The sequence below is a fragment of the Ferrovibrio sp. genome, from assembly GCF_025869515.1.
GTDB lineage: Bacteria > Pseudomonadota > Alphaproteobacteria > Ferrovibrionales > Ferrovibrionaceae > Ferrovibrio.
Genome location: NZ_JAOZVR010000017.1, coordinates 1 through 54,654, shown reverse-complemented (window position 1 = coordinate 54,654; position 54,654 = coordinate 1). Strand labels below are relative to the sequence as shown.

Here is a 54,654-nt window from a genome sequence, read left to right as displayed (position 1 = left end):
CCAGGGTCTCAGGATCGCGGTACAGGCCGACATGGCCGACGCGGGCCGAGGGCACCAGGTCGAGCATGCCGTCCAGGATGCCGTTGCCGGCACGCAGGATCGAGACGAAGCACAGCTTCTTGCCGGCCAGCAGCGGCGCCTGCATTTCTTCCAGCGGCGTCTCGATGCTCACCTTCTCCAGCGGCAGGTCGCGGGTCACCTCGTAGCAGAGCAGCAGGCTGAGTTCGCGCACCAGGCGACGGAATTCGGCGGTCGAGACCTCCTTGCGGCGCAGCAGGGTCAGCTTGTGCTGCACCAGCGGGTGGTTGACCACGGTGGCATTGGGAAACGCGTTCATCGATGACTCCCCCGGGATAAAATCAGAAAACCGTGCCGTCGCTGGCGACCGTCAGCGGCGGGCCGCCATCGGCGCGCTTCTCTTTGGCGATCTTGCGGCCGGCAGCCCAGGTGCCGCCCTCCAGTATCCGCGCCAGCGGCATCTCGGCCGCGGTCTTGCCCAGGCGGGCGCGCACCGGATCGGCGATACGGTCGAGCAATGCCAGGGTCAGCGCGCGCCATTCCACCACGGCCTCGTCTTCCACCGGGATGGGGAATTTCAGCAGCGCCTCATGCCGCACGCTGAGTACGCCGAGATCGAGGAACAGGCCGCCATTGCGATATTCCGGCAGGCCGGTCAGGTCGTCCAGCCCGGTGACCGCGATGCCGGCCTCCTCGAAGATTTCCACCAGCGAGTAGGTCAGCCACTGCGACAGCTTGTGGAACGGCACCAGCCCGGAGGTGAGATCGCCGCTCATCAGGCCGCGATGGCGCCAGACATCGCCGAGATTCTGGCCGTCCAGCGTCATGCGCGAGGGCCAGATCGGGCCGAGCCCTTCCAGCACGGCGGCCAGGATCGCCGTGGCCGGCAGCTTGCCGTCCTTCACGGCATGGGCCTTCAGGTAATCGTACAGCCCGCCGATACGGGCCTCTTTGCCGAAGAGATCAGGCCGTGCCTTCAAGGCCTGGCCGAGATTGCGCATCAGCGCCGCCCTGCCTTCGACACCGACCAGCGGATTGGTGTCGGAAACCTGGAAGGCATGGGCGATGGCATTGGGTGCCAGCGAGATCAGGCCATGGGCATCGGCGCGCAGCGGATGCGCCTTGTCGCCGGCGAACAGCCCGGCACGGAAGGCATGCAGGCTGGCCACCGCCAGGCCCTCGGAGCGCGCGACCGGCCGGCCCTCTTCATTGTACTTCCACTGCGGCCCAGCGCCGGCATCCAGCAGCACGCTGACCACGCAGAGGTCGAAGCGGATGCGAGCGATCTCGTCGGCGTCCACGCCTTTCAGCGTGGCGGCAAGCTGGCCCCAGCGGTCGACGCCGTTGGCGGCGAAATGCCGCCAGCGCGCGTGATAGGGAATCTGCAGGGTGGGATAATTCTCGCGGATCACCTGCGCCACGTAATCGGCCGCCGCCGGCATGGCATCGAGATGCAGGGTGAAATTCGGCAGCGCATCGCGCTCGGCCAGCGAAAACAGCGCATGGCAGCGCTCGCGCACCGCCCCTGTGGTACGCAGCCAGGCAACGGCCTGGGCCGGATCGTTCAGATTACCCACGGATACTCACTCCTCGATACCCCATTATTCCTCAAGACCACGGCCCTTGGCCTTCTTCAATTCGTCCTCATCCGGCACCTTGTCGGTGAAATAGCCGGCCGCCTTCTTGGCGTCCATCTCCACCCTGGCATCGGCGGGGATCAGCTCGTCGGGGATCGGCACGCGCTCGACCACCTGGATGCCGCTGGCGACGATGGGCTCGAATTTCATATTGCTCATCGAGACCAGCCGGTCGATGCGGCTGACGCCGAGCCAGTGCAGGATATCGGGCATCAGCTCCTGGAACCGCATGTCCTGCACGCCGGCGACGCATTCGGTGCGCTGGAAATAGGTCTCGGCGCGGTCGCCCATCTCCTGCCGCTTGCGCGCGTTGTAGACCAGGAACTTGGTCACCTCGCCGAGCGCGCGGCCTTCCTTGCGGTTATAGACGATGACGCCGACGCCACCCTGCTGCGCCTCTTCGATGCAGACTTCGATTCCGTGCGCGAGATAGGGCCTGCAGGTGCAGATATCGGAGCCGAACACATCCGAGCCGTTGCATTCGTCATGGATACGGCAGGCGATCCGGGTCTGCGGCTTGCCCAGCTTCGACACATCGCCGAACAGGTAGACGGTCATGCCACCGATCGGCGGCAGGAAGACCTTGAGGTCGCCGCGCGTCACCAGCTCCGGGAACATGCCGCCGGTCTGCTCGAACAGGCCGCGGCGCAGTTCGGTCTCGCTGATGTTGAAACGCCGGGCGACGCCGGGCAGCCACCAGACCGGCTCGACCGCCACCTTGGTCACCTTCACGTCGCCGTTGGCGGCGAGGATGTTGCCATCGGGCTTGAGCCGCCCGGCCTGCATCGCCTGGTGCAGTTCGGGCATGTTTATATGCGCCTTGGTCACGGCAATGGTGGGCCGGATATCCCAGCCGGCCTTGATCTGCTCGGCGAACACCTGGCTGGTGATATGGCCCCAGGGATCGAGCGAGACGATCTTTTCCGGATCGGCCCATTGCGGAAACGGGCCCAGCGGTTCGGCCGGCGCGGTGTTGGTCAGGTCCGGTCTGTGCTCGGCCTTGAGCTGGCCGGCGGCTATGGCGAGCGCGCGATAGAGCGAATAGGCGCCCGAATGCGTGCCGATGGCATTCTTGCCGCCAGGATTCTTCAGCGTGGCAACGACCGGCCCGCGCTGGCGCGGATCGGCGGCGCCCCATTCGATCGGCAGCGGCTTGCCGGCCGTCGTGGTGCTGGGATGCGAAGTGAGGACAATCGGCTTCGGCGCCGGCTTCTTTTCATTCGGGATGTTCGGAATGTCACTCATGGTCTGTACCCAAAGCTAGGTGGACCCGCCTGACGCAGCGGGGCAGCAAGATTGGCGAATTCACACAGCAGCGGCCGGGTGTCGCGCGGGTCGATCAGTTCCTCGACCAGGAAGGCTTCCGCCGTGCGGAACGGCGAGCGTACGCGGTTCAGCCGTTCCTCGATGTCTTTCAGCAGCGCGGCGCGGTCGTCGGCCTTGTCGAGATCGGCGCGGTAGGCGGCCTCGATGCCGCCTTCCAGCGGCAGGCTGCCCCAGTCGCCCGAGGGCCAAGCATAACGATAGCGCAGCCGCGTGTGATTGCTATGCCCTGCCCCGGCAACACCGAAGGCCTTGCGCATGATGATCGAGCACCAGGGCACGGTGGCCTGGTAGACAGCGGTGAGCGCGCGGGCGCCATGGCGGATGGTGCCGGTCTGCTCGGCTTCGGGGCCGATCAGGAAACCCGGGATATCGACGAAATGCACCACCGGCAGATGGAAGGTCTCGGCCAGATCGACGAACCGCGTGATCTTGTGCGACGCGTCGGCGGTCCAGCCGCCGCCGTAATGATAGGGATCGCTGGCGAGAATGGCGACCGGCCAGCCATCCAGCCGCGCCAGGCCGGTGATCACCGAGCGGCCATAGAGCCGGCCCATCTCCAGGAAGCTGCCGGCATCCACGGTCATGTCGACGATCTCGCGCGTCTTGTAGACGCGGCGGCGGTCGCGCGGCACGATGGAGAGCAGCTTCTCCTCGCGGCGGTTCGGATCGTCCTGCGGCGCGATGCGGGCCGGCAGGTCGTAGACCGAAGGCGGCAGGTAGGACAGGAAACGCCGCGCGGCGGCAAAGGCCTCCTCCTCGCTGGCCACGGCCAGGTCGATGGCGCCGGCGCGTTCATGGATTTCGCTGCCGCCGAGTTCCTCCTTGGTCATCTCCACGCCGGTGCGCGCCACCACCGGCGGCCCGGCGATGAACATCTGCGAGATGCCCTCAACCATCACCGAGAAATGGCTGCTGACGGTGCGGGCGGCACCCAGGCCGGCCACCGAACCGAGCGCCAGCGCCACCACCGGCACGGTGGAAAGATTGGCGACCACATGCTCCCAGCCCGGCATCAGCGGCACATACGTGCGGCCTTCCATCTCCAGCGACTTGACCGAGCCGCCGCCGCCAGTGCCGTCGACCAGACGCACCATCGGGATGCGCAGCTCGCGCGCCATCTGTTCGGCATGCACCTGCTTCTGCCAGATCGCCGCATCGGCGGCACCGCCGCGCACGGTGAAATCGTCGCCGCCGACCACCATGGGCCGGTTGTCGATACGGCCGCGGCCGAAGACGAAATTGGTCGGGCTGAAGTCTTCCAGACTGCCATCGGCGCCGTAGCGCGCGCGGCCGGCGATGGCGCCGACCTCGTGGAAGGAACCGGGATCGAGCAGGCGGTCGATGCGCTCGCGCACCGTCAGCTTGCCACCGTCATGCTGGCGCTTGATCTTGTCGGCCCCGCCCATCTGGCGGGCCATCTCTTCGCGTCGCCGCAGTTCGGCGATCTCGGCTTCCCAGCTCATAAAACAGGCCTCGTTGGCACTGGAAAGCGATGGAGTGTAACGCCGTGCCGGGCCGTCCACAACAGCCCCGAGGGCGCGGCAGCGACCCGTCGCGAAACCTTAACCCGAGGGAAAGCCAGTCCTTTCGGACGGGTTCGGATTTTTCCGCGGTCCCCTGTCACAGGCCAGGCCGATGGTCCGTCTATGCAGCGTAAGACGGACGCACCACCCCCCAGGAGAGACCCATGCAACCCCGACTGACCAATCCCCACAAACTGGCGCCCGAAGGCATCAAGGCGATGATGGCGCTGGAAGCCAGCTTCAACCAGAGCGGCCTGGAAGAGAGCCTGCGTCATCTGGTGAAGCTGCGCGCTTCGCAGATCAACGGCTGCGCCTTCTGCATCCACATGCATACGACCGACGCCCGCAAGCATGGCGACAGCGAGATGCGGCTGTACATGCTGAATGCCTGGCGCGAAAGCTCGCTGTACAGCGAGCGCGAACGCGCCGCCCTGGCCTGGACCGAGGCGCTGACGCTGGTGGCGCAGACCGGCGCGCCGGATGCCGATTACGCACTGGTGAAGGCGCAGTTCTCGGATGCCGAACAGGTGCAGCTCACCCTGCTGATCGGGGCGATCAACACCTGGAACCGCCTGCAGGTCGGCTTCCGCGCCGCCCATCCGGTGAGCGAGAAGGACAAGGCGGCGGCATAACAAAAAAACGTCGTCCTCGGGCCCAAGAACGTTTCTTGGCCGAGGACCTCACGCAGTTCTGGCTGAGATGCCCGGGTCAAGCCCGGGCATGACGATTTTGGACGCTACACTCTCGCGATTGTCGCCAGCGCGGTGGCGACGATCTTCTCCACGCCGTCTTTCACCGCGAAGACATCGGCGCGCGTCACCACCTGGCGCCCGCCGGCCTTGATCACGGTGCCGATGGCGGTCAGTTCCTCGCCCACCGCCGGCGCCAGCAGGTTGAGCTTGTATTCCGAGGTCACCACATCGCCGACCACGGAAGCGGCTGCCCAGGCACAGACCGTGTCGGCCATGTAGCCGACGATGGCGCCATGGGCGAAACCGTGATGCTGCGTCATCTCCGGGCGGATCCTGGCCGAGATGCGCACGCGGCCGGCATCGAAGTCATGCAGCCTGGTGCCGACCCAGTTGGTGAACGGACTGATGGCGATGGCCTGTTCCATCATCTGGCGGGTGAGCTGGGTTTTCGGAACGGCGTCGGTCATTTCAGGGCCCTCTGCAGCAGTTTGCCGATGCGGCGCAGCGGCTCGGCGGAATGCTGGGTGCGCGCCAGCACGATGGCACCCTCCAGCGAGGCGACGGCCCAGAGCGCCAGGTCGCTCGCCTCCCTGGCCGGCTTGCCGTCGCGGCGCAGCTGGTCAGCCAGCGCATCGGCCCAGGCCTGGTAGCCGCGCTGGCAGGCCAGCCGCAGCGGCTCGCTGAAGGCACCGGTTTCGACGGCAACGATGGTGAGCGGCGAGCCGTCCTTATAGCCGGACTGCTCCATCCAGACGGCAATCTGCGCCGCCAGCGCACCGACGGCAGCGGCGGCCGAACCGGATTTGGCGATGGCTTCGCCCAGCGTGGCGAGAAAACACTCCGCCGCCCAGTCGACCGCGGCGGCGGCAAGCTGCTCCTTGCCCCTGGGAAAAAAGTGGTAGAGCGAGCCTTTCGGCGCGCCGCTTTTCTCGACGATCTCGTTCAGCCCGACACCGGCATAGCCGCGCCGCGACATCAGTCGCGCCGTCATCGACACGAAGCGTTCGCGCGTGGTCGCCGGCTTGCGTGCCGGCAGGGCTGCGGTTTTGGTCATGGCTGGATTATATAGACTGGTCTAGTTGTCGCAAGAGCAAAAAAGAAAGGGCGGTTGCCCGCCCTCTTCATACAGCCCGTCGTCCTCGGCCCTGACCCGAGGACCTCTCGTCATTCTGGCTGAGATGCCCGGGTCAAGCCCGGGCATGACGAGCGTTGTTGCTCCGTGTCAGAAACTGCCGGGATAGTTGCCGCCGTCGAGCAGCACGTTCTGGCCGGTCATGTAGGCGGCCTGGGTCGAGCAGAGGAAAGCGCAGACCTGGCCGAATTCCTCGGCGGTGCCGAAGCGGCCGGCCGGCACGGTGGTCGCCTGTTTGGCGATTTCGGCCTCCAGTGCCTCGCCCTGCAGCGTGCCGCCCTTGTTCATGGTGACTTTGAGCCGGTCGGTCAGGAAGCGGCCGGGCAGCAGGTTGTTGATGGTGATGCCGTCCTTGGCCACCTGCCGGGACAGCCCGGCGATGAAACCGTGCAGGCCCGAGCGCGCGCCGTTCGACAGGCCGAGCACCGGGATCGGCGCCTTCACCGAGCTGGAGGTGATGTTGACGATGCGGCCGAACTTGCGCGCCGCCATCTTGTCCACCACCGCCTTGGCCAGCAGGATCGGCGTGATCATGTTGGCATCCAGCGCCTTGATCCAGTGCTCGCGCTCCCAGTCGCGGAAATCGCCCGGCGGCGGCCCGCCGGCATTGTTGACCAGGATGTCGATCTCGCCGGCCACGCTCAGCGCCTGTTCGCGGCCTTCAACAGTCGTGATGTCGCCGGCCACCGTCTTCACGGTCACGCCCGGCGCCGCCTCGCGGATTTTCTTGGCCGCCGCTTCCAGCGTCTCGACGCCGCGCGCGGTGATGGTGACATTGACGCCCTCTTTCGCCAGCGCCAGCGCGCTGCCGAAACCCAGGCCCTTGCTGGCCGCGCAGACCAGTGCGTTGCGGCCCCTGATGCCGAAATCCATTGTTTCGCTCCCTTTGGTAAACCCTAGGCCAGAGACATAGCGCCCTCAGGCGGCATGTTCCAGCATCGCCCGCAGCAGCACGTTGCAGCCGGCCGCCAGGTCCTGCGGCGTGGCGGTTTCCACCTCGTTATGGCTGATGCCGTCGGCACAGGGCACGAAGACCATCCCGGTCGGCGCCACGCGGCTGATATAGCCGGCATCGTGACCGGCACCCGAGGTGATGTCGCGCCAGGCATAGCCGCTTTCTTCCGCCGCCTTGCGCACGGCGGCGACGCAGTCCTTGTCGTAATGCGTGGCCGGCGAATGCCAGATTTCCTTGCATTCGACCTGCAGCCCGAGCGCGCCGCAGATCTCGGCGCATGCAGCATGCAACTCCTCGGTCATGATGGCGAGCTGATCATCGAAGGGATGGCGCAGGTCGACGCTGAAGAACACATTGCCCGGGATGGTGTTGCGCGAATTCGGCATCACCCTGACCAGGCCCACCGTGGTGACGGCCGGCGCGTGATCCAGTGCGATCTTGTGCACGCGCTCGACGATCCGCGCACAGCCCAGCATGGCATCCTTGCGGCGCGGCATCGGCGTGGTGCCGGCATGGCTTTCGGTGCCGGTGACCGTCACCTCGAACCAGCGCATGCCCTGGATACCCTGCACGACGCCGATGGTCTTGCTCTCGGCTTCCAGGATCGGCCCCTGTTCGATATGTGCCTCAAAGAAGGCCTTGAACTTGCGGCCGCCCACCGGCAAATCGCCGAAATAGCCGATGCGCTTCAGCTCGTCACCGATGGTCTTGCCGTCCATGTCTTCGCGGCTGAGGCCATACTCTTCGGTGAACACGCCGGCAAACACGCCGGACGCCACCATGGCCGGCGCGAAACGCGAGCCTTCCTCGTTGGTCCAGACCGAGACCTCGACCGGCGCCTCGGTTTCGAATTTATGGTCGTTGAGGGTGCGGATCACTTCCAGTCCGGCCAACACGCCGTAAACGCCATCGAACTTGCCGCCGGTGGGCTGCGTATCCAGATGGCTGCCGGTCACCACCGGCGGCAGGTCGTTATTCCTGCCGGGCCGGCGGGCGAAGATGTTGCCCATGCGGTCGATGCTGACCGTGCAGCCGGCATCCCTGCACCACTGCACGAAGAGATCGCGGCCCTGCTTGTCCAGATCGGTCAGAGCAAGACGCGCGCAGCCGCCCTTGGGCGTGGCGCCGATCTTGGCCATTTCCATCAGGCTGTCCCACAGACGGTCCCCATTCACCCGAATATTTGCGACCCGGATATTGCGCGCCTCGGCCATGTTCATGCTCCTTGCTGGAAATCGAAGCTTAGAAAATGCAAGGCGCATGCCGCAATGGACTGCAGCAGGAATTTCCTGACCCGCCGTACAGGAATGCCCGGAAAGCGGGCAGCCGCTACTCGGCGGCGGTCACCTTTTTAGCCACACCCCAATCGGCCAGCACCTGCTCACCGCCCTCGCCGCGCTGCGGCGGCTTGCGGCGGATCGCGCCGGGCGTGCGCGAGAAGCGTGGCGCCGGCGCCGGCTGGGTGACGCCGTCGGGAGAAACGAACGTCTCGCGCGCCGCCATATGGGCATGACGCGGCGCCTCGTCGAGGCCGAGCACGGGGGCGAAGCAGATGTCGCTGCCTTCCATGATGGCGCACCATTCGTCGCGCGTTTTGGTCTTGAAGGTGGCGGCGATGGCGGCGCGCAGGGACGGCCAGCGCTTGCGGTCGTGCTGCTTCGGCAGCGTCGCCGGATCGAGGCCGAGTTTCCCGATCAGTTCGGCGTAGAACTTGCCCTCGATGGAGCCGATGGCAACGAAACCGCCGTCGCCGCATTCGTAGGTGTCGTACCACGGCGCGCCGGAATCCAGCATGTTGGCACCGCGCGTGTCGCTCCACATTCCGGCACCCTTCATGCCGTAGAACATGGTCATCAGCGAGGCGGCGCCATCCACCATGGCGGCATCGATCACCTGTCCCCGGCCCGACTGCTGACGCTCGAACAGTGCCGCCAGAATACCCATGGCGAGATAGAGCGAACCGCCGCCGAAATCGCCGACCAGATTGAGCGGCGGCACCGGCTTTCCATTCTGATTGCCGATGGCATGCAGCGCGCCGGTCAACGCGATGTAGTTGATGTCATGGCCCGCCGCCATCGCCATCGGACCCTGCTGGCCCCAGCCGGTCATGCGGCCATAGACCAGTTTCGGATTCTTGGCCTGCGCCACGTCGGGCCCGAGGCCGAGACGTTCCATCACGCCGGGGCGGAAGCCCTCGACCAGTACATCGGCCTTGCCGATCAGGTCGAGCACCAGCGCAATCGCCTGCGGGTTTTTCAGATCGAGCGCCAGCGAGCGCTTGCCGCGCCCGAGCAGTTCGTACTTCGGTTCGATCGGCAGGCCGAGATCGACCTCGCCCTCGCGGTCGATGCGCAGCACGTCGGCGCCCAGATCGGCCAGCAGCATGCCGCAGAACGGCACCGGGCCGATCGCCGGCATCTCGATGACTTTCAGTCCCGTAAGAGGCCCGCTCATTTCTTGTCCTTCGGTTTCCATTCCGCCGTCGGCAGGCCGGCTTTCTTCCAGGCACCGAAGCCGCCCTCGATATGCGCGATCTTCTCCAGCCCCATGTCCAGTGCCGTCTTGGTGGCGAGCGCCGAACGCAGGCCGCCCGCGCAGAAGAAGATGAACTGCTTGTCTTCGGCGAAGACCGGCTTGTGATACGGGCTTTCCGGATCGATCCAGAATTCCAGCATGCCGCGTGTGGCATGGAAGGCGCCGGGGATCATGCCGTCGCGTTCCAGCTCGCGCGGGTCGCGGATATCGACGAGAACGACATCCGGCTGGTTATACTGCTCCGCCGCCTGTTCCGGCGTCAGCGTGACGATGGCCTGCATGGCCTCGTCCAGCATCGCCTTGTAGCCCTTGCGCATGGTTTCCTCCGCTTACTGTTGCGGAGAGTATAGGTCAGCCGCCGAAACCGAGCCAAGCCCAGCCGGGTTGCCACAGCGCCACAGGCAGGGCCGGCACCAGCACCGGCTGCCAGGTCCAGCCGGCTTCCGTTACGGCATCGCGCACCGCGAGCACCAGGGGATCATCGGCCTCGACCAGCAGCGTGTTGTTGCGCCAGCGTTTGGGCGGCGGCAAGGCTGCGCCGATCCGTTCGGCGGCGCCGCTGCGGCCGACCAGCGGCAGCGCCTTCACCGTATTGCGCTCGCGGTCGAAGGTGAGATCGAGTCCGATGAGCCAGTCGCGCCCGGCCAGCAGGCCGAGATCATGCTGGCGCAGATCGTCGCCATGGCGCGCAATGGTCATGCCGCCCGGCCGCAGTTCGGTCGCCGCGCGCTGGCCGCCGGCATTCAGCGCGCCGAGCCGCATGCGCAGTTCGGTCATCGTCACCGGCGCGCCCGCGCCCGGCCGCATGGCGGTCAGTTCGAGGCAGCGGCCGGCGACGAACAGCAGCAGGCCGAGCCAGAGCAGGACCGCCACGCCATGGCCGATGCGGCTGTGCAGCAGGCGCAGCGGGCCGGGGAAACGGCGGGCGCGCAAGGCCGGGATGGCATGGCGCCTCCGGGCGAGCGCCTGGCTGTCCGGGCCGTAGAAGGCGAACAGCGTATCGCCGATCACCAGCCACTGGCCGCGCGCATAGCCTTTCTTCTCGCTGCCGGCGACAGGGCCGGTCTTGAACGAGACGCCGGCATCGGCGTATTCGACGCCGGCGGAGGCGAAGCTGCCGAAGCGCTGCTCGGCTGCCGCCTCGGCCGCGTCGTGGGTCCGGAACCGCGCGGCAATGCAGGCCGTGCCGTCATGGAAGCGCGCCAGTTCCGCCGCCTGCGCTTCGGGAAACAGCGGCCGCAGGTCGCGGTATTCGCTGGCATGGCGGCCGAACACCGCCCAGGAGTTCATGTAGCCGCCGTAGCGGGTGGCCAGCGCGATGGAATCGATACGCAGGCGCGAGGCGGCCCAGCGGTCCAGCAGGGCGTACAGTCCGGCCGGCAGGGCAATGCCGCCGACCAGCAGCAACAGCAGCGCCAGCCACGGACCGTCCTTCGACCAGTCCAGCTGCGCCATCATCGCCGCCCAGGTTTCGCTCATATCGCCTGTTTGCCCGCAAATCCGTTTGTAAACAAGGGGATACCGTACCGACCGGAATGTTAACCGAATCTTTCCCCCGGATCGGCTAGAGGATACTCCGGCTCATATCAGGTTTTACCGCTGCATGGCTCCCGTCACGCCGTTTCGTCCGTCGCCTGCAACCGCCGCCGAGAGCTACCGCATCGGCGGCCACCAGGTCAGCTACGAACTGCTCAGCACGCTGAAGCAGGCCAGCAGCCGCACCGGCATCGACTTCGCCTACCTGGTCGCCCAGGCCGGGCAGGAAAGCGGCTTCAAGGCGGACGCGCAGGCCAGGACCAGCTCGGCGCGTGGCCTGTTCCAGTTCATCGACAGCACCTGGCTGGAAACCGTGCGCGACCACGGCGCCAAGCACGGCCTGGCCGAACAGGCGCAGAAGATCGTCACCGGCAGCGACGGCAAGCCGCGCGTCAGCGACGCCGATGCACGTCGCGACATCCTGGCCCTGCGCGACGATCCGCGCATCGCCTCGGTCATGGCGGCCGAATATGCCCGCAGCAACCAGCAGATCCTGTCGCGCGAATTCGGCGTCGAGGCGAAGAAGGTCGATCTCTATCTCGGCCATTTCCTCGGTGCCGGCGGCGCCACCAAATTCCTCACCGGCCTGAAAGACAACCCGGCGCAGAGCGCGGCCGCCCTGCTGCCCGAAGCAGCCTCCGCCAACAAGGGCGTGTTCTACACCCCCGACGGCAAGCCGCGTTCGCTCGGCGAGATCTATGCCTTCTTCAATGCCAAGCTGGACAGCAAATCGGCCGGTCTCGATATCGTGCCGCTGGATGGCCAGGCCACGGCACTGGCCCAGAATGCGCCCTATGGCAATTCGGCGGTGCAGGCGCAACTGGACGAGCAGCGGAAATTCATCGACCAGAATATGAAGCTGATGGCGATGGAAATGCTGCACAAGATCATGCTGGGCAACCGCAGCAAGCTGATGGGGCTGGGCAGCCCCAAGAGTAGCCTCGACAGCGAAAGCTGATCCGTCAGACGACCCCGGTTCACACCACCTTGGTCAGACCACTTTCGTCAGAACGGGCTTGCCGGCGAACCACGCCTCCAGATTCTTCAGCATCAGGTCTCCCATCGCCTGCCGCGTTTCATGCGTGCCGGAGCCGACATGCGGCGCCAGCGCCACGGTATCCAGTTTGAACAGCGCCTCGGGCACATTGGGCTCGTCGGCGAACACGTCGAGGCCGGCGCCGGCGAGCTTCTTCTCCACCAGCGCCTGCACCAGCGCGGGCTCCTCCACCACGCTGCCGCGCGCGATGTTGACCAGGTAGCCTTCCGGGCCGAGTGCGGCGATCACTGCCGCATTGACCAGCTGGTTGGTTTCCTTGCCGCCCGGGCAGGAGATCATCAGGATGTCGACATCCTTGGCCATGGCAACCAGGTTGTCGTAATAGCGCCAGGCCAGCTCGGCCTTCTTGCGCGGGCCGAAATAGGCGATCTGCAGGCCGAAGGCCTCGGCGCGTTTGGCAATCGCCTGGCCGATGCGGCCGGCGCCGACAATGCCCATGATGCGACCGCCCAGCTTGTCGGTCAGCGGAAACTTGTCCTTCGGCCAGCGGCCGGTGCGCACGAACTGGTCGGCCTGCGGGATGCGGCGCATCATCGCCAGCGTCAGCGCCATGGCGGTGTCGGCCACGCATTCGGTCAGCACATCGGGCGTGTTGGTGACGGTGACGCCGCGCTCCCTGGCGCAGTCGATGTCGATCGCGTCATAGCCGACGCCGAAACTGGAAATGACCTCCAGCTTGGGCAGCGCCTCGATCAGCGCGCGGCTGGCGCCGGCGCCGCCCGAGGTGGCCATGCCGCGCACGCGCGGGGCGATCTCGGCCAGGAAAGCCGCCTTGTCCTTGGCTTCCCACAGCTTGTGCACGGTATAGCTGCCATCCAGCACCTTCTGGATCGCCGGGGGCATGGCGGTGGTCTGCAGGATCTCGATGGCCATTCGGGCTTCCTCCAACTGATATATGAGTTGGCGGAAACCCTAGCGGCAGGATGCCGCTCCCTGCAAGCTGCAGGACCATTGAACCAATACGGTCCTGTCCGTTGCGCCGCCGGAACTCAGCCGCCCAGCAGGCGCAGCATGTCGAAATGCCGGTTCACGCCGAGCTTGCGGTACAGATTGCGACGATGCACGCGGATGGTGTTCACGCTGTTGCCCAGCACATCGGCGATCTGTTTCAGCGGCACGCCGGCGAGCAGATGCGTCGCCACCCGCACCTCTGCGGCGCTCAAACCATACTGCGCCGCAATACCGTCCTGGATCTCGCCGGTCACCCGCCGCCCGACGATCTGCACCGCCAGCTCCACATCATCGCCCGCGAACAGGAATTTGCGCAGAGTCAGCGGCATGACGTGCAAACGATACGCCTGGGCGCCGGAAGGCCGCCGCACGGTCAGCGACAGTCCCGGCTGCATCGTATCCGGCGCATCGCCGTGCAGCAGCTGCTGGAAGGCCGCATTGAGATGCGCGTCATCCTCGCTGCTGGCCGCCTTGAGGCGGGATGCCTTGACCGACAGGCCATCGGCCTCGGCCAGCAGGTCCGCCGCGCGCGCGTTCATCGAATGCACCCGGCCATGCCGGTCGAGCAGCACAAGCCCATCGCCGCTGCGATCCGCCATCGTCTGCGAGAAACCGATATGCCGCTCGCGCGCCACCATGCTGTTGCGCAGGCGGAGCATGGTGCGCAGATGCGGCACCAGCGACTGCAGCCCCCTCACCGTCGACTCATCGAAATCGCCGAAACGCTGGCCACGGTTGAGAACGAAGTAATTATACTTGTCGCCCGACCTGGCGAAGGTGCCCGTCACCAGATACTCGTGGTCGTTCGGCCGCAGGAATTCGTTGATGAACACGTCGCGCGACCGTCGCGAGGGCGAAACCATCTCGCTGCAGGTCATGACCCGTCCGAAGTTGTTGTCCAGCATCATGATCGGGCGGAACGGGCTGCGGACGGCGTAGTAGCCGGGCACATCGCCAACATAGTCGCGCTGGTCGGCCCAGCGCGTGATCCGCAGGCTGTCATGCCGCGACCGGCCATCCATGGTCGCGAACGAGGCCAGGCTGGCATCGAAGGCGAGCGCAAGATCGCTCAGGAAACACTTTATCTCGTCTTCGTCCACGGCGCCGAGATAAAGCTGCTCAAGCAGCGCCGGCGAAATCTGGGCAACGGAATGCGACATCAATCTCCCCCAGCATCGCATTGCATGCGCATGTAAGCGGTTGCGGCCATGCCGACATAGTTCTTTTTATGAACGGCACGCGGGCCGGATTCCGGCCTTTCCTATACGACAGACCCGAACCCTCTCGCCGTAACCCTGCGGGAGTATGTCCTGCATACAAAACGCTGCCATGCTGCAAATGGTGCGCATAAATACACGATTTTCGGCTGTTCCGGCGCATCAAAACTGCGAGAGACCGGACATGAATCACCTCACGCTCCCGCCCCTGCCGAATCGCGCGCCACCACCGGCGCCGCAGATCGGGAATCGGATGTTGCGCGAACTGTATGAACTCTGGGCGGCCAAACGTCATGGCCGACTCGCCCCCTCACGCAGCGATTTCAGTGTGTTCGAACTGAAACCCTGGCTCGGACACCTGCTGATCCTTGATAACCTGCACAGCCGGGAAGACATCCGGTTCCGATTGTACGGCTCCAATCTGACGGAGATTTTCGGCTTCGACCTCACCTACAAGACAGTGATCGATTCGGTGATCCTGATCGGTGACCGCCCGCTCGTCGAATACGACGAGGTGTCCCGGCTGCAGCGACCAGTCTATGTGTCCCGCTTCAGCCCCTCGATCCGCAATCACATCCAGGTCGACAAGCTTGCCCTGCCCCTGATGTCCGGCAGCAAGGTGGATCAGATTCTGGCCGGCATCTATCCGGTGATCGCCCACGGCAGCGACCTGCCGCGATAACGTCCGGCTGCCGGCAGCGTTTTCAGCGGCCTAGGCCGCCCTCGCCGCCGTTTCACCCTGCGTCAGCGGCCGGCGCAGCGGCGCTAGGTTGCGCAGGAACTGGTCGGTACAGGCTTCCCAGGAATACTGCAGCGCCAAGTCGCGGCAGGCTTCCGCCGATTTGCCCAAAGCCCCCCTGATGGCAACGGCCAGATCCTCGTCCAGATGACCGACTTCCGGATGCGGACCGACGATGTCGATCGGGCCGGTGACCGGATAGGCGGCGACCGGCACGCCTGAGGCCAGCGCCTCCAGCAGCACCAGGCCAAAGGTGTCGGTCAGGCTGGGGAAGACAAAGACATCGGCGGCCGAGAAATAGCTCGCGAGATGGCCGTTTTCCAAATAGCCGGCGAAGATCGCCTCGGGATACTTGGCGCGATAGGCTTCCAGGTCGGGGCCGATGCCGACCACCAGCTTGGTGCCGTCGAGCTTCAGTTTGAGGAAGGCTTCGATATTCTTGTCGACCACGACGCGGCCGGCATAGAGGTAGATCGGCCGCGGCAGGTCGAGAATGTCCTTGGGGCGCGGCCTGAAGCGTTCGATATCCACGCCGCGCGACCAGGTCTTCAGGTTCCTGAAGCCGCGCTCGGACAGGCTCTGCGCCAGGCTGTCGGTCGCCACCATCATGCCGGCGCCGCCGTTGTGGAACCAGCGCATGAAGGCATAGCTCCAGCTGAGCGGCAGGCCGCTGCGCTCATGCACATATTCGGGGAACTTGGTGTGATAGGCGGTGGTGAAGATCAGGTCGTTGCGCCTGCAGTATTTGCGCGCCGCCATGCCGAGCGGTCCCTCGGTGGCGACATGGATGGCATCCGGCGCGAAGGCCTCGATCATCCGCACCAGCTTGCGGTAGGGCAGGATCGCCAGCTCGATTTCGGGATAGGTCGGACAGGGGATGCGGCGGAATTCGCCGGGCCCGACCACCTCGACCACATGGCCGCGCTTTTCCAGCACCTCGCGGGTCTTGGTCAGGGTCCGCACCACACCGTTGACCTGCGGGTGCCATGCATCGGAAACGATCAGAATACGCATGACTGCTCTCTCCCTGGACGCTCCCCTGCCGTGTCAGGGGCCGAATCACCGATTCCCGATTACATCGCGATTCGATGACAGGCCGATGAAAGGCTGGGGATAAGTCGGAGACAGTCGTGAAACTTTGGTGACAATCCACAGAAGGTTACCGGCGGGATGATCCGGCGCGACGGCGTTGCCCGGCCAGAGCCGGGTTGTCATAATCCGGCAACCAACCCGGAGCCGCCCCATGTATCTGACCCGCCTGCCCATGCTAGCTGCCCTGCTGGCCGCCCTCTCCTTCGGCACCCCGTTCACAGGTGCGGTCGCCCAGGAAAAAGCCGTCAACGTCTACAACTGGTCGGACTATGTCGATCCGCAGGTGCTGAAGGATTTCGAGGTCGAGACCGGCATCAGGGTGCGCTACGACGTCTACGACTCCAACGACACGCTGGAAGCCAAACTGCTGGCCGGCAAAAGCGGTTACGACGTGGTGGTGCCGACGCAGTACTACATGGCGCGCCAGGTGCAGGCCAAACTGCTGCGCCCGCTCGACAGGACGAAGATTCCGAATTTCGCCAGACTCGATCCGGCGCAGATGGAGCGGCTGGCGAAATACGACCCCGGCAACCAGCATGCCGCCATCTATCTCTGGGGCACCAGCGGTATCGGGCTCAACCCCGACAAGATCAAACAGCGCATGGCCAACCCGCCGGCCTATTCGCTGAAAATGCTGTTCGATCCGGAAATCGTGTCGAAGTTCGCCGATTGCGGCGTCGTGCTGCTGGATGCGCCCGACGAGATCATGGTGGCGGCGCTGAAATATCTCGGCCTCGATCCGAACGCCAAGGATGCCGCCAGCATTGCCAAAGCCGAGGCCGTGCTGATGAAGGTGCGCCCCTATATCCGCAAGTTCCACTCCTCGCAGTACATCAACGACCTCGCCAATGGCGATGCCTGCCTGGCCTACGGTTTCTCGGGCGACATCCTGCAGGCCCGTACCCGCGCCGAAGAGGCGAAGAAAGGCGTGCGCGTGCAGTATCTGCTGCCCCGCGAAGGCGCGCAGCAGTGGTTCGACGTGATGGCGATCCCGGCCGATGCGCCCAACCCCGACAATGCGCATGCCTTCATCAACTACATCCTGCAGCCCAAAGTGATCGCGAAGATCACCAATGCCGTGCAGTATCCCAATGCCGTGCCGGAGTCGCTGTCACTGGTCTCGAAGGATGCGATGGCCGACAAGGATGTGTTCCCGCCGGTCGAGGCGCTGAAGAACCTCTATACCGTGGTGCCGTCCAATCAGGCCGAGCAGCGCCTGCTGACCCGCGCCTGGACCCGCGTGAAGGGCGGCAACTAGATCGTGCCATTGCTGCAGCTGAGCGGCGTCAGCAAATCCTATGGCGCCGAACCCGCGGTCGACACTCTCGATCTCAGCGTCGAGGATGGTGAATCGCTTGTCCTGCTCGGTCCGTCCGGCTGCGGCAAATCCACCCTGCTGCGCCTGATCGCCGGACTGGAGGCACCCGACAGCGGCCGCATCCTGCTGGATGGACGCGACATCACAGCGCTGCCGTCGCACCGGCGACCGGTCAACATGATGTTCCAGTCCTATGCGCTGTTCCCGCACTTGAACGTGCGCGACAACATCGCCTTCGGCCTGCGCCGCGAGGGCCTGGCCACGGCCGAGATCGCCAGCCGCACCAGCGAGGCGATGGCGATGCTGGAGATTGCCGACTTTGCCGCGCGCAAGCCGCATCAGCTTTCGGGCGGCCAGCAGCAGCGCGTGGCGCTGGCCCGCGCGCTGGTGAAACGGCCGCGCCTGCTGCTGCTCGACGAGCCGCTCGGCGCGCTGGACAAGCGCCTGCGCCAGCAGACCCAGGCCGAACTGCGCAGGCTGAACCGCCAGACCGGCATCGCCTTCGTCTTCGTGACCCATGACAACGACGAGGCCATGGCGCTGGCCGACCGCATCGCGGTGATGAATCGCGGCCGCTTCCGCCAGCTGGATGCGCCGCGCCGCGTCTACGACCGGCCGGTCGATCGCTTCGTCGCCAGCCTGATGTGCGAGACCAACCTGTTCAATGCCGCCGTCGAAAGCGGCATCGGCGGGCTGGTGGCGGCACGCAGCGGCACCCTGCTGCTGCATTACAGCGCCGATGCCGACCGGCCGACCCGCGGTGGCCGGCAGGAACTGGCGCTGCGGCTGGAGCAGATCGAGATTTCGCGCGATCCCCCGGCTCCTCATTGGGTACCCGGTCCGAACACCGCCAGCGGCATCATCACCGATATCGACTATATCGGAGACATGACGGGGATTTCCGTTCGGCTGGACGACGGTCAGGTGCTGAAGGCCTCGCAGCTCAATGCCCTGCATGAGCCGTTGCTGGAACTCGATCAGCCGGTCTGGCTCAGCTGGGACGCCGACGCGCTGGTGCCGCTGCGGGCCGAAGAGGCATGACACCGCGACGCCTCGGTCTGCTCGCCTTGCCGCTGCTGTGGACCGCGGTGTTCGTCGTGGTGCCGCTGCTGCTGATCCTGAAAATCAGCTTCGCCGAAGCCCAGCTGGCCCAGCCGCCGTTCACGCCTCTGTTCCGCGACGGCGCGCTGGCGGCGCAGATGGGCAATTACAGCCTGCTGCTGGAGGATGCGCTGTACCTGCGCGCGCTCGGCAACAGCCTGCTGTTCGCCGGGCTGGCGACGCTGTGCTGCCTGGTCCTCGGCCTCGCCATTGCGCGCGCGGTGACGCGGGCGCCGAAGGGCTGGCAGCCGCTGCTGCTCACCCTCATCATCCTGCCCTTCTGGACCTCATTCCTGATCCGCGTCTATGCCTGGATCGCGCTGCTCAAGCCCGAGGGCCTGATCAATGCCGCCCTGCTCGGCCTCGGCATCATCGACACGCCGCTGGTGCTGGTGAATACCGGCTTCGGCGTCGTGCTCGGCATGACCTACAGCTACCTGCCGTTCGCCATCCTGCCGATCTATGCCAGCCTCGCCGGGCAGTCGCCGAAACTCACCGAGGCCGCCATCGATCTCGGCGCCACGCCGATGAAAGCCTTCTGGCTGGTCACCGTGCCGCTGGCGCGGCCCGGCATTCTCGCCGCCGGGCTGATGGTGTTCATCCCGATGGTCGGCGAATTCGTCATCCCCGATCTGCTCGGCGGCTCGGCCACCGTGATGCTGGGCCAGACCCTGTGGACCGAATTCTTCTCCAACCGCGACTGGCCGATGGCCAGCGCGCTGGCGGTGCTGCTGACACTGCTGCTGCTGGTGCCGGCGATGACGCTGCAGCGGCTCGAACTCGGCAGGGCGGCGCGATGAACAGATTCAGCCCGCTCAATCTGGCTGCACTGGGCTTCGGCCTCGCCTTCCTCTACCTGCCGATCCTGCTGGTGGTGGTGTTCTCCTTCAACGCCTCGAAACTGGTCACGGTCTGGGGCGGCTTTTCGCTGCACTGGTACGGCGTGCTGTTCTCCAGCCCGGCCTATCTGGAGGCGGCATGGCATTCACTGCAGATCGGCGCCGTGGCGGCCACGCTTGCAACTTTATTGGGAACCCTGGGGGCACTGGCGCTGACCCGGCTCGGCCGTTTTCCCGGCAGGCAGGTCTTTGCCGGCCTGATGCTGGCGCCGATGGTGCTGCCCGAGGTGATTCTCGGCGTCGCCACATTGCTGCTGTTCGTCTCGCTGGATATCGAACGCGGCCTGGCCACGGTGATGATCGTGCATGCCACGTTCGGCGCCGCCTTCGTGCTGGTGATCGTGCAGGCCAAGCTGGTCGGCCTCGATCCCGATCTCGAAGCCGCCGCGCGCGATCTCGGCGCCGGGCCGGTGCAGGCCTTTATGCTGGTCACGGTGCCGGCGCTGACACCGGCGCTGGCGGCCGGCTGGCTGCTGGCATTTACGCTGTCGCTCGACGACGTGGTGCTGGCCTCCTTCGTCAATGGCCCGGGTGCCACGACATTACCCGTGCGGGTCTACAGCGCGGTGCGGCTCGGCATCTCGCCCGAGATCAATGCGATCTCCACTTTGCTGATCGCGCTGGTCAGCGTCTTCGTCATCGCCGCCAGCCTGCTCTACAAACGCAGCCTGACCGGCAGACGCTGAACAGGGCCGCGCCTGGCCGAGGTGGACGAGATGCCGGCAGAGACGCCTCCGCCGACACCCACCCGATCCGCCATCGCCTTCAGATGGCCTGGCCACCGGAAACTTCGATCCGCTGGGCATTGATCCAGCGATTGTCTTCGGACAGCAGGCTGGCGATCATCGGGCCGATATCATCCGGCAGGCCAGCGCGACCCAGCGCAGTCATCTCGGCGAAGATTTTGTTGATTTCCGGGTTGTCGCGCACTGCACCGCCGCCGAAATCGGTCTCGATAGCGCCCGGCGCGACGGTATTGACCGCAATGCCTCGCGCGCCCAGCTCCTTCGCCATGTAGACGCTGAGTACCTCGACCGCACCCTTCATCGCTGCATAGGCGGCATAGCCGGGATACGAAACGCGGGTAAGGCCCGACGATAGGTTGACGATGCGGCCGCCATCGGCGATCAGCGGCAGCAAAGCCTGCGTCAGGAAATAGACACCCTTGAAATGAACGTTCATCAGGCCGTCGAACTGCGCCTCGGTGGTGTCGCTGATCAGTGCATAGTCGCCATGGCCGGCATTGTTCACCAGATGGTCGAAGCTCTGCCGCCCCCAGGTTTCGCGCAGGGCCTTGCGCAGCCGTTCGGCGAAGGGTGCGAAGCCGCTGACATCGCCGCTGTCGAGCTGGAAGGCGGCGGCCATGCGGCCCAGCGCCTGAATCTCGGCAACGACGGCTTCGGCCTCCGCACTCCGGCTTTGATAGGTCAGGATGACATCGCCGCCGCGGCGGGCAATGCTGAGCGCGGTGTTGCGGCCAAGGCCGCGACTGGCGCCGGTGACGAGGGTGATCTTGCTCATGGTCCATCTCCTGGTGGGGGTGACGAACCGAATATCGGGCCGGAATACCGGGCTTTGTTGCCAGAAGCTCGGCGTTCCTTGCCTAATCCTCCAAAATCCGGTGCAGGCCGGCCGGAGACCGGCTAGGCTTGCTGCATGACCACGCTGCTCGATACGGCGCGCCGCTATACCGAAGCCCAGGCAGATGCGAACGGGATCGCGCAAACGCCGATCCCCGGCCTCTTCCTCGTACGCGCCACTGCGTCCAGCGATCTCGTCTACGCGATCTCGCAGCCACTCGTCTGTCTGGTCCTGCAGGGCAGCAAGCATGTGACGATGGGGATGCAGGGCTTTCCCTTCTCCGCCGGCGACAGCCTGCTGATCACGGCAGATGTGCCGACGGTGAGCCAGATCACGCGGGCCAGCATCGCCGCACCCTATATCTCGCTGGTGCTGGAACTTGACCTGACGATCATTACCGATCTGGCGGTGGCGATGAAGGCTGCGCATGTGGCCGATCCCGCGCCGGTGCGGGTCGAGCCGACCGATTCCGAAGTGGCCGATGCGGCACTGCGGTTGATGCGGCTACTCGAACGTCCGGCTTCGCTGCCGGTGCTGGGCACGCAGCTTCTGCGCGAGATGCATTACTGGTTGCTGACCGGCCGGCATGGCATGGCGATCCGGCGGCTTGGCTGGCCGGACGGCCATGTGCAGCGCATCGCCCGCGCCGTCGCCGTGCTGCGCGCCGATTTTTCCCAGCGGATTCCGGTCGAGCGCCTGGCCGCCATGGCCGGAATGAGTCCCTCCTCATTCCACCAGCATTTCCGCACCGTGACGTCTCTCTCGCCGCTACAGTTCCAGAAGCAGTTGCGCCTGATCGAAGCCCGCCGGCTGATGCTGTCGGAAAATATGCCCGTCAGCAGCGCGGCCTTCGCGGTCGGTTATGAAAGCGTGTCGCAGTTCACTCGGGAATACGGCCGCCTATACGGCCTGCCGCCGGTGCGCGACATTGAGACGGCAAGAAGCAAGGCCCGTTCGGTGGCGTGACGCCGCCTGCACTAAAGCCTGAAATCCTGCAGCACCAGATCGAGGCGGCGCCAGAATTCCGCCTCGTCGACCGGCAGGCCGAAGCGCATCCACTGCGGTTGTTTCTCGAAAATCCGCACATGGATGCCCTGGCCGCGCAAGGCCTGCGCAAAACCGGCGGCATCGCTGACCTTGGCGAGCCGGAACAGCGCCGTGCCGCCCAGTACATGGATGCCGCGCTCGCGCATGCCCTGGTCGAACCGCCTGCTGCGCATGCGCAGCTCGTCGCGCATCTGCGCCTGCCATGCAGCATCCTTCAGCGCCGCCGCACCGATCTCTAGCGCCGGGCCGCTCACCGCCCAGGGGCCCTGAGCGACGCTGACAGTCCCTGTCATCTCAGCCGGCGCCAGCATGAAACCGAGTCGCAGTCCGGCCAGGCCGAAGAACTTGCCGAAGCTGCGCAGGATCACCAGGCCCGGTGTACCGGCCTGGGCGCAAAGCGAAACCTCCGGCGCCACATCGGCAAAAGCCTCGTCCAGGATCAGCCAGCCGCCACGCGACGACAGTTCGGCATGCCAGCGATGCAGCAGCGGCAGGCCGAGCGCGCGGCCATCCGGATTGTTCGGATTGACCGTCAGCAGCACGTCGATGTCCTTCAGGCTGCCCGGTACGCCGTCGATCTCGCGCACGTCATGCCCGGCCTGCCGCCAGACATGGGCATGTTCGGCATAGGTGGGGCCGAGGATGGCAATGCGTGAGGTTGGGAACAGGAAAGGCAGCAGCTGGATGATCGCCTGGGTGCCCGGCGCGGCGACGATGCCGGCCGCGGCCGGCACGCCATAGGCCTGTCGTGCGGCATCCAGCAGCGCCGCCATCCCGTCGGCGCCCGGCAGCCGGGTCCATGCCTCGGCCGGCAGGTCCGGCAACGGCCAGGGAAACGGATTGATGCCGGTGCTGAGATCGAGCCAGTCGCCCGCATAGGCACCGGGCGCCGCGCGCAGACCGCTCAGATCGCCGCCATGGGCAACGATGGACGGCGCCGGTTGCCCATGGACCAGTTGACTGGCCGGTGCTGCCGCCGCCATGGTGGAATCATCCTCTGTCATGGGCGGCGATCTTACGGTGTACCCGGCTGCGATCAACCTCTGGCTCCTTGTCGTCGCGCTCGGCATCGAAGCCCTGCTCGGCTGGCCCGCGCCGCTCTATCGCGCGATCCGCCATCCGGTGGTGTGGATCGGCGCGCTGATCGGCCTGCTGGAACGTCATCTCAACAGACCGGCCTGGAGCGATCTGTGGCGCCGTCTCACCGGCCTGCTGGCGCTGGCCCTGCTGCTGCTGGCGGTGTGGTATGCCGCCAGCCTAGTGCGGCACTGGCTCGCCGTCCTGCTGCCGGGCGACAGCTGGATCGTGGAGGCCGTGTTCGCCGCCAGCCTGCTGGCGCAGCGCAGCCTGTGGGATCATGTGGTCGCCGTGGCGCGCGGCCTGGAAGACGGCGGCATCGTGGGCGGCCGCGAGGCGGTGGCGATGATCGTCGGCCGCGACCCCGAAAGCCTGGACGAGGCCGGGGTCAGCCGTGCCGCGATCGAAAGCCTGGCCGAGAATTTTTCCGACGGCGTGGTGGCGCCGGCCTTCTGGCTCGCCATCGGCGGCCTGCCCGGCATCGCGCTCTACAAGGCGATCAACACCGCCGACAGCATGATCGGCCACAAGTCGGATCGCTATCGCGCCTTCGGCTGGGCGGCGGCGCGGCTCGACGACCTGGTCAACCTGCCCGCTTCGCGGCTCTCGGCCCTGCTGCTGGTGCTGGCCGCAGCAGTCCTGCCCGGTGCGTCCGCCGGCGCTGCTTTCGCGGCGGTCGAACGCGATGCCGGCAGGCATCGCTCGCCCAATGCCGGCTGGCCCGAAGCCGCCATGGCCGGTGCGCTCGGGCTGCGGCTGGCCGGGCCGCGCCGCTATGCCGAAGGCTGGGTCGAGGATCACTGGATGGGCGATGGCCGCAGCGAAGCAACCGCCACCGATATCCGCCGCGCGCTGAAACTTTATGCCGTCGCCGGACTGCTGCTGTCCGGTGCTGCACTGCTCGGGGCTATCGCGCTGCTTTGATCAGGGCGTCGATATCGAGATGCCGCTCGATGGCGGCGGCGAGCGCATCCAGCGCGTCGTCCACGCCGGCCTCGTAACTGCCGGCGGCGATATCCCGGCCGCTGAGCTGCGAAAGAAACGCCGCACGGAACGCATCGGCCGCGAACAGGCCGTGCAGGTAGCAGCCCGCCACGCGGCCGTCTTCCGACACCGCACCGTCATGCCGGCCCTGCAGGCGCAGGAACGGTCGCGCCGCATCGTTGCCTGCCGTGCTGCCGACATGCATCTCGTAGCCGCGCACAGCCTCGCCGGTGAAGCGCTCGAAACCCTGCACCTCGGTCAGGGTCTTGGCCTTGGTCAGTACGGTATCGACCGCCAGCAGTCCGAGACCCTCGACCGCCTCGGCCGGACCTTCGATACCGCTGGGGTCGCTGATGCTGCGGCCGAGCATCTGATAACCGCCGCAGATGCCGAGCACGCGGCCGCCGCGCCGCAGATGCGCGGCCAGATCGACATCCCAGCCCTGGGCGCAGAAGAATCTCAGATCGGCGATGGTGGCCTTCGAGCCCGGCAGGATCACCAGCGCGGCCTCGGCCGGCAGCGGCTGCCCCGGATTGACGAAGACCAGCCGCACATGGGTGTCCTGCCGCAGCGGATCGAAATCGTCGAAATTGGCGATATGGGCCAGACGCGGCACGGCGATGACGATTTCACCACTGCTGGTATTCGGCTTGTCGAGACCGAGCGCATCTTCGGCCGGCAGCCGCGCCACCTCCGGCAGATGCGGCAGCACGCCGAAGCTGCGCCAGCCGGTGCGCTGGGAGATCACCCGCAGGCCATCCTCGAACAGCGTCGGATCGCCACGGAACTTGTTGATCACATAGCCGCAGACCAGCGCCAGCTCTTCCGGTTCCAGCAGCGCCGCCGTGCCAACCAGCGAGGCGATCACGCCGCCGCGGTCGATATCGCCGACCAGCACGACGGGCACATCAGCCCGGCTGGCGAAACCCATATTGGCAATGTCGTTGGCACGCAGGTTGACCTCGGCCGGCGAGCCCGCCCCTTCGACGATGACGAAATCGGCCTCGGCCTTCAGCTTGCCGAAACTCTCGGCGACGAAGGGCCACAGCTCGGCCTTCTTCGCCAGATAGCCGCGCGCATCGCATTGCGCATAGATTTTGCCCTGCACCACGATCTGGCTGGTGCGGTCGCCCTGCGGCTTCAGCAGCACGGGATTCATATGCACGCTGGTCGCCACCCCGGCGGCACGCGCCTGCAGTGCCTGGGCGCGGCCGATCTCGCCGCCATCGGCGGTGACGGCGGCATTGTTCGACATGTTCTGCGGCTTGAACGGCAGCACCCGATGGCCGCGCCGCACCAGGGCGCGGATCACGCCCGCGCAGAGGACCGACTTGCCGACATCGGAGCCGGTACCCTGAAACATCAGGCTGCGCGCGAGTGTCATGCCGCGCTTACTTCAGCACGAGCGGCAGGCCGGCGGCCATGAAAATCGCGTGATCGGCAGCGGCAGCCACCGCCTGGTTGAGCCGGCCCTGGGCATCTCGGAAGTCGCGCGCCAGTTTGTTCTCCGGCACGATGCCCAGGCCGACCTCGTTGGACACCAGCAGCACGGGGAAGCGCGCAGTGTTGAGCGCCGTCAGCAAGCCTGCGGTCTCGGCACCCAGGTCGCGGCCGGCATGCATCAGGTTGGACAGCCACAGGGTCAGGCAGTCGATCAGCACGGCGCCTGTCTCGGCCGGGAGCGCCTGCAGCACTTCAGCCACGGCAACCGGCGCCTCGATAGTGTGCCAGCGGTCGTCGCGGCGCAGCTTGTGTTCGGCGATGCGCGCGCGCATCTCCTCGTCCCAGGCTTCGGCAGTCGCGATATAAACCAGGCGGCCATCCCGCTTCTCGGCCAGCGTTTCCGCCAGCCGCGACTTGCCCGAACGCGCGCCGCCGAGGATCAGGGTGATCCCGGCATCGTCGCGCGGCCGGGCCTGCATCAGGGTTTGACCTTCTCGCGCATGGTGACGAATTCTTCCGCCGCCGTCGGATGAATCCCCACCGTGGCGTCGAAATCGGCCTTGGTCGCGCCGGCCTTGATGGCGATGGCGATGCCCTGCAGGATTTCGCCGGCATCGGCGCCCACCATATGGGCGCCGATCACGCGGTCGGTTTTCGCATCCACCACCAGCTTCATCATCGCGCGTTCGTCGCGGCCCGATACCGTGGCCTTCAGCGGCCGGAAGCTGGTGCGGTAGACATCCACCTCGCCGTATGTTTTGCGCGCGTCGGTTTCGCTCAGGCCCACCGTGCCTACGGGGGGCTGGCTGAACACGGCGGCCGGCACATCGGCATGGTCGGGCGAGCGCGGCTTGTTGCCAAACACGGTATCGGCAAAGCAGTGGCCCTCGCGGATCGCCACCGGCGTCAGGTTGATGCGGTTGGTCACGTCGCCGACGGCGTAGATATTCTCCACGCTGCTGCGCGAATACTCGTTCACCACCACCGCGCCATCGGCATCGGTTTTCACCCCGATGGCTTCGAGGCCGAGTCCGTCGGTATTCGGCTTGCGGCCGGTGGCGGCCATCACGGCATCCACCTCCATGCTGCTGCCGTCGGTCAGATGTACAACGAGGGCGTTGCCCTTCTTCTCGATCCTGGTCAGATCGGTCTTCACCCGCAGATCGATGCCGGTCTTGACCAGTTCGGCGGCCAGATGGCTGCGGATATCCTCATCGAAGCCGCGGAGGATCTGCTCGCCGCGATACAGCACCGTCACCGCGGAGCCGAAACCGTTGAAGATGCCGGCGAATTCCAGTGCGATATAGCCACCGCCGACGATGACGATGCGCTTCGGCTGTTCCTTCAGATGAAACGCCTCGTTCGAGGTGATCATCAGGTCGGCGCCGGGAATCGCCGGCCTGACCGGATGGCCGCCGCTGGCGATCAGGATCTTGTCGGCTGTCACGGCCTTGTTGCCGATCAGCACGGTATGGGCGTCTTTCAGGGTGGCGCGACCGTCGAAGGTCCTGGCGCCGGCATTCTCGAACAGGCTGCGGTAAATCTTTTCCAGCCGGCCGATTTCCTTGTCCTTGCTGGCGATCATGGTCGCCCAATCGAACTTGGGTTCGCCGAGCGTCCAGCCGAAGCCGGCGGCATCCTCGAAATCATGGGCGTAATGCGAGCCGTAGACCAGCAGCTTCTTCGGCACGCAGCCGCGGATCACGCAGGTGCCGCCATAGCGGTATTCCTCGGCCACCGCCACCTTCGCGCCGTAGCCGCCGGCGATCCGTCCGGCGCGTACGCCGCCGGACCCGCCGCCGATCACGAAAAGGTCGAAATCATACTGGCTCATGGGGGTCGGGTCCTTCCGCAGCATATTCCGCAGGCAATTCATGCCCACGACCGACGCTGGAGATCAAGGTCCGGACCTCGGGGTAGCGATGGGCTGTGGCAATGTGGTGCAGCCGGAGCGCTTCGACAAGCGTGCCGCCCAGCCCCAGCATGCGGTCGGCATGGCCGATCATCACCGTATTGGGCCAGGCCCTGGGCCGGATGTCGCCCAATGCGGCAAAGATATCGGCGGCACGGCCGGGATTGCGCTGCGCCATCAGGGCGACCGCCGAAGCGGTGGAACGCGACACGCCGGCAAAGCAGTGCACCAGCAGATGGCGCACCGGCTGCGCCGCCAGCTTCTCGCCCACCTTCAGGATGGCGGCGACATCAGCCTCGGTCGGCATGGTGCGGCTGCCGTCATCGGCGACGATGTCGTAGAAGCGGAACTCGTCGCGCAGGGCCTGGGGATGGTGCACATAGCCGTCCGGCTGCGGCGTGCCGGGATCGAGGATGCCGAGGATATGCGTCACGTCGCCGGCGAACTGTTCCAGCTCGGCGATGCCGCAGATGCTCAGGCGGAACGGCAGCAGGCCACGCTCGACGACACTCATGGCAACACCTTGTTGTTCTCTCTATTGCTGTACGACGCGCCGATACATATCGGTGACATCGACGATTGTATTACGATTGCCCGCAAACCGGACATATGCCGGTTGGATATCATACCGGGGAATCGAATTTTTCTCAGCGTCCAGCCAGCTCTTCAACTCCTGGAAAAAGGCGCTGGGCAAGTCATGGAAATCAGCGCGATCTTTTGTAGCGATCATCAAGTCGCCGCTGTCCAGCGAACGCCGCTGATCTTGATAAAGGAAGTGTCGAACCACTACGACCAGCTGACTGGTTGCGGTATCCACCCAAACCAAACCCTTTTCAGGGCATGAATGGGGCCGGCAGGCGCTAGCAGTGATATAGCGCTCCTCGGTGACCCGCACAGGGTTCGGGGGGCCACCCAGGACCGTGCCGAGGTGATAACGTAGCGTTTCCACCTCCCTATTCGGCGTCATGCCAAGATAGAGCGGAATCGGATTCGGCACGGCATTATCCAGCAACCGATTGAACTCTGGCTCCCATATCAGACGGTTTGTGGAAATATTCGGCTTCGCCACGACGTAATCGGCCAACCAACGGATCAGGACATCTCGCTCGGGATCGGAGGCCGCTCGTGCATGCGCCGTCAATAATGCGACGAGCATCACAATAACCCAGCCAGCGGATCGCCGAACCCCCGCGATCATTCCACCGTCACCGACTTGGCCAGGTTGCGCGGCTGGTCCACATCGGTACCCTTCAGCACGGCGACATGATAGGCCAGCAGCTGCACCGGGATGGCATAGAGGATCGGCGCCACGAAAGGCTCGACCTCGGGCAGCACCACGGTGGCGAAGGTGCGCTCGTCCACATGGGCCAGGCCGGCCTTGTCCGACATGAAGATCACCTTGCCGCCGCGCGCCATCACCTCCTGCATGTTGGAGATGGTCTTCTCGAACAGGCTGTCGCTCGGCGCGATCACGATCACCGGCACCTGCTCGTCGATCAGCGCGATCGGGCCGTGTTTCAGCTCGCCAGCGGCGTAGCCTTCGGCATGGATATAGGAGATTTCCTTCAGCTTCAGCGCGCCTTCCAGCGCCAGCGGGAAACACGGACCGCGGCCGATATACAGCACGTCGCGCGCATCCATGATCTTCTCGGCCAGCGCCAGCAGCTCCTCGTCGTGATTCAGCACCTCGGCGGCCTGCGCCGGCACTTCCATCAGCGCCGCCATCAGCCGCGCGCTCTCTTCCTCGCTCAGCGCCTTGCGGGCCCGTGCCATGGCGAGGCTGAAGGCGGCCAGCGTGACGAGCTGGCAGGTGAAGGCCTTGGTCGAGGCGACGCCGATCTCCGGACCCGCCTTGGTCGGCAGCACGCCATCGGCCTCGCGCGCCATGCTGCTTTCCGGCACGTTGACGATCACCAGCGTGCGACCGCCGTTGGCCTTGACATAGCGCATGGCCGCCAGCGTGTCGGCGGTTTCGCCCGACTGCGAAATGAAGATCGACAGGCCGTTGGGATCGACCGGCGCTTCGCGGTAGCGGAATTCGGAAGCCACATCGACCTCGACGCCGATGCGGGCATAGCGTTCGAGCCAGTATTTCGCCACCAGGCCGGAATAATACGAGGTGCCGCAGGCCACGATGGTGATGCGCGTGATCCTGGCGAGATCGAGGCCCAGATCGGGCAGATGCACCCAACGGTCGGTCGGGCTGACCACGGTGTTGATGGTGTCGCCCATCACCGCCGGTTGCTCGTAGATTTCCTTCAGCATGTAGTGGCGGTAGTTGCCCTTGCCGATCATCGCGCCGCTGATCGCGGTGGGGCGGACCTCGCGCTTCACCGACCGGTTCTCGGCATCGAAGAAACGGGCGCCATCGCGGCTCAGCACCACCCAGTCGCCTTCGTCGAGATAGGCGATCTTGTCTGTCAGCGGCGCCAGCGCCAGCGCATCCGAGCCAAGATACATCTCGCCATTGCCGAAACCGACGGCCAGCGGCGCGCCGCGCCGGGCGCCGATCAGCAGGTCGGTTTCGCCATGGAACAGGATGGCCAGCGCAAAGGCGCCGCGCAGACGGCCCAGCGCGGTCTTCACCGCCTCCTCCGGCTTCAGCCCCTCGGCCAGATACTGGTCGATCAGGCGCAGCGCCACCTCGGTATCGGTCTGGCTCTGGAAGCTGTGGCCCTTGGCGATCAGCTCCTCGCCCAGTTCGCGGTAATTCTCGATGATGCCGTTATGCACCAGCGCGACGCGGCTGGTGGCATGCGGATGCGCATTCGACTCATTGGGTGCGCCATGGGTGGCCCAGCGCGTATGGGCGATGCCGATCAGGCCCTGCAGCGGCTCCTTGTTCAGCCGCTCCTGCAGGTTGACGATCTTGCCTTCGGCGCGGCGGCGCTCGATGGTGCCATCCTTCACCAGTGTCGCCACGCCGGCGGAATCGTAGCCGCGATATTCCAGCCGCTTCAGGCCATCGACCAGCAGCGGCACGACATCGCGCGTTCCGATCACGCCGACAATTCCACACATATCGAAACTCCTGCTACGTCTTCTTGCGGGCCTTCTGGGCCGATTTGATGGTGCGGAACTTCGCCGCGAGACCGGGCTTGTCTTCCTGCCTGCCGCGTCCGAGGCTGAGCGCATCGGCGGGCACGTCGCGGGTGATCACGCTGCCGGCGGCGACGATGGCGCCCGCGCCGATCTTCACCGGTGCCACCAGCGCCGAATTGGAGCCGATGAAAGCGCCGGCGCCGATATCGGTATGATGCTTGTCGAAACCGTCGTAATTGCAGGTGATGGTGCCGGCACCGATATTGGCCGTGGCGCCGATGCGGGCATCGCCGATATAGGTCAGGTGATTGACTTTGGCGCCGCGTTCAACGCTGGCATTCTTGATCTCGACGAAATTGCCGATATGGGCATCCTCGGCAATCTTCGCGCCGGGCCGCAGCCGCGCGAAAGGTCCGATCGTCGCGCCGGCGCCGATCGTCGCGCCCTCGATATGGCTGTGGCTGCGGATCACCACATCGTTGCCGACGCTCACCTTCGGTCCGAACACCACGAAGGGTTCGATGGTGACGTCGCGGCCGAAGGTGGTATCGCTGCGCAGATACACTGTCTCCGGCGCCGTCATGGTGACGCCGGCGGCCATCGCGGCCCGGCGCAGGCGCTGCTGCATCGCGGCTTCGGCGACACTGAGTTCGGCGCGCGTGTTGATGCCCATCACCTCGACCGGATCGGCTTCCACCACGCGGCAGGTCCAGCCTTTCGCATTGGCATGCTCGACCGTGTCGGTCAGCAGGTATTCGCCCTGCGCGTTTCTGTCGGACAGTTTTTTCAGCAGTGCCGGCAGTCGCGCGCCATCGAAGGCCATCAGCCCGGCATTGCACAGGCGCACGGCGCGTTCATCGGCCGTGGCGTTCTTGAACTCAACGATCTTCTGCAGCGCGCCTTTGCCATCGACGATCAGCCGGCCATAGGCGGCCGGGTCGAGCGGGCGGAAGCCGACAATCACGGCGGCCGGATCGCTTTTCGCGCGCCGCGCCGCCAGCAGGTCCTTCATCAGCGCCGGCGTCAGCAGGGGCGAATCGCCGAACAGCACGATGACATCGCCCTTGAAACCCTTGAGCGCCGGCAGCGCCGCCATCACGGCATGGCCGGTGCCGCGTGCCGGATGCTGGATCGCGATCCTGGCCGGCGCCACGGCGGCCGCGACCCGTTCCTGGCCCTTGCCGGTGACGACCACGATGCGGTCGGGCTTCAGCGCGGCTGCGGCATCCAGCACATGGCGCACCATCGCCTGCCCCGCCACCGGATGCAGCACCTTGGGCAGTGTCGACTTCATCCGCGTGCCCTGGCCGGCTGCCAGGATCACCACGGCCACCTGCCGTTTGTTTGCCGCCTGCTTCCTGGGTGGCTGTTTCGCCATGCTCCGCTTCCGTGTACAAAAACCCGATTCGCCGCATGCGACGCGGCCGGACAGTGTCATAGCCGTGATAGGCAACGGAAATCAAATCGTCTTTCCGTCTGTTTCAGGGTCTTTCGAATTGTAACACCATGACTCGTAAGGCAATTCTCTTCGATCTCGATGGCACTCTGGTGGATACGGCGCCCGATCTGGCCGCCGCCACCGATTATGCGCTGGACCGCGCCGGCCGGCCGGCCATCGGCCTGGATGCGGTACGCAGCATGGTGGGCGACGGTGCGCGCGCCCTGCTCGAAAAGGGTTTCAGGGCATCCGGCGGCATGCCGGAGCCGGTCATGTTTGAGACCGCGTTCAAGGATTTCCTGATCTATTACGGCCGCCATCTGGCCGATACCAGCCGCCCGTTTCCCGGCGTGGTCACCTGCCTGGCCGCGCTGGCCGAACAGGGCTATGCGCTGGCGGTCTGTACCAACAAGCCGGAAGGCCTCAGCCGCAGCCTGCTCGGCCAGCTCGGCCTGAGCGATTTCTTCGGTGCTGTGGTCGGCGGCGACAGCCTGCTGGTGCGCAAGCCCGATCCCGGCCATCTCCATGGCACGCTGGAGCGGCTCGGCCCGGCCTTTGACTGGGCCGCCATGGTGGGCGATTCCGCCAATGACGTGAATGCGGCCAGGGCGGCCGAGCTGCCCTGCGTCGTGGTCAGCTTCGGCTATACCCAGATTCCGCCACATCAACTGGGCGGCGACCGCCTGATCGACCATTTCAATGACCTGCCCGAGGCGCTCGTCGCGCTCGGCGGTTAGACTTGGATGCCCGCTTTCGCGGGCATGACGATTGCGAAAGGCGGGTCGCTACTTTCCACCGCCGGCCGGCTGGAAACCGGCGATCACGCGGGCGGGCGGCAGATGCACGTTGACGCATGTGCCATGGCCCGGCTGGCTCTGGATTTCCAGCCAGCCGCCATGCAGGCGCACCATGCGGTCGCTGAGCGGCAGGCCGAGTCCGGTGCCCGGTTGCGCGCGGGTCAGCGCATTCTGGATCTGCCCGAAGGGCTGCAGCGCGATCTTGATCTGCGCCGGCGTCATGCCGATGCCGGTATCGGTCACGCTATAGGCAAAGCCGCCGCCTTCGGTGATCTCGCCCGACAGCACGATGCTGCCTTCCTCGGTGAACTTCACGGCGTTGGCCAGCAGGTTGATCAGCACCTGCAGCAGGGCGCGGCGGTCGGCATGCAGCTGGACCAGGCCTTTCGGCGCCCGCATCTGCAGCTGGATGTGGCCGCGCTCGATCTTTTCACGCACCAGCCGCACGGCCGCGGACATGATCTCGTCGGCATCGAAATCCTGCTCGGCCAGTTCGTATTTGCCGGCTTCCACCTTCGACAGGTCGAGGATGTCGTTGATGATCGCCAGCAGATGCTCGCCGCTGGCATGGATGTCGCCGGCATATTCGCGATAGCGCGGGATGTTGACCGCCCCCAGCATCTCGTTGCGGATGATGGACGAGAAGCCGATGATGGCATTGAGCGGCGTGCGCAGCTCGTGGCTCATATTGGCGAGGAATTCCGACTTGGCGCGATTGGCTTCCTCGGCCGAACGCTTGGCCGCCAGCGCCGACAGTTCGGCCTGCTCCTTGAGATCGACCACGCGGCGCTCGCGGAACAGCAGCAGCACCAGGCCGATCAGCAGCATGGCGGCAAAGGCGGTGAGCAGGCCGACGCCATCGGCGAAGCGGTCGAGCCGGCGTTCCTGGTTCTGCAGCATCTCGCGCGCCGCGGCGCGTGACTGTTCCAGCAGGGCGATCAGCCGCATTTCGGCATCGCGGGCGCGCGCCTGCATCAGCGCGATCACCGCCGGCGAGCCGGCCGGCTGACCCGGCACGCCCTCGTCCAGCCAGCGCGTCAGGTCCTGCAGGGCCGGACTGGCCACGGCATGCATGCCGGCCGCGCCCACCATGTTGTCGAGGTTGTAGTTGGCGCGCAAAACCTCGGCCCGGGCGCGCGCCGAGATCAGATGCGCCGCCACCCGGGTCATGCCGCTGCCCTGCGGATCGCGCTGCCAGGCCTCGATCGCCCAGGCCAGGTTGGCGATTTCGCGGATCATGGTCTCGGCATCGCGCTCCTGGTCCAGCAGCGTCACCGGCAGGTCGCGCGCCACCGAGGTCAGCGTGTTCTGCACATAGAGCGCAACGCCGACCGCCCCCAGCACGAGCAGGACGATGGCAAAGGTGATCTGGCGGTGACCGAACATGATGGGGCGCCGCTCAGTGCACGGTCCGGCCGCGGGCGCGATAAAAGCGCTCGGCGCCGGGATGCAGCGGGATGCTGCGGCCGGTCAGGGCATCGTCGAAGCGGATATCGGCGCCGCGCGGATGCCCGGCCGCCAGCAGCGCGGTGCCACGCCGGCTCCACATCGCCTCCAGCACGGCCTGCACCCTGTCGCCGGGCAGGTCGGCACGCGCGATCAGCTGAGCGCCCACCATCAGGGTCGGCACTTCGGGCTGGTCCGCATAGGTGTCTGCCGGAATGCTGCCATAGCTGAGGAAGGGATTCTGCCTGATCAGCCGGTTCGCCGCATCGGCATCGATGGCGAGCAGGCTGGCCACGCCGCCGGCCATGGCATCGCTGACCGCCCGCGTCGGCCAGCCGGCGACGATGAAGAACAGGTCGAGCTGGCCGGCCTGCAGTCGCGGCAGGGCCATATCCGGCTTGATATAGACCGGGCGCAGATCGGATTCCGACAGCTTGTAGGCCCCCAGCAGGTTGCGGACATGGACCAGGGTGCCCGAACCGGGTTCGTCCATCGCCACCGCCCGGCCGCGCAGGTCGCCGATGCTGGAGATTTTCGCCGCCCGGCGCACCACCACATGCATGGCTTCCGAGTAGAGATGGGCCACGAAGCGCAGGCGGTCCTGCGGCGGCTTGCCGGCAAAGATTTCCCGCGCGTTAAAGGCCCAGTCGGCGATATCGGCCTGCACCAGGGCCATCTCGATCTCGCCGTTCTGCAGCGCGGCGGCATTGGCGACCGAGCCGTTCGAGGTCTGCGCCACCGCCACCAGGCCCGGTACGCCGCAGCGGCCGTTGCGGGCATCGCCCATGGCGCAATCCGCCCCGATCTGGGTTTCGCTTACGGTGCGCGCGATCAGGTTGCCGATCGGGAAATAGGTGCCGCTCTGGCCACCGGTGCCGATCCGCAGCAGGCCCCCGTTTTGCGAAACCGGCGCTCCCTGCGCCGAGGCGGCCTGCGACGCCGCCAGCAGCAGCAGGCCGGCCCCAAAGGCACCCGCAAGACCGACGCTGACCTGGCGCGGCGTCATCCGCTTATTCGGCATCCGGCTGCTTGGCAGGCGCGGCATCGGCGAAGGCCTTCACGCTCTGGCATTCGGCATCGATGCGCAGCACGGTCGGGCAGCGCGACAGATCGGCCTTGAAGCGGCGGCCGTTGGCCACCTGCGGCACCAGGCAGAGATCGGCGAGCGTGGGCGTGTCGCCATGACAGAATCGGCCGGTCTGCGGGCTGGTGGCCAGCATGGTCTCGACCGCCTGCAACCCCTCCTCAACCCAGTGGCGATACCAGGTGTCTTTCTGCTCTTCCGAGACGCCCAGCCTGCCGGTCAGGTAGCGCAGCACGCGGGGGTTGTTGAGCGGATGGATTTCGCAGGCCACGGCGAGCGCCAGCGCCCGCACGCGCGCCCGTTCGAGCGGATCCTTCGGCAGCAGCGGCGGCTGCGGCTGGATTTCCTCCAGATATTCGATGATCGCCAGCGACTGGGTCAGCAGGATGCCGTCATCCGTCACCAGCACGGGCAGCAGCTTTTGCGGGTTGATTGCGGCAAAGGCCTCGGACAGCTGCTCCAGCTTGGCAAGATGGACAAAAGTCTGGTCGTAGGCGAGGCCCTTGAGATTGAGCGCGATCCGGACCCTGTAGGCGGCCGAGGACCGGAAATACCCGTACAACAGCATGCTTGCCTCCTGTTGGTCTGGATTCTAGCCCAGTCGCCGTTATGTTACAAAGCCTTGATAGGTTTCTGGGATAGCCCGAAAGGGTTGCCGCGACAGCGTGACGCGCTCTATTGTCGGCGCGCCGCCGCACCCCCATCTGAAGGAGACTGCGGGACGGGCACGGGGGCGTCCGGGACCAACCGGTGGAACGTGGGCAGACAGGGTAGCTTTTGGATATGCGCCTGACGATCAATGGCGAGACGCGGGACATGGCAGGCGCGGCCACGGTGGCCGAACTGCTGTCGTCGCTCGAGCTCGATTCCCGCAAGATCGCCATCGAGCTGAACCGCGAGATCGTGCCGCGCTCGGCTTATTCCGCCACCGGCCTGAACGACGGCGACAAGATCGAGATCGTGCATTTCATCGGCGGCGGCAACGCCCCGCTCAATGCGGGCGAGGACGATTATTTCGAAGTCGCGGGCAAACGTTTCCACTCGCGGCTGCTCGTCGGCACCGGCAAATACAAGGATTTCGAGCAGACCAGATTGGCCATCGAGGCCTCGGGCGCCGAAATCGTCACCGTGGCGGTACGCCGCGTCAACGTCACCGACCGCAACCAGCCGATGCTGGTCGATTACGTCGACCCGAAAAAATACACCTACCTGCCCAATACCGCCGGCTGCTTCACCGCCGACGATGCCGTGCGCACGCTGCGCCTGGCGCGCGAGGCCGGCGGCTGGAAGCTGGTCAAGCTTGAGGTTCTGGGCGACCAGAAAACGCTCTATCCCGACATGGAAGCCACGCTGGCCGCGACGAAGCTGCTGGTGAAGGAGGGCTTCGACGTCATGGTCTACTGCGCCGACGATCCGATCGCGGCGAAGAAGCTGGAAGAGCTGGGCGCCTGCGCCATCATGCCGCTCGCCGCGCCGATCGGTTCCGGCCTGGGCGTGCAGAACCCGGTGCAGATCCGGGTGATCATCGAAAATGCAAAAGTGCCGGTGCTGGTCGATGCCGGCGTCGGCACCGCATCGGATGCGGCGATTGCCATGGAACTGGGCTGCGACGGCGTGCTGATGAACACCGCGATTGCCGAGGCGAAAGACCCGATCCGCATGGCCCGCGCCATGAAGCTGGCCATCGAGGCCGGCCGCCTCGCCTACCAGGCCGGCCGCATGCCGAAGAAACTCTATGCCGATCCATCCTCGCCGCTCGCCGGCCTGATTTGACCGTGCGAGGCTGAGCGACCGTGCCGGAAATCGACATCTACCAGCTGATCGAACAGTATCGCGAGTGGTTCTACATCATCACCTTCGTCTGGACCTTCCTGGAAGGCGAGACGTTCGTGATCTTCGCGGGCGCGGCCGCCAGCCAGGGCCTGCTGCATATGTACTGGCTGATCGCCGCCGCCTGGCTCGGCAGCTTCGCGGGCGACCAGTTGTATTTCTGGATCGGCCGTCAATACGGCCACCGGCTGCTCAAGCGCTTCCCCAAGCTGCAGGGCGGCGTCAACGTCGCCCTCGACATGCTGCACAAATACCATGTCGGCTTCATCCTCAGCTTCCGCTTCATCTATGGCGTGCGCAACTTCTCCTCGCTCGCCATGGGCATGAGCCTGATCTCCTGGCCGCGCTTCGCCGCGCTGAATTTCATCGCCGCCGGCCTGTGGGCCAATGCCTTCTGCTGGGTCGGCTACCTGCTCGGCGTCGCCTTCGAGGCCGTGCTGGGCGATATCGCCAAGGATTTCGGCATCATCATGCTGGGCATCTTCGCCACCGTGGGCATCGTGCTGTTCTTCGTGCACCGCCGCGGCAAGAAGAATTTCGAGGCCAAGGTCGCCGCCCAGCAGCAGAAGCAGGTCACGCCGCCCACGTCGGAGTAAACCGGCTTCGGAATAGCCTACAGGCCGTCCATCTTGCCATTCAGCTTGTCGATGATGCGGTCCAGCTGGGCGGTTTCATCGGCCGTCAGCGCGGTCAGCAGGTCGCGTTCGAAGCCCAGCGCCAGCGGCGCGATCTCGGCATAAACCGTCTGCCCCCTGGTCGATAGCGTCAGCCGCGACTTGCGCTTGTCGCCGGCATCGCGCTCGCGCGTCAGCAGGCCCTTCGCCTCCAGCGCCGCCACCGCGCGGCTCACCGTCACCTTGTCCATCGCCGAGCGTTCCACCACCGCATTGGCGGTCAGGCCGGGCGTGCGGCCCAGATTGGCGATCACCCGCCATTCCGGAATGCCGATGCCGAAGCGGTCGGCGTAGTGCCGCGACAGCGCGCCGCTGATGCGGTTGGTCACCACCGACAGCCGGTAGGGCAGGAATTTTTCCAGATGCAGACTAGGTTTCGCCATTTCCCCTGCTTTTCCCGATTGCGCGTCCTGGCGCTCGGAGCGATCCGCTACGGCCACGCTTGAATTTAGTTTCAATTGTAACTAATATGCGACTCAACCGCAATATCAGACCCCATAGCAGATTCCGGGAGGGATTTTCCCCATGGCCGACCTGTTCGACAACCCGATGGGCACCGACGGCTTCGAATTCATCGAATATGCCGCGCCCGAACCCGCCAAGCTGGCTGCCCTGTTCGAGCGCATGGGCTTCCAGGCGGTGGCGAAACACCGGTCCAAGAACGTGACGCTGTACCGCCAGGGCGATGTCAATTTCATCCTCAATGCCGAACCGTCGAGCTTCGCCCAGAGCTTCGCCCGCATCCACGGCCCCTCGATCTGCGCCATGGCCTTCCGCGTCAAGGATGCGCCGAAAGCCTACAAGCGCGCCGTCGAACTCGGCGCCTGGGGCGTCGAGAACCACGCCGGCCCGATGGAGCTGAATATCCCGGCGATCAAGGGTATCGGCGACAGCCTGATCTACCTGGTCGACCGCTACGGCGAGCGCGGCACCATCTACGATGTCGACTTCGTGCCGATCGAGGGCGTGGACCGCAACCCGAAGGGCGTCGGCCTGACTTACGTGGATCACCTGACCCATAACGTGCATCGCGGCCGCATGGGCGAATGGGCCGGCTTCTACGAACGCCTCTTCAATTTCCGCGAGATCAAGTATTTCGACATCGAGGGCAAGCTGACCGGCCTGAAGTCGAAGGCGATGACCAGCCCCTGCGGCAAGATCCGCATCCCGATCAACGAAAGCTCCGACGACAAGTCGCAGATCGCCGAATACCTGCACGCCTATCACGGCGAGGGCATCCAGCATGTGGCGATGGGCACCGACGACATCTACGGCACGGTCAGCGCGCTGCGCGGCCGCGACGTGCCGTTCCAGTCGACCAACGACACCTATTTCGACCAGGTCGATGACCGCCTGCCCGGCCATGGCGAGGATGTCGCCCGGCTGAAGGAGCTGCAGATCCTGATCGACGGCGCGCCGACCAAGGGCCAGGGCCTGCTGCTGCAGATTTTCACCGACAACGTGATCGGGCCGATCTTCTACGAGATCATCCAGCGCAAGGGCAATGACGGTTTCGGCGAAGGCAATTTCAAGGCGCTGTTCGAATCGATCGAACTCGACCAGATTCGCCGCGGCGTGCTGAAGGCCAATTAAAAAACCAAGTCTAGGAGGAGACGCCCCCATGGGTAAAAACTGGATTCCGATGAGCCATACCGAGGGCGAAGCGGCCAAGCAGGCGCATGTGGCACTGCCCGAAGGCACCTACGAGCGCGAGATGGGCAAGGAGGGTTTCTTCGGCCCCGCCGCCCATCTCTATCACCAGAATCCGCCGACCGGCTGGATCGACTGGGAAGGCCCGCTCAAGCCGCGCGCCTTCGACACGGCGAAATTCGCCGCTGCGGTCGACTGCCCGTGGAAGGCGCAGCTGATGATGGGCAATGCCCATGTCAAATTCCGCCACATGCTGATGACCCGGGCGATGGACCATCTGGTGCGCAACGGCGACGGCGACGAACTGCTGTTCGTGCATGACGGCGAAGGCGCGCTGTTCTGCGACTTCGGCCACCTCACCTATGCCGAGGGCGACTACATCATGCTGCCGCGCGGCAGCATGTGGCGCCTGGAGCCGAAGACGCCGAGCAAAATCCTGTTGATCGAGGCGACCAACGACAGCTACCGCCTGCCCGACAAGGGCATCGTCGGGCCGCATGCGATCTTCGATCCCGCCGTGCTGCAGATCCCGAAACTCGACGACGCCTACCGGGCGCAGCAGCAGGTGAAGAAGCCCTGGCGCGTGGTGATCAAGCGCCGCGACCAGCTTTCCACCGTCACCTATCCCTACAACCCGCTCGACGTGGTGGGCTGGAAGGGCGACCTCACCGCAGTGAAGCTGAACTGGCGCGACATCCGGCCGCTGATGAGCCACCGCTATCACCTGCCGCCCAGCGCGCATACCACCTTCCTGGCCTCGCGCTTCGTGGTCTGCACCTTCGTGCCGCGCCCGATCGAGAGCGATCCGGAAGCGCTCAAGGTGCCGTTCTTCCACAACAACGACGATTACGACGAGGTGATCTTCTATCACCAGGGCAGCTTCTTCAGCCGCGACAACATCCATCCCGGCATGATCAGCCTGCACCCTTGCGGCTTCCCGCACGGTCCGCATCCCAAGGCCTTCGCCACCGGCGCCAAGGGCACGCGCAAGGAAACCGACGAGGTGGCGGTGATGATCGACACCCGCGATGCGCTCGATGTCGCCACGGCGGCCGAGAGCGTCGAATTCAAGGGCTATGTGGCGACCTGGAATCCCGACGGGTTCAAGCAGGCTGCGGAGTAACATCACCATCCTCGTCGTCCCCGCCAGGGATATCTTCTTTGGCGGGGACCCAGCACTTCTGCTGTTCTGAATTCCCGCTTTCGCGGGAATGACGACTTAAAACTGATCTAGGGAGACTCCATCCATGAAACTCGCCTCGCTGCGGCATGGCCGCGACGGCCGTCTCTGCGTCGTCAGCCGCGACCTGAAAACCATGCTGCCGGTCGATGCGCTCTGCCCCACCCTGCAGATGGCGCTCGATTCCTGGTCCACGATGGCGCCGAAGCTGCAGGAGCGATATGACGCGCTGAATGCCGGTACGGCCGAAGGCGCCATCGCTTACGATCCGGGCAAACTGCATGCGCCGCTGCCGCGCGCCTATCAGTGGTGCGACGGCTCGGCCTATCTCAATCACGTCGAGCTGGTGCGCAAGGCGCGCAACGCCGTGATGCCGCCGGAATTCCTGCACGATCCGCTGATGTACCAGGGCGGCTCGGACGACTTCCTGCCGCCGACCGCCGCTATCGAGGTGGCCGACGAATCTTACGGCATCGACTTCGAGGGCGAGGTCGCCGCCATCACCGGCGACGTACCCATGGGCGCCTCCTCGGCGGAAGCCGCGAAACATATCCGCCTGCTGATGCTGGTGAATGACGTGAGCCTGCGCAACCTGATCCCCGGCGAGCTGGCCAAGGGCTTCGGCTTCTTCCACGGCAAGCCGTCCACGGCCTTTGCGCCGGTCGCCGTCACGCCCGACGAGCTGGGCGCGGCCTGGAAGGACAACAAGGTGCATCGCCCGCTGGTGACGCATCTGAACGGCAAGCTGTTCGGTCAGCCCGAGGCCGGCGCCGACATGCAGTTCAGCCTCGCCGACCTGATCGCCCATGCGGCCAAGACGCGGCGGCTCCGCGCCGGCTGCATCGTCGGCAGCGGCACGGTGTCGAACCGCGATGCCTCGAAAGGCTTCTCCTGCCTGGCCGAGATCCGCATGATCGAGACGATTGCCGACGGCAAGCCGAAAACGCCCTTCATGAAATTCGGCGACCGCGTGCAGATGGATATGACCGGCACCGACGGCCAGTCGATCTTCGGCAAGATCGACCAGACGGTGGTGAAATATACGGGGCCGCAACACCTTTAACTGTCATGCCCGGGCTTGGCCCGGGCATCCACGAGTTACTTTTTTGCGTGACAAGACGTGGATGGCAGGAACAAGTCCGGCCATGACAATTGGAGTTAGTTGCCGAGAAATTTCCCGATCAGCGCCGTGATCTCCGCCGGCCTCTCGATGCTCGGCAGATGGGCCGCGCCGGGCAAGGCGTGGTGCACTGTATGCGGCATCGCCGTCGCCAGATGCCGGCAGCGCTCCGCGATATGGGGAAAATCGTACGCGCCGCAGATCACCAGCGCCGGAACCGAAATCTCGCCCAGACGCTGAAAGGCTGACACCGCATCGACATTCGCACCGGCCGGCGGCGCGCGCAGCGCGATGCCGTTCATGTCGAGAAACAGCGCGCGCGCCGCACCGACGACGCGCCCCTCGAGCTGCAATGGGCCGTCCAGCCAAAGGTGCGCCTTGATCGCATTCACGCGGTCGAGGTCGCCGGCCGCTTCCGCCTGCTTCTGCCGGGCCACCAGCGCCTCGATCTCCGGCGACAGCACCGGATCGGGCGCACCGGCCACGGATGGTGAAATCAGCACCAGGCCGCGGATACATTCCGGATGCAGCAGCGCCGCATCCAGCGCCACTCGGCCGCCCTGCGAGCAGGCGACCAGGGTCGCCGGCCGGCCAGCGGCAACGACGTCCAGCACCGCCAGCAGGTCGGCGACGGCAGAATGATCTTCCTGTTCGGCAACCGTTCGGCCAAAACCGCGGCGATCATAGGCAATCGCTTGATGGGTTCCGCCCACTGCCTCGATCTGCCCCTGCCACATGCGGCTATCGCAGACGGCCGCATGCAGGAACACCACCGGCGCGCCACTGCCGGCAACGAAGGTCGCCAGTCTGGCGCGACCGGAGGTAACCTGCTTCATCTAACCAATCCCCACCGCCCGGTCCGACACGAAGGGATTGCTCGCCCGCTCCTGCCCAAACGTCGACAGCGGCCCGTGGCCGGGCACGAAGGTGATATCGTCGCCAAGCGGAAACAGCTTGTCGCGGATCGAATGGATCAGGTCGGCATGGTTGCCCTTGGGAAAATCCGTGCGGCCGATCGAGCCCTGGAAGATCACGTCGCCGACCAGCGCCGCTTTCGAGGGCGCGTGATAGAACACCACATGGCCCGGCGTATGGCCCGGGCAGTGGATGACATCGAGCACCAGATTGCCGACCGTCACCCGGTCGCCATCCTTCAGCCAGCGCGTCGGCGTGAAGCTGCGGCTCGGCGGAAAACCATATTGCTGCGCCGCCGCCGGCATGCCGTCGATCCAGAATTTGTCATCCTCATGCGGCCCCTCGATGGGCAGGCCGAGCTTCTCCGCGATCTCCATCACCGCGCCGGCATGGTCGAGATGGCCATGCGTGACCAGCAGCTTTTCCAGCGTCACGCCGTGGCGCTGCACGGCGGCCAGCAGCCTCGAAGGCTCGCCGCCGGCATCGACCAGCGCGCCGCGCATGGTTTCGGGGCACCAGATCAGCGAGCAGTTCTGCTGGAACGGCGTCACCGGGTTGATTTCGGCATGCAGGATCGGCTGCTGCGGGGCGGCTGAAGTCATCATGCGTCCGGATTAACCGGCCACGGCCGATTTTGCAATTTTGCCGACCGGGGATCGGCTGAAATTTTCATCTCATTCTATCCTTGATAGAAACGAAGCAAAACGAAGCGGTGCGAACGCGCCGGACCCAAACCGCCGCCTGCCATATCGGCCATCTCCAGGCCTGTTTCACGTGAAACATACAGTGAACGCGCGGCGCTTTCCGCCCAGCCGGATCAACGGGTTGCCCGGCCTCCCCCGATGGTGTACGGCAGGCGGTCTGGTCGGCGACAGCTTTGGGATTCGCATGGCGAAAGCACTGAAATCGGCAGCAAACGGCAAGCGCCCGGCGGCGGCGAAAGCGGCCCCCGCGAAAGGCAAGCCGCTGATCTATGTGCTGAACGGCCCGAACCTGAACATGCTCGGCCTGCGCCAGCCCGAGATTTACGGCCGCGACACGCTGGCCGATGTGGAGCGGCTCTGCGCCGCCGCCGCCAGCCGGCTCGGCCTCGCCATCTCCTTCCGCCAGAGCAATCTCGAGGGCGAGCTGGTCACCTGGATCCAGGAGGCGCGGAGCAAGGCCGCCGGCATCGTGTTGAATGCCGGTGCCTATACCCACACCTCGGTCGCCCTGCTCGATGCCCTCAACGCGGCCGAAAAGCCCTGCGTCGAGGTGCATCTGTCGAATATCCACCGGCGCGAAAACTTCCGCCATCACTCCTATGTTTCGCTGGCGGCGAAAGGGATGATCTGCGGTTTCGGGCCGAAGGGGTATGTGCTGGCGCTCGAAGCGCTGGCCGATATCGTCTGAACACTTAATCTTCTTACGTCTACGCATACAGGAGTAGCGCATGGCCGCGCCGAAGGACAAAGCCAAGGCTGACAGCCGCATCGACCAGCAGATGATCCGCGAACTCGCCGACCTGCTGAACGAAACCGGCCTCACCGAGATCGAGTGGAGCGAAGGACCGCTGAAAGTCCGCGTCACCAAGGGCGGTTCGCCGGTCTATGCCGCGGCCCCGGTCGCAGCCGCGGCTGCCGCAGCCGCCATGGCCGCCGCCGGCGCGCCCGCCGCGGGCGGCGATGACGCCAGCCATCCCGGCGCCGTGAAGTCGCCGATGGTGGGCACCGTCTATACCGCGCCGGAGCCGGGCGCCGCCGCCTTCGTCAAGGTCGGCGACAGCGTCAATGCCGGCCAGACCGTGCTGATCGTCGAGGCGATGAAGACGATGAATCCGATCACGGCGCCGAAGGGCGGCCGCGTCGCGCGTATCCTGATCGAGAACCAGCAGCCGGTCGAATTCGGCCAGCCGCTCATCATTATCGAGTAACAGTCGGCGGGCCCCGCATATGTTTGACAAGGTGCTGATCGCCAATCGCGGCGAGATCGCGCTCCGCATCCACCGCGCCTGCCGCGAGATGGGCATTCGCACGGTGGCGGTGCATTCCACCGCCGATGCCGAGGCCATGCATGTGCGCATCGCCGACGAGTCGGTGTGTATCGGCCCGCCGCCGTCCAGCCAGAGCTACCTCAACATCCCCGCCATCATCTCAGCCGCCGAGATCACCGGCGCCGATGCGATCCATCCCGGTTACGGCTTCCTGTCGGAAAATGCCAAATTCGCCGAGATCGTCGAGGCGCATGGCATCACCTTCATCGGCCCGACCTCCGAGCATATCAAGCTGATGGGCGACAAGATCACCGCCAAGGAAGCGGCGCGCCAGCTTGGTATCCCGGTCGTGCCCGGCTCCAAGGGCGCGGTGGAAGACGAGGCGCAGGGCCTGAAGCTCGCCGCCGAGATGGGCTATCCCGTGCTGATCAAGGCCACCGCCGGCGGCGGCGGCCGCGGCATGAAGGTGGTGCGTTCGCCGGCCGAATTCGGCCTGGCGCTGCAGCAGGCCCGCACCGAGGCGCGCAATGCCTTCGGCAACGACCAGGTCTATGTCGAGAAGTATCTTGCCCGCCCGCGCCATATCGAGATCCAGATCTTCGGCGACGGCCAGGGCAATGCGGTGCATCTGGGCGAACGCGACTGCTCGCTGCAGCGCCGCCACCAGAAAGTTCTCGAGGAAGCCCGTTCGCCGGCGCTGAACGACGACCAGCGCAAGGTCATCGGCGACATCGCCGCCAAGGCGATTTCCAAGCTGAACTATCGCGGCGCCGGCACCATCGAATTCCTGTTCGAGAATGGCGAATTCTACTTCATCGAGATGAATACCCGCCTGCAGGTGGAGCATCCGGTCACCGAGATGATCACCGGCCTCGACCTGGTGCGCGAACAGCTGCGCATCGCCAACGGCGCGCCGCTCGGCTACACGCAGGACGACATCAAGTTCAACGGCCACGCCATCGAATGCCGCATCAACGCCGAGAACCCGCGCACCTTCGCGCCCTCGCCCGGCCGCGTCACCGACTATCATGTGCCTGGCGGGCTGGGCGTGCGCGTCGATTCCGCGCTCTATACCGGCTACCAGATTCCGCCGCACTATGACTCGCTGATCGGAAAGCTGATCGTGCATGGCACCAATCGCAACGAATGCCTGATGCGTCTGCGCCGTTCGCTGGAGGAATATGTGATCGGCGGCCTGGAGACCACCATCCCGCTGCATCTGGCGCTGATCAACGAACCCGATTTCGTCAACGGCGCCTATGACATCCACTGGCTGGAAGAATTCATCGCCAGACAGGGTTAGAGATTTTCGGGATGCGCACCAGCTCTTCGCCATGAGCCAGCATCCCGAACCGCTGACGCCGGAACTGCTGCTGCAGGCCTATGCCCGCGGCTACTTCCCGATGGCGGATGCGGCCGACGATCCGGGCTATTTCTGGGTCTATCCGACCAGGCGCGGCATCCTGCCGCTCGACCGCTTCCATGTACCGCACAAGCTGGCCCGCAAGGTGCGTCAGGGCATCTACACCGTGCGCGTCGATACCGACTTCGCCGGGGTGATCGCCGCCTGCGCCGAACCGACGCCGCATCCGCAGCGCCGCAGCACCTGGATCAACGCCACCATCCGTGACGCCTATACCGATTTGCACCGGCTCGGCTTCGCCCACAGCGTGGAATGCTACGACGAGACCGGTACCATGGTCGGCGGATTGTACGGCGTGCGGCTGGGCGCCGCCTTCTTCGGCGAGAGCATGTTCAGCCGCGCCACCGATGCCTCGAAAGTCGCGCTGGTGCATCTGGCCGGCCGGCTGATCGCCGGCGGCTTCACCCTGCTCGACACGCAGTTCGTCACCGAACACCTGAAGCAGTTCGGCGCCATCGAGGTGAAGCGCGCGGATTACCTGGAGCTGCTGATGGATGCCCTGCCGCGGCGGGCGGATTTTTACTGCTTGCCGCCCGATGCGCCGCCGGCGCTGGTCCTGCAGTCGATCAGCCAGACATCGTAGACCGCATGCTCCAGCGGGTTGAGGCCCGGGCTGGAGGCGAACATCCAGCCCTGGAACAGCGCGTTGGGCTGCTGCTCGGGCCGCTGCTCGACGATCTCGAGATAGGCGGTGCTTTCCGGCGGATATTCCGGCGGCCGCTTGCGGCAGGCCTTCACCGTCACCTTCAGCGTGCCGAAACCGATGGTCTGGTCGACCGGCGCCTCGAAGGTGTAGATGCGCGCGGTGATCTTATCCAGGCCCTGCAGCACGGCAACCGGCATCGGCGTCGAGGGATACTGCTGCAGATGCGGCGGGATATCGGGCACCTGGGCAACGGCTGCCGCGGCCAGCAGCAGCGGCAGGATCATCACGCCTCGACGCAGGATACGCAGCACAGAATCCGTTTGCACGGGATCAGTTGGCCTTGGGCAGCGGGCTGAGTTCGTCGCCGCCATTCGCCGGCTTGTCCTTACCGTTGCCGGCACCGGTGGCGCTGAAGATCGCCTGGCCGATCAGGTCCATCAGGTTGACGGACCCTTGCGTGAATTTCACTTCCGCACCCGGCTTGAGCGTGGCATCGCTGCCGCCCGGCTCGACCGAGATGAAGTTGCCGCCGAGCAGGCCTTCGGACGCGATCTTCACCGCGCTGTCTTCCGGCAGCTGGTAGCGGCTGTCGACGCTGAAGGTGACGATGGCATCGAAGGTCTTGGGATCGAGCGCCTGTCTGGTGATGGTGCCGATCTTGATGCCGCTGAGCCGCACATCGCCGCCGGTGACCAGACCATCGGCACGGTTGAAGCGCGCCTGCAGTTCATAGCCGTTCATGCGACCGCTACCCACGCCGCCCGTCGTGTAGGCGAAAGCCAGGAAAAAGCCGGCGACCAGCAGCACCACCGCGCCGATCAGGGTCTCGACCAGATTGCCGTTCATGTCGTCCTCGCCTGCCGCGCGTTATTCAGGCCGCCAGGCCTGATAGTCGCCGGTCGCGGCCGGACGATGGCCCCCCTTGGCGACGCTGCCCTGCGGCCGGTAGGCATAGGGCGTGCCGCTGAGATTGGGCAGATGCTCCTTCTCCCAGGGCTTGTGTTCCACGCCATGGATCGGCGCGTCGTCGATGGTGTAATGCAGCCAGGCATGCCATTCCGGCGGCACTTTCGAGGCTTCGGCCTTGCCGTTATAGAGCACCCAGCGCTTTTTCGCGGCGCCAGCCTTGGTGCGGAAATAGCGGTTGCCGAACGCATCGTTGCCGACGAGTTCGCCCTTCCACCAGGTGAAAAGCTTGGTGCCGATCAGACTCATGCGACTGCCACCCTCAGGCCGGGAATCCGGCTGGAAATTCAGCCGGAATATGGCATTACGGACCCGGCCGGGCAAGCCTCGGTCGCAGAGCGACGGCACCGGGAAAGCCGGAAAAGGCCCGGAAAACCATTACCTTGAAGCCGCCCGGTTGCGGTCAGGCTGCCTGCTCCAGCAGTGCTTTCACATCCATGGTTGCGCCATCGGAGAAAACCAGCTGCGGCCCTTCGCCCTGGAAATCCTTGAAGGTGATCGAACCACTGCTGCCCTGGAAGGTCAGCTTCAGATCCTTGCCGACCAGTTCGGCCTGCACCTCGGTCGCCGCAATGCCGTTCAGTTTCAGCTTCGCACCCTCGCTGCCGTAATCGCCGTTGACCGTGTCGTTGCCGTCGCCACCGGCGACGCCGGAGCGGGAATAGTTGATCGTGGCTCCCTTGCCCACGGCGATCACGTCATTGCCGGCACCGCCGGTCACCGTGCTGCCATTCCCTACGGCTATGGTGTCGTTGCCGGCGCCGCCGCTGGCCTGGCTGTTGCTGGCCACCGCGATGGTATCGTTGCCGGCATCGCCATTCACGCTGCTGTTGGCGGCGCCCGCAATCACGTCGTCACCCTCCCCGCCCGACACGCTGCCGCCCGGCCCCACGGCGATCACATCGCTGCCGGCACCGCCCTCGACCGTCGACCCCGCGCCGGCTGCGATCGTGTCATTGCCGGTGCCGCCAACGACCGTGGAGTTGCGACCGGCGGCAACCGTGTCGTTGCCGGCACCGGCATCGATATCCGAGCCCGCGCCAGCCGCAATCGTGTCGTTGCCATTGCCGCTGCGGATCACGGTCTGGCCGCTGGCTGCGATCACGTCGTCACTGCTGACCGGCGCAGGGGTCTGCGTGGGCGGCCGGTAGGCCACGGGCTGCGCCACCTGGACCGTGGTGCTGCTGATGGAGATGGAAATCGAAATCTTCTCGACCGTGATATTCACGCCCGCCACGGTGCCGCGATCCAGCGATTTGAGCCTGTCGCGGATTTCCCGGCTGGCGGCGAACATGTGATCCGCCAGCTTGGACAGGGTTTTCAGCGCTTTCAGCATGTTCTGCAACCGGTCGGCATCCGGCGACAGCGAGACCGTGTCTTCCTCTTTCTTCTGGACGGGATTGCTGTACTGAACCGGCACCGGTTTCGGCGCGGGCCTGGTGTTCGTCTGCGTTGTGTTAACGTTAACGCGGGCAGCGAAAGCCGAGGTATCGCTCGCGCGTGCATAAGCCAGGGTATAGGCGGATTGCGACTCAGTCTGCGTCACGGATGACATGGGTTTCTCCCTTCGGTCGATACGGCCCGGTTCTGGGCCACCAGCAATGAAACTCGCATCGCCCCCCTGCCGCCGCGTTTTTGCAGCAGCAGAGCGCGCAATCACCTGATCACGTCGTGACGTTGACCGTCGTGCCCGGGGCAGCCCCAGGCTTCGCTGCAGCCGGCTTCGCATCGGCTTCGGTGCCGATGGCGAGCTTGTCGCCATTGGCAAAGGTCATCGCCACCCTGCCCTTCTGGTAGCCTTCGAGCAGAATGGAGCCCTCTTTGGCGCCGAAGGTGATCCGCACGCCCTGGTCCGTGGTCGTGATCTCGACATCCTCCTTGCGGATGCCTTTTCCAAAAGCCAGCGTGCGCCTGTTGAAGTCGCCGCCGGCATGGAAGGAACGGATTACATCGTCGCCGTCGCCGCTGGAGTAGTTGATGGTGCCATAACCGGTCATGACCAGCGTGTCGTTGCCCGTGCCACCGGTGAAGCGGGCGTAGACACCGCCACCCTTCAGGACGTCGTTGCCTGCGCCGCCATGCATATTGCCGAAGCCATGGCCATCGATGACGTCGTCCCCTTCACCACCGTAGCCGGTTCCGTTGCTCCAGATTTCGATGCTGTCGTTGCCGGCGCCACCGAAGGCGGTGCCATTCTCGTCCAGGCGGAAACTGTCATCGCCATCGCCGCCGAAGGCTCTGCCGTTACCGGCAAGCCGGAAGGTGTCGTTGCCGGCCTGACCATAGCTGGTGGAATTGACAGCCTGGTAGACATGGTCGTTGCCGTTGCCAAGATAGGCCCTGCCGTTGGTGGCGAGATAGACGAAGTCGTCGCCGTCGCCGGTATCGACCGTGGCGTTGCCGCCGACGAAGACGATGTCGTGCCCGGGTCCGGTCTGCCCCTTGGCATTGGCGTGAACCTGGATCACACGAAACTCCACCGTCTCGCCGCTCTCGGTATTGGGGACTGGCGCGGAATATCGGGCTCGGACATAGGCGGAGAATGAATCGAGCCAGGCGGGGGTCGGCTTGCCCGGCGCGCTGCTTTCCGCGCCCGCCAATTCAGCAGCGCGTCGCAAGGCCGACGTGTCCTGCACCAGCGTGTCGGGATTCTGGCTGGTCTTCACAGTCAGCCTGGCACCGTCGATGTGCGGCATGTCAGCTGCAGACGCGACAACGGGGCGGAGCGCGGGCGGTGTCGCTCCGCTGCCGTGTCTGGCACGCGCGCTGTCGGTCAGGATGGTGAGCGCGGCAAGGCCGCTGCTCAGGCTGCTGATACTCGTCACGGGATTCTCCCTGACTCCGTCGCCGGACCAGGAACCGCCCCTTCTGGGACGTCGGCCTGATCCGTTTGGTTAATCAGGCCATGCGAGTGGCCCGCCGTCAAGAAAATACATCCTTAAAGCTGTATCAGGCCACCCGCATACACCGGAATGCAACTTTTCCTCAGCAAAATCGCGCTGCAGTTCGGCGCCGTCAGGTGGCGGGATTCTCCGCCGCCGGCAGCAGCGTCTTGATATCGAGCCAGCTGCCGTCGGCAAAGGTCAGTCGCGGGGCGGGGTCCTGGAAGTCCTTGAAGGTGATCGAGCCGCCGGCGCTGCCGAAGCTGACGCGCACGTCATTGCCGTCGCGCGCGGCCGTCACTTCATCGCGCTGGATGCCTTCGCCCACCATGATCTGGCCTTTCGCCACCTGCCGCGACGGCCCTTCCTGCACGGCCACCAGCTTACCGTCGGGTCCCTTGTCGAACCTGAACGTCGTGCATTTCACGCTGCTCAGGTCGCCGGTGATGATGTCGTCGCCATCGCCCTTGTTATATTCGATGCGATAATTCTGATCGACATCGGGCAGCAGGTTGATCGTGTCGTTGCCGGTGCCGCCATTGAACACGCTCAGGAAGCCGCCCTTGCCGCTCAGGATGTCTTCGCCCGCCCCGCCATAGAGCTTGCCACTGCCCAGCGCGACCAGCGTGTCGTTGCCTTCGTCGCCGTGCAGCCAGCCATCGCCCTGCGTGATCATCGTGTCGTTGCCTTCGCCACCGAAGCCGGTGCCGCGCCCGCCTCTTTCGCCGGCGGCGAATTCGATATGATCGTCACCGGCCTCGCCATAGACCAGGCCGTTGGCCATTGCCAGGAATTTGTCATTGCCCGCGCCGCCATGCGCCTGGCCGCCACGCAGCAGGGTGAATTCATCATTGCCGCTGCCGCCGATCGCATGGCCGTTGCTGTAGATCAGCGCGTGATTGTCGCCCTCGCCCAGATGCACCGTGCTGTTGCTGTAGAGCACCGCCTTGTCGTCACCCTCGCCGGTCTGCACCTGCGCGTTGTTGTAGACATAGGCGGTATCGTTGCCGGCGCCGGTATTGGCCTGCGACGCATTGATATGCATCTCGTCATCGCCATCGGTGCCGCTCATTGTCGGCGTGTGGGCGGGTTTCGCATCCTGGCCTTCCAGCCAGTCGATCTGCCAGACGTTCACGACCGGCACGGCACGGCCGATATCCCACAGCCGCTCAAGCGCGTCGTTGACCCTGGCGGCGGCTTCGGCCGGTTCCTGCGTCGCGGGTTGCTCCGGTGCGGGCTGCGGGGCCTGATTGTAGATATTCAGCGACGGCTTCGATGCGGTCTGGCCGCTGGTGATCCAGGTGCGGTGCTGCTGCGCCAGCGCATTCATGCTGACGCCGAACCGCTGCAGATGTTCGCTGAAACGTTCGGCGGTGCCCAGGCTCATGCTGGCGCCATCGTAATGGTAGTAGCGCGTGGTGACGCCGCGCGGCTGCAGGGTCTGAATCTCAGTCATTGGCCTGGCCCATCTGCTCAGTCGGCCTCCCGATGAGGCGAACACGCGGAGAGTTCAGGCGGGCGCGGGAAACGTCAATGAAAATATATACTTAAAGCAGTATTAACCACGCCATATCGGCAGAAATGCAACTAGCGGGCGGTGATCAGGGCGATTTCCTGGGCGAATTCGCGCTGCAGCTCGGCCTGGGCCCGCTTCTCGAAACCGGGATATTTGACCGCCGCCGCCTGCAGGGCGGGATTGTCGCGCGGCAGGTCCTCGGCGCGCAGGATGTCGCTGCCCTTCACGCTGCCCTTCTGGCCCATGCCGAGCACGGCGCGGGTCAGCGCGGTGGTCAGCAGGCGCTGGCCCTCGCCGCTGGCGAAATAGGTATCCAGCGCCTCGAGCTCAGGCTTCGTGTAGCTGGTGCTGGCGGCATTGACCACGGCGCCGCGGAAGCGCGGTCCGGCGGTGGGCGCGCGCTGGCGCAGGTCGGCGGCGCGCTGCTGTTCGGCCGGCGTGTTGGCCGGCAGGAAATTCAGGTAGAGCTGTGTGATCGCCTCGACACGTTTTTCGAGTCCGATGGTGGTCATCAGCCGCTCGGCCGCCGCCCGGGCGCCCTTGTCCTGGGCATGACTCGGGCCCGCCGCGAAAGCGGAGACAATCATCACAACAAACAGTACAGGGGCAAACAGCAGGCGGTTCATCGGCGAATCCTGTTTAACTCAGCGAGTCATTCATAAGCCTAATTATGGCGAAATCCAGTCAAGGGAACATAAATGGATCATCGCCAAATTTAGCGAGATTTCCCATTTGCGCCGACTCACCGGAACTCCCTAGATTTAGCCCCTGTTGAGGGGATTGGTAACCACATATTGGGTTTCCCAACCTGGCCAACATTTTGATTTCATTCGGTTCGGGCGGGAGAAGCACGCAATGCGTATTCAGCGGCATTTCACAGTGGACGGTCAGGACGCCTATGCCGGCCTGGAGTGGAAAACCACCGTCAGCGAAATCCGCAATCCCGATGGCAGCGTGGTGTTCCGTCTCGACCAGCTGGAAGTGCCGGCGGCCTGGAGCCAGGTGGCCGCCGATGTGCTGGCGCAGAAGTATTTCCGCCGCGCCGGCGTGCCGGTCGCGCTGAAGCCGGTGGAAGAATCCGACGTCCCCGAATTCCTGTGGCGCCGTGTGGCCGACACCGAGGCGCTCTCCGCCCTGTCCGAGAAAGACCGCACCACGCAGGAGACCAGCGGCCGCGAGGTGTTCGACCGTCTCGCCGGCACCTGGACCTACTGGGGCTGGAAAGGCGGCTATTTCGATTCCGCGGACGATGCCCGCGCCTTCTTCGACGAGCTGCGCTTCATGCTGGCCGCCCAGATCGCCGCGCCGAATTCGCCGCAGTGGTTCAACACCGGGCTGCACTGGGCCTATGGCATCGACGGTCCGGCGCAGGGCCATCACTATGTCGACTACAGGACCGGCGAACTGACCAAGTCGGCTTCGGCCTACGAGCATCCGCAGCCGCATGCCTGCTTCATCCAGTCGGTGCAGGACGACCTCGTCAACGAGGGCGGCATCATGGACCTGTGGGTGCGCGAGGCGCGCCTGTTCAAATACGGTTCGGGCACCGGCAGCAATTTCTCCAAGCTGCGCGGCGAGAACGAGAAGCTGGCCGGCGGCGGCAAGTCGTCGGGCCTGATGAGCTTCCTCAAGATCGGCGACCGCGCCGCCGGCGCCATCAAGTCGGGCGGCACCACGCGCCGCGCCGCCAAGATGGTGATCTGCGACATCGACCATCCCGATATCGAACAGTTCATCGACTGGAAGGTGAAGGAAGAGCAGAAAGTCGCCGCGCTGGTCGCCGGCTCGAAGATTTCGCAGAAGCATCTCAATGCCATCATGGCCGCCTGCCAGCTCGGCAGCGGAGAAAACCGCTTCGATGCGAAGAAGAACGCGCAGCTGCGCAAGGAGATCATCGCGGCGCGCAAGGCGATGATCCCGGAAAACTACATCCAGCGCGTGGTGCAGTTCGCCAGGCAGGGCTATACCGAGATCGATTTCCCGACCTATGACACCGACTGGGATTCGGAAGCCTATCTCTCGGTCTCGGGCCAGAATTCCAACAACTCGGTGCGCGTGACCGACGACTTCCTGAAGGCGGTCGAAACCGACGGCGACTGGAACCTGACCTATCGCGGCAACGGCAAGGTGTCGAAGACGCTGCCGGCGCGCCAGCTCTGGGAACAGGTCGGCTATGCCGCCTGGGCCTCGGCCGATCCGGGCATCCAGTTCGATACCAGCATCAACGACTGGCATACCTGCCCGGCCGACGGCCGCATCAATGCGTCGAACCCGTGTTCGGAATACATGTTCCTCGACGAC

General features: G+C 65.3%; 55 protein-coding genes and 1 pseudogene (1 of these 56 only partly in view). 20 read left to right on the top strand and 36 right to left on the bottom strand.

The window, feature by feature from the left end:
- The 4 genes in view from upp to OJJ21_RS03515 are tightly spaced (at most 24 nt apart) and all read right to left on the bottom strand, a layout consistent with a single transcriptional unit that may run on beyond the window.
- Positions 1–337 carry the 5' portion of a uracil phosphoribosyltransferase gene (upp, locus tag OJJ21_RS03530; protein WP_297683209.1) on the bottom strand. 302 nt of this gene lie to the left of the window's left edge, so 337 of the gene's 639 nt are visible here — the first part of the coding sequence; its start codon is at positions 335–337; the stop codon falls past the left edge of the window.
- 22 nt (positions 338–359) lie between these two features.
- The gene (locus tag OJJ21_RS03525) at positions 360–1,595 is read right to left on the bottom strand and encodes a URC4/urg3 family protein (protein WP_297683207.1); all 1,236 of its coding nucleotides are present in this window, start codon (positions 1,593–1,595) and stop codon (positions 360–362) included.
- Positions 1,596–1,619: 24 nt separating this feature from the next.
- Entirely contained in the window at positions 1,620–2,900 is a 1,281-nt protein-coding gene (locus OJJ21_RS03520; protein ID WP_297683205.1) for a GTP cyclohydrolase II, read from the bottom strand.
- A complete protein-coding gene (locus OJJ21_RS03515) occupies positions 2,897–4,444 on the bottom strand; it encodes a carboxyl transferase domain-containing protein (RefSeq protein ID WP_297683203.1) in 1,548 nt (515 codons plus the stop codon). Before OJJ21_RS03515 ends, OJJ21_RS03520 begins: the two co-directional genes overlap by 4 nt.
- A 224-nt stretch (positions 4,445–4,668) precedes the next feature.
- Here OJJ21_RS03515 and OJJ21_RS03510 point away from each other — a divergent pair, with 224 nt between their 5' ends.
- Entirely contained in the window at positions 4,669–5,136 is a 468-nt protein-coding gene (locus tag OJJ21_RS03510) for a carboxymuconolactone decarboxylase family protein (RefSeq protein ID WP_297683201.1), read from the top strand.
- Positions 5,137–5,240: 104 nt separating this feature from the next.
- On the opposite strand, the gene OJJ21_RS03505 is transcribed toward OJJ21_RS03510, so the two are convergent.
- From OJJ21_RS03505 to OJJ21_RS03475, 7 genes are all read right to left on the bottom strand, one after another.
- Entirely contained in the window at positions 5,241–5,663 is a 423-nt protein-coding gene (locus OJJ21_RS03505) for a PaaI family thioesterase (protein WP_297683199.1), read from the bottom strand.
- Positions 5,660–6,250 carry a TetR/AcrR family transcriptional regulator gene (locus OJJ21_RS03500; protein WP_297683197.1) on the bottom strand — a complete coding sequence of 197 codons (591 nt, stop codon included), beginning with the start codon at positions 6,248–6,250 and terminating at the stop codon, positions 5,660–5,662. The genes OJJ21_RS03505 and OJJ21_RS03500 overlap by 4 nt, the downstream gene beginning before the upstream one ends.
- A 168-nt stretch (positions 6,251–6,418) precedes the next feature.
- Positions 6,419–7,201, bottom strand: coding sequence for an SDR family oxidoreductase (locus OJJ21_RS03495; RefSeq protein ID WP_297683195.1), 783 nt, complete (start codon positions 7,199–7,201; stop codon positions 6,419–6,421).
- Between the two features lie 45 nt (positions 7,202–7,246).
- Positions 7,247–8,497, bottom strand: a complete 1,251-nt coding sequence (locus tag OJJ21_RS03490) for a Zn-dependent hydrolase (RefSeq protein ID WP_297683194.1) — start codon at positions 8,495–8,497, stop codon at positions 7,247–7,249.
- A 115-nt stretch (positions 8,498–8,612) separates the two neighbouring features.
- On the bottom strand, positions 8,613–9,737 hold the full coding sequence (locus OJJ21_RS03485) for a CaiB/BaiF CoA-transferase family protein (protein ID WP_297683192.1): 1,125 nt from the start codon (positions 9,735–9,737) through the stop codon (positions 8,613–8,615).
- Entirely contained in the window at positions 9,734–10,135 is a 402-nt protein-coding gene (locus OJJ21_RS03480) for a rhodanese-like domain-containing protein (protein ID WP_297683190.1), read from the bottom strand. The genes OJJ21_RS03485 and OJJ21_RS03480 overlap by 4 nt, the downstream gene beginning before the upstream one ends.
- 34 nt (positions 10,136–10,169) lie before the next feature.
- Positions 10,170–11,297, bottom strand: coding sequence for a hypothetical protein (locus OJJ21_RS03475; protein WP_297683188.1), 1,128 nt, complete (start codon positions 11,295–11,297; stop codon positions 10,170–10,172).
- Positions 11,298–11,421: 124 nt separating this feature from the next.
- On the opposite strand from OJJ21_RS03475, the gene OJJ21_RS03470 reads away from it, so the two are divergent.
- Positions 11,422–12,312 (top strand): transglycosylase SLT domain-containing protein, encoded by an 891-nt coding sequence (locus OJJ21_RS03470; RefSeq protein WP_297683186.1) that lies wholly within the window; start codon positions 11,422–11,424, stop codon positions 12,310–12,312.
- A 33-nt stretch (positions 12,313–12,345) separates the two neighbouring features.
- Here the strand turns inward: OJJ21_RS03470 and OJJ21_RS03465 are convergent, their stop codons facing one another.
- The gene (locus tag OJJ21_RS03465) at positions 12,346–13,284 is read right to left on the bottom strand and encodes a 2-hydroxyacid dehydrogenase (protein ID WP_297683184.1); all 939 of its coding nucleotides are present in this window, start codon (positions 13,282–13,284) and stop codon (positions 12,346–12,348) included.
- A 116-nt stretch (positions 13,285–13,400) separates the two neighbouring features.
- Positions 13,401–14,522: a helix-turn-helix transcriptional regulator gene (locus tag OJJ21_RS03460; RefSeq protein ID WP_297683181.1), complete on the bottom strand. Its 1,122-nt coding sequence runs from the start codon at positions 14,520–14,522 to the stop codon at positions 13,401–13,403.
- Between the two features lie 310 nt (positions 14,523–14,832).
- Here OJJ21_RS03460 and OJJ21_RS03455 point away from each other — a divergent pair, with 310 nt between their 5' ends.
- A complete protein-coding gene (locus OJJ21_RS03455; protein WP_297683179.1) occupies positions 14,833–15,261 on the top strand; it encodes a PAS domain-containing protein in 429 nt (142 codons plus the stop codon).
- A 30-nt stretch (positions 15,262–15,291) separates the two neighbouring features.
- On the opposite strand, the gene OJJ21_RS03450 is transcribed toward OJJ21_RS03455, so the two are convergent.
- Complete coding sequence (locus OJJ21_RS03450; protein WP_297683177.1) at positions 15,292–16,332, bottom strand: glycosyltransferase family 1 protein; 1,041 nt, start codon at positions 16,330–16,332, stop codon at positions 15,292–15,294.
- Positions 16,333–16,561: 229 nt separating this feature from the next.
- Here OJJ21_RS03450 and OJJ21_RS03445 point away from each other — a divergent pair, with 229 nt between their 5' ends.
- The 4 genes from OJJ21_RS03445 to OJJ21_RS03430 are packed head-to-tail and all read left to right on the top strand — an operon-like array spanning position 16,562 to position 20,414.
- Complete coding sequence (locus OJJ21_RS03445) at positions 16,562–17,668, top strand: polyamine ABC transporter substrate-binding protein (RefSeq protein ID WP_297683175.1); 1,107 nt, start codon at positions 16,562–16,564, stop codon at positions 17,666–17,668.
- 3 nt (positions 17,669–17,671) lie between these two features.
- Positions 17,672–18,769, top strand: coding sequence for an ABC transporter ATP-binding protein (locus OJJ21_RS03440; protein ID WP_297683173.1), 1,098 nt, complete (start codon positions 17,672–17,674; stop codon positions 18,767–18,769).
- Complete coding sequence (locus OJJ21_RS03435) at positions 18,766–19,629, top strand: ABC transporter permease (RefSeq protein WP_297683171.1); 864 nt, start codon at positions 18,766–18,768, stop codon at positions 19,627–19,629. Before OJJ21_RS03440 ends, OJJ21_RS03435 begins: the two co-directional genes overlap by 4 nt.
- Positions 19,626–20,414, top strand: a complete 789-nt coding sequence (locus tag OJJ21_RS03430) for an ABC transporter permease (RefSeq protein ID WP_297683168.1) — start codon at positions 19,626–19,628, stop codon at positions 20,412–20,414. Before OJJ21_RS03435 ends, OJJ21_RS03430 begins: the two co-directional genes overlap by 4 nt.
- 79 nt (positions 20,415–20,493) lie before the next feature.
- Here OJJ21_RS03430 and OJJ21_RS03425 read toward each other — a convergent pair whose 3' ends face one another.
- On the bottom strand, positions 20,494–21,249 hold the full coding sequence (locus tag OJJ21_RS03425; protein WP_297683166.1) for an SDR family oxidoreductase: 756 nt from the start codon (positions 21,247–21,249) through the stop codon (positions 20,494–20,496).
- 135 nt (positions 21,250–21,384) lie between these two features.
- Between OJJ21_RS03425 and OJJ21_RS03420 the strand changes: the two genes are divergently transcribed.
- Entirely contained in the window at positions 21,385–22,275 is an 891-nt protein-coding gene (locus OJJ21_RS03420) for an AraC family transcriptional regulator (RefSeq protein ID WP_297683164.1), read from the top strand.
- Positions 22,276–22,286: 11 nt separating this feature from the next.
- On the opposite strand, the gene cobD is transcribed toward OJJ21_RS03420, so the two are convergent.
- Positions 22,287–23,360: a threonine-phosphate decarboxylase CobD gene (gene cobD, locus OJJ21_RS03415; RefSeq protein WP_297683162.1), complete on the bottom strand. Its 1,074-nt coding sequence runs from the start codon at positions 23,358–23,360 to the stop codon at positions 22,287–22,289.
- On the opposite strand from cobD, the gene cbiB reads away from it, so the two are divergent.
- On the top strand, positions 23,359–24,357 hold the full coding sequence (gene cbiB / locus OJJ21_RS03410; protein WP_297683160.1) for an adenosylcobinamide-phosphate synthase CbiB: 999 nt from the start codon (positions 23,359–23,361) through the stop codon (positions 24,355–24,357). The genes cobD and cbiB overlap by 2 nt on opposite strands.
- Here the strand turns inward: cbiB and OJJ21_RS03405 are convergent.
- Genes OJJ21_RS03405 through glmU form a run of 7 tightly spaced genes read right to left on the bottom strand, consistent with a single transcriptional unit; the run spans position 24,341 to position 32,192 of the window.
- Positions 24,341–25,801 (bottom strand): cobyric acid synthase, encoded by a 1,461-nt coding sequence (locus OJJ21_RS03405; RefSeq protein WP_297683158.1) that lies wholly within the window; start codon positions 25,799–25,801, stop codon positions 24,341–24,343. The genes cbiB and OJJ21_RS03405 overlap by 17 nt on opposite strands.
- Positions 25,802–25,808: 7 nt before the next feature.
- The gene (gene cobU / locus OJJ21_RS03400; RefSeq protein ID WP_297683156.1) at positions 25,809–26,339 is read right to left on the bottom strand and encodes a bifunctional adenosylcobinamide kinase/adenosylcobinamide-phosphate guanylyltransferase; all 531 of its coding nucleotides are present in this window, start codon (positions 26,337–26,339) and stop codon (positions 25,809–25,811) included.
- A complete protein-coding gene (gene gor, locus OJJ21_RS03395) occupies positions 26,339–27,694 on the bottom strand; it encodes a glutathione-disulfide reductase (protein ID WP_297683154.1) in 1,356 nt (451 codons plus the stop codon). The genes cobU and gor overlap by 1 nt, the downstream gene beginning before the upstream one ends.
- Complete coding sequence (locus OJJ21_RS03390) at positions 27,681–28,286, bottom strand: protein-tyrosine-phosphatase (RefSeq protein ID WP_297683152.1); 606 nt, start codon at positions 28,284–28,286, stop codon at positions 27,681–27,683. Before OJJ21_RS03390 ends, gor begins: the two co-directional genes overlap by 14 nt.
- Before the next feature lie 21 nt (positions 28,287–28,307).
- Complete coding sequence (locus OJJ21_RS03385; protein WP_297683150.1) at positions 28,308–28,928, bottom strand: hypothetical protein; 621 nt, start codon at positions 28,926–28,928, stop codon at positions 28,308–28,310.
- Between the two features lie 38 nt (positions 28,929–28,966).
- Positions 28,967–30,793, bottom strand: a complete 1,827-nt coding sequence (gene glmS, locus OJJ21_RS03380) for a glutamine--fructose-6-phosphate transaminase (isomerizing) (protein ID WP_297683148.1) — start codon at positions 30,791–30,793, stop codon at positions 28,967–28,969.
- Between the two features lie 13 nt (positions 30,794–30,806).
- Positions 30,807–32,192: a bifunctional UDP-N-acetylglucosamine diphosphorylase/glucosamine-1-phosphate N-acetyltransferase GlmU gene (glmU, locus tag OJJ21_RS03375; protein ID WP_297683146.1), complete on the bottom strand. Its 1,386-nt coding sequence runs from the start codon at positions 32,190–32,192 to the stop codon at positions 30,807–30,809.
- Positions 32,193–32,320: 128 nt separating this feature from the next.
- On the opposite strand from glmU, the gene gph reads away from it, so the two are divergent.
- On the top strand, positions 32,321–32,989 hold the full coding sequence (gene gph, locus OJJ21_RS03370) for a phosphoglycolate phosphatase (RefSeq protein WP_297683144.1): 669 nt from the start codon (positions 32,321–32,323) through the stop codon (positions 32,987–32,989).
- Positions 32,990–33,037: 48 nt separating this feature from the next.
- Here the strand turns inward: gph and OJJ21_RS03365 are convergent, their stop codons facing one another.
- From OJJ21_RS03365 to maiA, 3 genes are read right to left on the bottom strand one after another with little or no spacing between them, the layout of a single operon-like run.
- Positions 33,038–34,435, bottom strand: a complete 1,398-nt coding sequence (locus OJJ21_RS03365; RefSeq protein ID WP_297683142.1) for an ATP-binding protein — start codon at positions 34,433–34,435, stop codon at positions 33,038–33,040.
- 13 nt (positions 34,436–34,448) lie between these two features.
- Positions 34,449–35,501, bottom strand: a complete 1,053-nt coding sequence (locus tag OJJ21_RS03360) for a TAXI family TRAP transporter solute-binding subunit (protein ID WP_297683140.1) — start codon at positions 35,499–35,501, stop codon at positions 34,449–34,451.
- A 4-nt stretch (positions 35,502–35,505) separates the two neighbouring features.
- Positions 35,506–36,147 (bottom strand): maleylacetoacetate isomerase, encoded by a 642-nt coding sequence (gene maiA / locus OJJ21_RS03355; RefSeq protein ID WP_297683139.1) that lies wholly within the window; start codon positions 36,145–36,147, stop codon positions 35,506–35,508.
- Positions 36,148–36,362: 215 nt separating this feature from the next.
- On the opposite strand from maiA, the gene thiS reads away from it, so the two are divergent.
- A complete protein-coding gene (thiS, locus tag OJJ21_RS03350) occupies positions 36,363–37,352 on the top strand; it encodes a sulfur carrier protein ThiS (protein WP_297683137.1) in 990 nt (329 codons plus the stop codon).
- 20 nt (positions 37,353–37,372) lie between these two features.
- Positions 37,373–38,005 carry a DedA family protein gene (locus OJJ21_RS03345; RefSeq protein ID WP_297683135.1) on the top strand — a complete coding sequence of 211 codons (633 nt, stop codon included), beginning with the start codon at positions 37,373–37,375 and terminating at the stop codon, positions 38,003–38,005.
- Positions 38,006–38,022: 17 nt separating this feature from the next.
- On the opposite strand, the gene OJJ21_RS03340 is transcribed toward OJJ21_RS03345, so the two are convergent.
- The gene (locus tag OJJ21_RS03340; RefSeq protein WP_297683133.1) at positions 38,023–38,466 is read right to left on the bottom strand and encodes a MarR family winged helix-turn-helix transcriptional regulator; all 444 of its coding nucleotides are present in this window, start codon (positions 38,464–38,466) and stop codon (positions 38,023–38,025) included.
- 142 nt (positions 38,467–38,608) lie between these two features.
- Between OJJ21_RS03340 and hppD the strand changes: the two genes are divergently transcribed.
- The 3 genes from hppD to OJJ21_RS03325 all read left to right on the top strand — a co-directional run bounded on the left by hppD (position 38,609) and on the right by OJJ21_RS03325 (position 41,976).
- Positions 38,609–39,676: a 4-hydroxyphenylpyruvate dioxygenase gene (gene hppD, locus OJJ21_RS03335; RefSeq protein WP_297683131.1), complete on the top strand. Its 1,068-nt coding sequence runs from the start codon at positions 38,609–38,611 to the stop codon at positions 39,674–39,676.
- Positions 39,677–39,704: 28 nt separating this feature from the next.
- Positions 39,705–40,856, top strand: a complete 1,152-nt coding sequence (locus OJJ21_RS03330; RefSeq protein ID WP_297683129.1) for a homogentisate 1,2-dioxygenase — start codon at positions 39,705–39,707, stop codon at positions 40,854–40,856.
- A gap of 124 nt (positions 40,857–40,980) precedes the next feature.
- The gene (locus OJJ21_RS03325) at positions 40,981–41,976 is read left to right on the top strand and encodes a fumarylacetoacetate hydrolase family protein (RefSeq protein ID WP_297683127.1); all 996 of its coding nucleotides are present in this window, start codon (positions 40,981–40,983) and stop codon (positions 41,974–41,976) included.
- 95 nt (positions 41,977–42,071) lie between these two features.
- Here the strand turns inward: OJJ21_RS03325 and OJJ21_RS03320 are convergent, their stop codons facing one another.
- Positions 42,072–42,869 carry an alpha/beta hydrolase gene (locus OJJ21_RS03320; RefSeq protein ID WP_297683125.1) on the bottom strand — a complete coding sequence of 266 codons (798 nt, stop codon included), beginning with the start codon at positions 42,867–42,869 and terminating at the stop codon, positions 42,072–42,074.
- Positions 42,870–43,553, bottom strand: coding sequence for an MBL fold metallo-hydrolase (locus tag OJJ21_RS03315; RefSeq protein WP_297683123.1), 684 nt, complete (start codon positions 43,551–43,553; stop codon positions 42,870–42,872). It lies immediately after the preceding gene.
- A gap of 283 nt (positions 43,554–43,836) precedes the next feature.
- Between OJJ21_RS03315 and aroQ the strand changes: the two genes are divergently transcribed.
- Genes aroQ through aat form a run of 4 tightly spaced genes read left to right on the top strand, consistent with a single transcriptional unit; the run spans position 43,837 to position 46,926 of the window.
- Positions 43,837–44,340 (top strand): type II 3-dehydroquinate dehydratase, encoded by a 504-nt coding sequence (gene aroQ, locus OJJ21_RS03310; protein ID WP_297683121.1) that lies wholly within the window; start codon positions 43,837–43,839, stop codon positions 44,338–44,340.
- A 40-nt stretch (positions 44,341–44,380) separates the two neighbouring features.
- Entirely contained in the window at positions 44,381–44,860 is a 480-nt protein-coding gene (gene accB / locus OJJ21_RS03305) for an acetyl-CoA carboxylase biotin carboxyl carrier protein (RefSeq protein ID WP_297683119.1), read from the top strand.
- 19 nt (positions 44,861–44,879) lie between these two features.
- Complete coding sequence (gene accC / locus OJJ21_RS03300) at positions 44,880–46,223, top strand: acetyl-CoA carboxylase biotin carboxylase subunit (RefSeq protein ID WP_297683117.1); 1,344 nt, start codon at positions 44,880–44,882, stop codon at positions 46,221–46,223.
- Between the two features lie 31 nt (positions 46,224–46,254).
- A complete protein-coding gene (gene aat / locus OJJ21_RS03295; protein ID WP_297683115.1) occupies positions 46,255–46,926 on the top strand; it encodes a leucyl/phenylalanyl-tRNA--protein transferase in 672 nt (223 codons plus the stop codon).
- Here aat and OJJ21_RS03290 read toward each other — a convergent pair.
- The 7 genes from OJJ21_RS03290 to OJJ21_RS03260 all read right to left on the bottom strand — a co-directional run bounded on the left by OJJ21_RS03290 (position 46,863) and on the right by OJJ21_RS03260 (position 52,979).
- On the bottom strand, positions 46,863–47,315 hold the full coding sequence (locus tag OJJ21_RS03290; protein WP_297683113.1) for a DUF2155 domain-containing protein: 453 nt from the start codon (positions 47,313–47,315) through the stop codon (positions 46,863–46,865). The genes aat and OJJ21_RS03290 overlap by 64 nt on opposite strands.
- Positions 47,316–47,319: 4 nt before the next feature.
- Entirely contained in the window at positions 47,320–47,835 is a 516-nt protein-coding gene (gene mlaD / locus OJJ21_RS03285) for an outer membrane lipid asymmetry maintenance protein MlaD (RefSeq protein WP_297683111.1), read from the bottom strand.
- Positions 47,836–47,856: 21 nt separating this feature from the next.
- Positions 47,857–48,204 carry an NADH:ubiquinone oxidoreductase subunit NDUFA12 gene (locus tag OJJ21_RS03280; RefSeq protein ID WP_297683109.1) on the bottom strand — a complete coding sequence of 116 codons (348 nt, stop codon included), beginning with the start codon at positions 48,202–48,204 and terminating at the stop codon, positions 47,857–47,859.
- Between the two features lie 154 nt (positions 48,205–48,358).
- Positions 48,359–49,510, bottom strand: a complete 1,152-nt coding sequence (locus tag OJJ21_RS03275) for a calcium-binding protein (RefSeq protein ID WP_297683107.1) — start codon at positions 49,508–49,510, stop codon at positions 48,359–48,361.
- 109 nt (positions 49,511–49,619) lie between these two features.
- A complete protein-coding gene (locus OJJ21_RS03270; protein WP_297683104.1) occupies positions 49,620–50,780 on the bottom strand; it encodes a calcium-binding protein in 1,161 nt (386 codons plus the stop codon).
- A gap of 190 nt (positions 50,781–50,970) precedes the next feature.
- Complete coding sequence (locus OJJ21_RS03265) at positions 50,971–52,293, bottom strand: calcium-binding protein (protein ID WP_297683102.1); 1,323 nt, start codon at positions 52,291–52,293, stop codon at positions 50,971–50,973.
- Between the two features lie 131 nt (positions 52,294–52,424).
- Positions 52,425–52,979, bottom strand: a complete 555-nt coding sequence (locus OJJ21_RS03260; RefSeq protein ID WP_297683101.1) for a hypothetical protein — start codon at positions 52,977–52,979, stop codon at positions 52,425–52,427.
- A gap of 229 nt (positions 52,980–53,208) precedes the next feature.
- On the opposite strand from OJJ21_RS03260, the pseudogene OJJ21_RS03255 reads away from it, so the two are divergent.
- Positions 53,209–54,654: pseudogene (locus tag OJJ21_RS03255) on the top strand (vitamin B12-dependent ribonucleotide reductase); the annotation flags it as partial.

What these genes read in the sequence shown, in the direction of transcription:
- glmU (WP_297683146.1), bottom strand. Translation starts at nt 32,192, where the DNA reads ATGGCGAAACAGCCACCCAGGAAGCAGGCGGCAAACAAACGGCAGGTG.
- OJJ21_RS03445 (WP_297683175.1), top strand. Translation starts at nt 16,562, where the DNA reads ATGTATCTGACCCGCCTGCCCATGCTAGCTGCCCTGCTGGCCGCCCTC.
- OJJ21_RS03490 (WP_297683194.1), bottom strand. Translation starts at nt 8,497, where the DNA reads ATGGCCGAGGCGCGCAATATCCGGGTCGCAAATATTCGGGTGAATGGG.
- gor (WP_297683154.1), bottom strand. Translation starts at nt 27,694, where the DNA reads ATGAGCCAGTATGATTTCGACCTTTTCGTGATCGGCGGCGGGTCCGGC.
- OJJ21_RS03430 (WP_297683168.1), top strand. Translation starts at nt 19,626, where the DNA reads ATGAACAGATTCAGCCCGCTCAATCTGGCTGCACTGGGCTTCGGCCTC.
- hppD (WP_297683131.1), top strand. Translation starts at nt 38,609, where the DNA reads ATGGCCGACCTGTTCGACAACCCGATGGGCACCGACGGCTTCGAATTC.
- mlaD (WP_297683111.1), bottom strand. Translation starts at nt 47,835, where the DNA reads ATGAACGGCAATCTGGTCGAGACCCTGATCGGCGCGGTGGTGCTGCTG.
- cobD (WP_297683162.1), bottom strand. Translation starts at nt 23,360, where the DNA reads ATGACAGAGGATGATTCCACCATGGCGGCGGCAGCACCGGCCAGTCAA.
- OJJ21_RS03460 (WP_297683181.1), bottom strand. Translation starts at nt 14,522, where the DNA reads ATGTCGCATTCCGTTGCCCAGATTTCGCCGGCGCTGCTTGAGCAGCTT.
- OJJ21_RS03420 (WP_297683164.1), top strand. Translation starts at nt 21,385, where the DNA reads ATGACCACGCTGCTCGATACGGCGCGCCGCTATACCGAAGCCCAGGCA.
- OJJ21_RS03340 (WP_297683133.1), bottom strand. Translation starts at nt 38,466, where the DNA reads ATGGCGAAACCTAGTCTGCATCTGGAAAAATTCCTGCCCTACCGGCTG.
- OJJ21_RS03330 (WP_297683129.1), top strand. Translation starts at nt 39,705, where the DNA reads ATGGGTAAAAACTGGATTCCGATGAGCCATACCGAGGGCGAAGCGGCC.
- glmS (WP_297683148.1), bottom strand. Translation starts at nt 30,793, where the DNA reads ATGTGTGGAATTGTCGGCGTGATCGGAACGCGCGATGTCGTGCCGCTG.
- OJJ21_RS03320 (WP_297683125.1), bottom strand. Translation starts at nt 42,869, where the DNA reads ATGAAGCAGGTTACCTCCGGTCGCGCCAGACTGGCGACCTTCGTTGCC.
- OJJ21_RS03265 (WP_297683102.1), bottom strand. Translation starts at nt 52,293, where the DNA reads ATGACTGAGATTCAGACCCTGCAGCCGCGCGGCGTCACCACGCGCTAC.
- OJJ21_RS03510 (WP_297683201.1), top strand. Translation starts at nt 4,669, where the DNA reads ATGCAACCCCGACTGACCAATCCCCACAAACTGGCGCCCGAAGGCATC.
- OJJ21_RS03450 (WP_297683177.1), bottom strand. Translation starts at nt 16,332, where the DNA reads ATGCGTATTCTGATCGTTTCCGATGCATGGCACCCGCAGGTCAACGGT.
- OJJ21_RS03280 (WP_297683109.1), bottom strand. Translation starts at nt 48,204, where the DNA reads ATGAGTCTGATCGGCACCAAGCTTTTCACCTGGTGGAAGGGCGAACTC.
- OJJ21_RS03390 (WP_297683152.1), bottom strand. Translation starts at nt 28,286, where the DNA reads ATGAGTGTCGTCGAGCGTGGCCTGCTGCCGTTCCGCCTGAGCATCTGC.
- cobU (WP_297683156.1), bottom strand. Translation starts at nt 26,339, where the DNA reads ATGCAGGCCCGGCCGCGCGACGATGCCGGGATCACCCTGATCCTCGGC.
- accB (WP_297683119.1), top strand. Translation starts at nt 44,381, where the DNA reads ATGGCCGCGCCGAAGGACAAAGCCAAGGCTGACAGCCGCATCGACCAG.
- OJJ21_RS03435 (WP_297683171.1), top strand. Translation starts at nt 18,766, where the DNA reads ATGACACCGCGACGCCTCGGTCTGCTCGCCTTGCCGCTGCTGTGGACC.
- OJJ21_RS03520 (WP_297683205.1), bottom strand. Translation starts at nt 2,900, where the DNA reads ATGAGTGACATTCCGAACATCCCGAATGAAAAGAAGCCGGCGCCGAAG.
- OJJ21_RS03325 (WP_297683127.1), top strand. Translation starts at nt 40,981, where the DNA reads ATGAAACTCGCCTCGCTGCGGCATGGCCGCGACGGCCGTCTCTGCGTC.
- OJJ21_RS03425 (WP_297683166.1), bottom strand. Translation starts at nt 21,249, where the DNA reads ATGAGCAAGATCACCCTCGTCACCGGCGCCAGTCGCGGCCTTGGCCGC.
- OJJ21_RS03470 (WP_297683186.1), top strand. Translation starts at nt 11,422, where the DNA reads ATGGCTCCCGTCACGCCGTTTCGTCCGTCGCCTGCAACCGCCGCCGAG.
- OJJ21_RS03275 (WP_297683107.1), bottom strand. Translation starts at nt 49,510, where the DNA reads ATGTCATCCGTGACGCAGACTGAGTCGCAATCCGCCTATACCCTGGCT.
- aat (WP_297683115.1), top strand. Translation starts at nt 46,255, where the DNA reads ATGAGCCAGCATCCCGAACCGCTGACGCCGGAACTGCTGCTGCAGGCC.
- OJJ21_RS03475 (WP_297683188.1), bottom strand. Translation starts at nt 11,297, where the DNA reads ATGAGCGAAACCTGGGCGGCGATGATGGCGCAGCTGGACTGGTCGAAG.
- OJJ21_RS03385 (WP_297683150.1), bottom strand. Translation starts at nt 28,928, where the DNA reads ATGCTCGTCGCATTATTGACGGCGCATGCACGAGCGGCCTCCGATCCC.
- cbiB (WP_297683160.1), top strand. Translation starts at nt 23,359, where the DNA reads ATGGGCGGCGATCTTACGGTGTACCCGGCTGCGATCAACCTCTGGCTC.
- thiS (WP_297683137.1), top strand. Translation starts at nt 36,363, where the DNA reads ATGCGCCTGACGATCAATGGCGAGACGCGGGACATGGCAGGCGCGGCC.
- OJJ21_RS03505 (WP_297683199.1), bottom strand. Translation starts at nt 5,663, where the DNA reads ATGACCGACGCCGTTCCGAAAACCCAGCTCACCCGCCAGATGATGGAA.
- OJJ21_RS03500 (WP_297683197.1), bottom strand. Translation starts at nt 6,250, where the DNA reads ATGACCAAAACCGCAGCCCTGCCGGCACGCAAGCCGGCGACCACGCGC.
- OJJ21_RS03260 (WP_297683101.1), bottom strand. Translation starts at nt 52,979, where the DNA reads ATGAACCGCCTGCTGTTTGCCCCTGTACTGTTTGTTGTGATGATTGTC.
- OJJ21_RS03455 (WP_297683179.1), top strand. Translation starts at nt 14,833, where the DNA reads ATGTTGCGCGAACTGTATGAACTCTGGGCGGCCAAACGTCATGGCCGA.
- OJJ21_RS03360 (WP_297683140.1), bottom strand. Translation starts at nt 35,501, where the DNA reads ATGACGCCGCGCCAGGTCAGCGTCGGTCTTGCGGGTGCCTTTGGGGCC.
- OJJ21_RS03315 (WP_297683123.1), bottom strand. Translation starts at nt 43,553, where the DNA reads ATGATGACTTCAGCCGCCCCGCAGCAGCCGATCCTGCATGCCGAAATC.
- aroQ (WP_297683121.1), top strand. Translation starts at nt 43,837, where the DNA reads ATGGCGAAAGCACTGAAATCGGCAGCAAACGGCAAGCGCCCGGCGGCG.
- OJJ21_RS03405 (WP_297683158.1), bottom strand. Translation starts at nt 25,801, where the DNA reads ATGACACTCGCGCGCAGCCTGATGTTTCAGGGTACCGGCTCCGATGTC.
- OJJ21_RS03365 (WP_297683142.1), bottom strand. Translation starts at nt 34,435, where the DNA reads ATGTTCGGTCACCGCCAGATCACCTTTGCCATCGTCCTGCTCGTGCTG.
- OJJ21_RS03485 (WP_297683192.1), bottom strand. Translation starts at nt 9,737, where the DNA reads ATGAGCGGGCCTCTTACGGGACTGAAAGTCATCGAGATGCCGGCGATC.
- gph (WP_297683144.1), top strand. Translation starts at nt 32,321, where the DNA reads ATGACTCGTAAGGCAATTCTCTTCGATCTCGATGGCACTCTGGTGGAT.
- OJJ21_RS03465 (WP_297683184.1), bottom strand. Translation starts at nt 13,284, where the DNA reads ATGGCCATCGAGATCCTGCAGACCACCGCCATGCCCCCGGCGATCCAG.
- accC (WP_297683117.1), top strand. Translation starts at nt 44,880, where the DNA reads ATGTTTGACAAGGTGCTGATCGCCAATCGCGGCGAGATCGCGCTCCGC.
- OJJ21_RS03495 (WP_297683195.1), bottom strand. Translation starts at nt 7,201, where the DNA reads ATGGATTTCGGCATCAGGGGCCGCAACGCACTGGTCTGCGCGGCCAGC.
- OJJ21_RS03480 (WP_297683190.1), bottom strand. Translation starts at nt 10,135, where the DNA reads ATGCGCAAGGGCTACAAGGCGATGCTGGACGAGGCCATGCAGGCCATC.
- maiA (WP_297683139.1), bottom strand. Translation starts at nt 36,147, where the DNA reads ATGCTGTTGTACGGGTATTTCCGGTCCTCGGCCGCCTACAGGGTCCGG.
- OJJ21_RS03515 (WP_297683203.1), bottom strand. Translation starts at nt 4,444, where the DNA reads ATGAGCTGGGAAGCCGAGATCGCCGAACTGCGGCGACGCGAAGAGATG.